The following is a 57671-nucleotide window of genomic DNA, read 5'->3' as shown; positions in this document are numbered from 1 at the left end:
GGCTGCCGGCGGCCTGTTCAAGATGGGCGCGCGGCCCACGCTGAAGCTGTGCGCCACCAGCATGCGCCGCGCCGGCAAGGACTGGGCGAAAGGCGAGATCGAAGCAGGCCTGGCGGCCAAGCTGGTTACCATGCTGCCAGCCAGTTATCGCAATTCGCCGGCAGAGTGGGTGAAGTACGTAGATGGCAAGATCCAGGATGAGCTGAAAGTTTGCGGCGCCAAAGGTTCAACCATCATCGCCGGCATGGGCGAACTGCTGACCAGCCTGGGCACCGGCAAGTTCGGCGCCTATGTGCAAAAGAACGTCAAGCACGCGCCGGTCAGGTACAACCTCAATAAAACCAATGACCAGGGCTTTTGGGGCACGGTCAGCGCCCACCTGCACTCGCTGAACCAGGCCGCAGCCGATGCCGGCACCGAGGCAGCCGCCGGCATGACGGTGGCCGCCGCCAAACAGATCGACTCCATCCTGAAAGGCACGGTTTCCGCACGTCTGATGCAACGCCTGGGCGCGGCCATGGCCAAATGGGCGGGCATGCTGGTGGACATGCTGATGAAGATGTACAGCAGCCATTTGAAGCCGTTGCTGGACAAACTGCTGAAAGCCTTCCTCAATCACCTGCCGAAAAAAGCGGCGGCGGTGGCGACCAAGGCGGTGAATACCGCCAAGAAAAAGGTCGAACAGACCGTGAAGGAAGTTGCCGCCAAGCTCAAGCAGCTCGCCAAACCAGGGCCCAAATGTGCGTGCGCTAGCACCCAGGCCTCCATCGGGTACGCTTTTGGCGACGAGTCGCTACAACACACCGACTTCAGCCTTCCGGGTGTTCTTCCTATTGTTTGGACACGGCAATATCGTTCCAACTTCGGCGGCAACGATCAAAAAGGCGAGTTCGGCGCGCGCTGGAGTCTTGCCTATACCGCCCGCTTCGATATTGAAGGCGGGCAGCTGAAATTCCACGACGACAGCGGCCGCACGCTGAAGTATCCGCTGCTGCCGGAAGGCGAGTCGCACAAGGACGGCATCGAGGGCTTTACGCTCACCCGCCTATCCGACACCCTGCTGTCGCAGACCTTCGGCCATGACTTGATCCAGCTGTACGAGCGCCACGGCGACAGCTTCCGCCTGGCGCTGATCAAGGACCGCGCCGGCAACAGCATTGCGATGAACTTCCGCGATGGCCGCCTCAGCCAGCTGGTCAGCAGCGCCGGCTACGCAGTGGACCTGAATCACGACGCCATTGGCCGCGTCACCCGCGTTACCCTGCAGAATCTGGAAACCGGCCTGCTGCAACGCACGCTGGCCGAATACCGTTACAGCGATATCCCGCAGCTGGGCGGCGATGCCGGCGACCTGCTGGCCGCCACCGATGAAAACGGCGAAAGCTGGAGCTACCAGTACCAGCATCACCTGATCACCCGCTACACCGACCGCACCGGCCGCGGCATCACGCTGGAATGGGATGGCACGCATCTGGACGCCCGCGCCATCCGCGAATATGCCGATGACGGCAGCCTGGACGTGCGCCTGGCCTGGGATGAGAACATCGATCTCACCTATGTCACCGATGCCTATGGCCGCACCACCGAATACTATTTCGACGAAAAAGGCTACAACTACCGCATCGTCTATCCGGACCACAAGGAAGAATGGTTCGAATACAACGACGACAAAGATCTGCTCAGCCACATCCATCCGGACGGCACTCAAGACAGTTACGATTATGATGCCAACGGCAACCTGATCTGGCATGAACGCGCCGACGGCAGCGAAGTGCACTTCACCTACGACGAACAGGACAATCTAGTCGAAGTCCTCGACCCGATGGGCGAGAAATGGCTGCGCGCCTACGACGACAAGGGCCAGCTGATAGAGGAAACCGACCCGCTCGGCCATAAAACCAAGTACGCGTACAACGAGCAGGGCCTGCCGGTAGCCGTCACTGACGCCAAGGGCGGCGCCAAGAAAATCACCTATCGTCCGGACGGCCTGCTGGAGAGCTATACCGACTGCTCCGGCAGCGCCACCCAGTGGCAGTACGATGAGCGCGGCCGGCCGCTGCTGATCATCGATGCGATGGGCAACGCCACCCGCTATCAGTACGCAGCCAACGGCACGCTGCGGGCCATCGTCCAGCCGGACGGCCAGGCTACCCAGCTGGAACACGATGCCGAAGCCCGCCTGCTGAAAATCACCGACCCATTGGGTCGCGGCACCCATTACGAATACGACAAGGCCGGCCGGCTGCAAAAGCGCACCGACGCCAACGGCCACAGCCTGGGCTACCAGTACGACAAGCTGGGCCGCCTCACCGCGTTGCGCAACGAAAATCACCGCTACTACCGCTTCGACTACGACAACGGCGGCCGACTGACGGCCGAAACCGGCTTCGACGGCAGCATCACCCGCTATGTCTACGACAACGCCGGCCGCCTGGCGCAGCAAGTGGAAGGCGACGTCACCACCGATTACCGCTACGACCGCGCCGGCCGTCTGATCGAGCGCAGCGCGCCGAACAGCAAGGAACGCTTCGGCTACGACCCGGCCGGCCGCCTATTCCAGGCCAAGAACCGCTATGCCAGCCTACGCTGGGTGTACGACCCAGTCGGCAACGTCATCGAGGAGCACCACGGCTACCACGTCGCCGACGTCAAGGAAACCTATCGCTGGCAACACGAGCACGACAAGCTGGGCAACCGCATCGCCACCATCCGCCCAGACGGCCACCGCGTGGACGTGCTCAACTACGGCAGCGGCCATATCCACGGCCTGCTGTTCGGCCAGCGCGACATCTTCAATCTGGAGCGCGACAAGCTGCACCGCGAAACCCAACGTGTGCTGGGCAATGCGCTGCAACAGACCCTGGCCTACGACAAGGCCGGCCGCCTGTCCAGCCAGCGACTGATGGGCGCCACCCAGTGGAGCCGCCAGTACCAGTACGACGCCGCCGGCCAGCTCACTGGCATCGCCGACAACCGCAGCGGCCCGTTGAACTATCGTTACGATCCGGTGGGCCGCTTACTGGAAGCCGCCACCCCCAAGGGCGTGGAAAGCTTCCGCTTCGACCCGGCCGGCAACCTGCTGGACAACGCCCCGGCCGCCGACGGCCATCAGGACGACAGCCTGCTCGGCAACTTGCTCAGCCAATACGCCGGCCGCCACTACCGCTACGACAGCCGCGGCAATCTGGTGGAGAAGCGCGTCAACGGCAGCCTCACCAAACTGGAATGGGACAGCCACAACCGCCTGTCCCGCCTCACCGCGCCGGACGGCCAACGTACCGACTATCATTACGACCCGCTGGGCCGCCGCATCGCCAAGATCAGTCAGGGTGAGGCTACGCTGTACGGCTGGGACGGCGACGTGCTGGCTTTCGAAACCCGCGACGAAGAAACGGTGCATTATCTGTTCGAGCCGGACAGCTTCGTGCCGCTGGCCCAGGTGCACACCGACGCCATTCGCGGCGTCAAAGTGCCGGCCTGGAGCCAGCACAACCCCTACGACCCGGACAAGGACCCGCTGCGCCAGGCCGCACCGGAACCCGAGGCCCCCAAGGCGGTGTACTACTACCACACCGACCACCTGGGCACGCCGCAAGCGCTGACCGACGAACAAGGCGCGATTGCGCTGGAAATGAACTATCAGGCCTGGGGCCAGGCGCGCGAAGTGATCGCCGACGCCGCCTCAAAAGCCGGCATCCGCAACCCGTTCCGCTTCCAGGGGCAGTATCATGACGACGAGTCCGGGCTGCACTACAACCGTTATCGTTACTACGATCCGGAAATCGGCAGGTTTATTTCGCGGGATCCGATTGGGTTGATGGGTGGGATTAATATCCACAGTTATGCGCCGAATCCGACAGAGTGGATAGACCCACTTGGTCTAGTAAAGAAAAAAAATCCATCAGCAAATTCATGTGAAAAGTGTGATGACCCATGCAATCCAAAACCAATTTCTTTATCACCCAAAGATGTTAATTTTGCACAAAGAAGTATCAACCCTAGATTTGACACTCCTGATGGGAAAACATCCATTCACAGTGTAGTTAGAAATGGGCCAGCCCAGGTAAGCAGCTTCCCACCTATAAGCGTCATAAATGTCAAGGGACAATGGGTGGCACGAGACGGTAACAGTCGCCTATTAATAGCAAAAGAAACAAAAGCCAACTCAATAAAGGCTATGGATGAGAGTAGTTGCTTAGACAAAGTAAAAGATCTCAACAAAAGACTAAAGCTGAATGGATTACCCGGAAATGGCACATCCAAAATGCCAAAATATTAAGGATTGCAATGAATATAATTGAAATTGAACTACCATTCTGGCAAGACCCTCAATGCCACATTATTACAACTCATCAACAAGATGTTGTTTCAGTGGTATTCAACTGCTGGAATGAAGATGCCGAAATTGAAAACGACTATTTGGGATGCATTATATTTTCGGGTGTTATTGCAACCAATATCTCTAGCAAAATAGCACCCACAACTCCGGATGACTTACAATTTAAGTCATCAATTTATGAGATTAAAAACTCCAAATGGATTGAAGATTATATAAAAAACTCCACCAAATGGACACATGAGAATTATGACAAAAAACATTATCACCATTACCTTGTAAATAGCCACGACCATCAGCTAGCTTTGATATGCAAGCAATATGAAATACGAAAAACCTCACCAGAGAAAAAAGACTTAATTTTTGATTTTGAATTTAAACAATAGCTGCAAAATACGCGTAGACCTATCCATATCACAAAGCTCAACATTCGCACGGGGCAAGTACATTCAGGGAAGGAAACTCACTACTAGCAACTGGAGCGCGACAAGCTGCACCGCGAAACCAAGCACGTGCAGGGCAACGCGCTGCAGCAGGCCATGGCCTACGACAAGGCCGGCATCGCCGACAATCACAACGGTCAGCTGAATTACCGCTATGACTTGCTAGAGGCCGCCACACCCAAGGGCGTGGAAAGCTTCCGCTTCGACCCAGCCGGCAACCTGCTGGACAACGCCCCGGCCGCCGACGGCCATCAAAACGACAGCCTGCTCGGCAATCTGCTAAGCCAGTACGCCGGCCGCCACTACCGCTATGACAGTCGCGGCAATCTGGTGGAGAAACGGGTGGCCTCACCAAGCTGGAATGGGACAGCCACAACCGCCTGTCCCGCCTCACCGCGCCAGACGGCCAACGCACCGACCCGCTGGGCCGCCGCATCGCCAAGATCAGCCAGGGTGAGGCTACGCTGTACGGCTGGGACGGTGACGTGCTGGCCTTCGAAACCCGCGACAAAGAAGCGGTGCATTACCTGTTCGAGCCGGACAGCTTCGTGCCGCTGGCCCAGGTGCACACCAACGCCATCCGCGGCGTCAAAGTGCCTGCCTGGAGCCAAATCCGTATGATCCGGACAAGGACCCGCTGCGCCAGGCTGGCCCGGAGCCGGAAGCGCCGAAGGCGGTGTACTACTACCACACCGACCACCTGGGCACACCGCAAGCGCTGACCGATGAGCAAGGCGCGATTGCGCTGGAAATGGACTACCAAGCCTGGGGCCAAGCACGCGAAGTGATCGCCGACGCCGCCTCAAAAGCCGGCATCCGCAACCCTTTCCGCTTTCAGGGGCAGTATCATGACGACGAGTCTGGACTGCACTACAACCGCCATCGCTACTATGATCCGGAGATCGGCCGGTTTATTTCGCGCGATCCGATTGGACTGTTGGGCGGTGACCATTTATATCTATATGCGCCAAATCCAATAGAGTGGCTTGATCCGCATGGTCTAGATCGATTTCCAACCTGGATGCTAACAAAACAAGGTTATCAACGTCAGCACATCATTCCATACTCGCTAAAGGGGCACCCTGTATTCGACAAGGCGGGAATGGATGTCAACTCGTCAGGAAACATGATGTATATGCCTGTTTGCGAAGGAATTGATGAAAACAAAAAGGGCTATCATAGAGGCTGGACTGAAGAGCATGCCGCATACAATAGAATGGTCCAAGGCAAACTTGATGAAATGAATATAAAATCAAGACAAGAAGGTTGGGACAAGGTAAAAACACAAAAATAAGTATCGAGCTTACAAAGACAATTAAGAGCTGATTTAAACTCAGGAAAACTAACTTGCGCCTCAGCAACCATTCCTAAGAAAACTAAGCGATAAAGACAGCCACATGAAAATTTACAGCATGTACTCTACTGAAAAGAGTGAATTTTCTCTTATCGACATAAAAGATAAAAATGGAGAAATTATGGATTTCTTCATGCTGGGACTCGAAAATGAGAGGCTTAAAAGAACTCATTTTAGCGCAGTGGCTCAAAGTTTTTTCAAAGTAGAAAATATTAATGAGTTTGATTATTTTGAGCCCACAATGGCTTTCCCTGTATTCTCTGAAAAAGCAGCCAACTTGCTTCAAAATACCTTAAAAGCACAAATGGAGACATACAAGCTGAAAATACGAGTAAAAGATGAATCAATTGAAACGTACGCAGGTAGGATATTAAATAGAAAACCAGTGTTTGAAAGAATTGATGACTATAAAATTCAAGTAAAAAAAGACTTTCAGATTGAAAAAAACGACTTAATTATAAGAGACATAAATAATCCTCAATTCTTTTTTGCCACAGAGTTGTTTAAAAATACATGCAAAGATTTTGCATTAAAAATCAAATTCAAAGAATTCTCTCTAATGAAATAATTTATCACGGGAAGGACTACTTCTCCGTTTACGCTTACCAAATTAATGAAGAAATTATCAAAAATACTGAATTAAAAAACCGCCTACTCTTTAAAATGGGTGGTTATTTGTCAGCTCATATTACAGTACACAAATCAATAGCCTCTATTTTTAGGACAAAAAATATAGATGGTACTGCTCTAGTGCCAATCAAAGATTATGGCATCAGTTTTTATCACTAATTACAATATGAATAACCATGACGATGACTATTATTTTATCAGCTACAAGAGTACTGAGGATCGACCAGTACTAGCGGCAGATGAAGACACTGCCACCATGCCCTATACATCTGCAAAACTCCCATTTGGCGGAAGAACTCTGAAATTTTTCAACGGCGCCCTAAACAAAAAGAATAAACACTTATTCAAAAAAGATCCTCCAGATATCTTATTTTACGGCTCTGACATTGCAGTCAACGATGATGTCTATGAAAAACTCTCCTCAATGGATATCCTTAATTTAGCGATACATCCTGCAATATATGTTGATCACAACGATATCTGGCACGAAAACTACTGGTTTCTAACATTCACAGAAAAGTTTGACTGTTGGGATCGTGATAAATCTTTTTATGCACCAGATCCCTTGACTGGTTTTGGCGACATCAGATACGAAGTAATTAGCTATCATCTAAATAGCAACTTATTGGATCAGACAAACATTAACGAACGCAAGCTGTTCAAAATGGGAGCGACTACTGAAGGATGGATTCTTGTCCACAAGAGCCTTGCGGGTCTTTTCAATCGAACAGGTGTAGAGCTAGTTCCGGTTAAAGATTTTGGAACTACTTTCTTCCCATAAAATATTACCGCCCAAGTATAATACCTAGGTTTGCATCTTCACAGCACAAAATCTAGATTGTATCTTTTGCAATTAGTCAAAATTAAATAGGCCTGCCCATTATTTTAAAACTGGCAGTCCTATCTTATTTATCAGATTAAATATCTACACTTCCCTCCCCTTCGCATAACTGGCAATCAATCCTCACATCTGGATCACCTTGGCATGCAGGACAGTACACTGGGTGTTTCTCCGTAGCAAAAGCCAAGTCGCAAGGAACTTCCCCACTACCGTTGCACTCCGGACATTTCATCTTCGTCATCGCGATACCTCCATCGATAAGAACAAGTCTCATGGACACGCATCAACTTTTCTTCCCCGCCCTCATCGCAAGATCAACCCATCATACCGATAAACAACTTATAAAGTTGAGTATCAACCCCAACGGTCCTTCATGTCAATGGGGTGCCATTCAACTATATAGGTTGAATGGAGGACACTAGATGCAGAATGAAGACGCACTCGCCAAATCTGTTGGCAAAGCCATTGCCAAACGCCGGACATCTATCGGGCTCAGACAGGAGGAGGTGGCAGAAAAGCTTGGAATTGGCTTGGAAGCCATGTCTAGGATGGAGCGTGGAGTGGTCATCCCAACTATCACGCGCATGATGCAGCTGTCGGAAATTTTCGGCTGCTCAACAGCCGATTTGGTACAAGAAGCTAGCTATCGTCCAACAGATCAGGCCATGTATATAACCGATCTGCTGGCCAAACTGGCGGACGAAGATCGCACCATGCTGGTTGGAATGATCGAACAGCTTGCAGCTCGCCTGCAAAAAAGCTAGCCCTCGTTCCGCAACGGCCACCAGACCGCCGAAACCGGCTTCGACGGCAGCGCCACCCGCTATGTCTACGACAACGCAGGCCGTCTGGCGCAGCAGGTGGAAGGCGACGTCACAACCGATTACCGCTACGACCGCGCCGGCCACCTGATCGAGCGCAGCGCGCCAAACAGCAAGGAAAGCTTCGGCTACGACCCGGCCGGCCGCCTGTTCCAGGCCAAGAACCGCTACGCCAGCCTGCGCTGGGTGTACGACGCCGTCGGCAACGTCACCGAGGAGCACCACGGCTACCACGTCGCCGGCGTCAAGGAAACCTACCTCTGGCAGCACGAGCATGACAAGCTGGGCAACCGTATCGCCACCATCCGCCCCGACGGCCACCGCGTGGACGTGCTCAACTACGGCAGCGGCCATATCCACGGCCTGCTGTTCGGCCAGCGCGACATCTTCAACCTGGAGCGCGACAAGCTGCACCGCGAAACCCAGCGCGTGCAGGGCAATGCGCTGCAGCAGACCCTGGCCTACGACAAGGCCGGCCGCCTATCCAGCCAGCAGCTGATGGGCGCCACCCAGTGGAGCCGCCAATACCAGTACGACACCGCCGGCCAACTGACCGGCATCGCCGACAGCCGTAGCTGCCAGCTGAGTTACCGCTATGATCCGGTCGACTACCTGCTGGAGGCCGCCACTCCCAAGGGCATGGAAAGCTTCCGCTTCGACACCGCCGGCAACCTGCTGGACAACGCCCCGGCTGCCGGAGGCCATCAGAGCGACAGCCTGCTTGGCAACCTGCTGAGCCAGTACGCCGGCCACCACTACCGCTACGACAGCCGCGGCAATCTGGTGGAGAAACGCGTCAACGGCGGCCTCACCCAGCTGGAATGGAACAGCCACAACTGCCTGCCCCGCCTCACTGCGTTGAACAACCAGCATACCGAATACCACGACTACCCACTGAGCCACCACATCTCCAAACTCAGCCAGAGCTGGGCGAACTTCCGGAACAAAAACAACGAGCACGCAACTCACCCCAACTATATGAATGCCGAAATTAACTTTATCCGCCAACAAATGGATAATTTTTATAGAAAAATATTTACATTCGACAATGCCAAACGCAACGAAAACAAAAAATTAAAAGCAGAAATAATATCGATTTTCCTTAAGGCAAAACAAGAAAAAAACAAAAGCCTTGAAAATGAAAGCATGAAGCTATTAATCGAACACACAGGATGCCAGGAGGACTATGAAATTCTGAAGGAGATTATTTTCTCTCACCCCAATTCAGAATTCCTATCCGAAACTGAGTTAATCGCAATTATGGAAACGCCTCTACCAGCCAGATGGATGTAAATGACTGTTACAGAAAACTGGTAAAATGCATAAGAAAAATGCCAAGCTTATGATAAAATTTCATTGCTCGTAAAGTTGGCATATAGATAAATTACCAAGAAGCCACTCCTAAAATAGTGAAAGCACCTCCATGCCAAATAAATTCCTACTTTCGCTCACTGCCTCAGCCATGCTGGCATTCTCCATTTCTGTCCATGCCAAGTCTCTGGAAGACAAACTGTTGGATGCCACAGCAACTTATATCGACAAGCCTTCGGCTAAGAAAATGCAGGCGATCGACAAGCTGCTAGCCCAAGGCGCCAAACCACATTTCGCCTTCCCGATGGATGCAGAAGAAGCCATGGAGATTCCTACTCCGCTAGGCCTTTCTATCTACTTCAACGACGCGGCGCTGACTCACAAGTTTCTGGAAACCAAGCCAGATCTGACGCTACCGATTTCCATTCAGATGAATATGCCGCCGATGATGTACGCGATGTTGCCACCGGAGATATCCCCGAAAGAACGGGAAGCCCGCCGCGCCATCATCAAGGATTTGCTGGCTCATGGCGCGAGTCCCAATGTCAAAACCGCGGACGACGGCACCACCGCCTTGATGGCTGCCGGCGGCGTGGTACAGGTATATCCGCCGGATCTGGAAAACGCCAAAACCCTGCTGCAGGCCGGCGCGGATGCCAATGCTCGCAATCAGTATGGCGACTGGCCGCTAACATCCATGGGCGCCAGCAACCTCGGCATCGTCAAGCTGATGCTGGAAGCCAAAGTGGACGTGAAAAAGCCGAACGGCAATGGCCAAACCGCCATGCACTTCGTCTGCACCCGCTATTTCAAAACGCGCGCCAACGCGCCAGACCTGGATGCGGAAGAACGCATCGCCCTATTGAAGCAAGCCGGCCTGGACATCAATGGCATGCCGGAGCAACAAGGTTTGTCGACGTTTGGCAATCCGCTGTACACCGCACTGCAAGAAAAGAACCCCGACTGCGTGCAGGCTTTGCTCAAGCAGGGCGCGTCGCCCGATGCGCCGGCAGTGCGCGATCTGCGCGGCAATGCCCGCACGCTGAGGGAATGGCTGAAAGCCGAAGGCAAGGACTTCCTGAAGAACAACGCCATCCCCGCCAGCCTGCGCAAGCAACTGCTGTAGGCCCTCTCTGCGCCGCTCACCTCCCGCGGGCGGCGCGCCTCAGCTCTCCCACAGTCGATCCTCAAGCCCAATTCGGCATCCCATTCGCCTTGGCTAACATTCAAAGCCTGACTCAACACAAAGCTTAATGCCAAATACAAGCTGGACAATGATGCTTCAAGCATTCACCATCATATCCGATACGATTTGGACCAGCCTTTTGACTTATATGCGCGCCAGCGGGGTCTAGGCGCATCACCGTCTTAACTCTGAACACACATCGCGCGCGCCCTGGAGAAGCATAGAAGATGACTCCCCCACAGTTCATCGCCTTTGGCGAAGCCCTGACCGATTTCATCCGCGTGGACAGCGACACCTGGCAGTCCCGCCCGGGCGGGGCCGGCTGGAATGTGGCCAGGGTGGTGGGCAGGCTGGGAGTGGGAGCCGCATTCGCCGGCGCGGTCAGCGACGATCTGCTGGGCCGGCAACTGCTGGAAGCGTCCGCCGCCGCCAGCCTGGACGCCCGCTTCATCCAGCCCTTGCCCTATCCGCCACTGCTGGCGATGGTGCCATCCAGCCAGCCGCCATCGTATTTTTTCGTCGGCGACAATAGCGCCGACCTGCATTTCGATCCGGCCCGACTGCCGCCGGATGGACTGGACGCGTTGCGCATCGCCTACTTCGGCAGCATCAGCCTGGCCCGGCCGCCGCTGGCCGACCGGCTGCTGGCGCTGGCGCATGAATTGGCCGCGCGCGGCGTGGCCATCGCTTTCGACCCCAATATGCGCAGCGCGATGAGCGAAGCCGGCTACCGCCGACGCTTCGAGGCGCTGGCCGGCCTGGCCAGCTACATCAAGGTTTCCGATGAGGATCTGCAGCAGCTGTTTCCGGCGCTGGATCAAACCCATGCGTTAAAAGCCCTGCGCCGCCTCGCGCCCCAGGCGGCCATCCTGTTTACCCGCGGCGCAGACGGCATGAGCCTGATCACTCCGAGCGGCGAGCAAGAACAGCCTGCGCTGCCCGCCGCGGTGTCGGACACCATAGGCTGCGGCGACGCCTCCATCGGCGGCCTGATCGCCAGCCTGCTGAAACACCCGGCCCGGACGATGGCGGAACATCTGCGTTTCGCCGCCGCCACCGCAGCTTGCACCGCCAGCCATGCGGGCGCTTACGCGCCGGATGAGGCGATGGTGAGCGCGAAACTGGCGCTGCCGTCGGCCGCCTGATCCTTATCGAATCCCCGCCTGGATGGCGCTACAATCGCGTCATCCCGCCCTGCTTCAAGGTAAGCCCCATGACCACTGCCGCCTGCCACGGCCTGATCGATACCCGTTTCGGCCCGGTGGCCGCCTGGCTGGACGTCCGCGGCGCGCTGCTGCGCTTGCTGTTCAACCCCACGCCCGAACAGCTGGCCGCTCACGCCTGCCCGCGCGACGACGCGGCGCTGGCCGAGGTGGAGCGCCAGTTGGCGGAGTACCAGGCCGGCGAACGCCAAACCTTCAATTTGGCGCTGGCGCCGCAAGGCACGCCGTTCCAGCAACAGGTATGGACGGCGCTGCGCGAGATCCCCTATGGCCACACCGTCAGCTACGGCGAACTGGCGCGCGCCCTGGGCAACCCGGACGGCGCGCGGGCCGTGGGCCGGGCCAACGCCACCAATCCCATCGCGCTGATCGTGCCCTGCCACCGGGTATTGGGCACAGATGGCAGCCTCACCGGCTACGCCGGCGGCCTGCCGCTGAAGGCCGCGCTGCTGCGTTTCGAGCTGGAGCGCACCGCGCCGCCGGGGCTGTTCGGCGGATAGCCCGCGCGCTACGGCAAATAACGCGCGCCCATCATTCCGGCAATGAAAAACAAGGAACCCGCATGAAACGCACCCTGCTCGCCGCCGCGCTGCTGGCGGCGGCCCTGCCCGCCTGGGCCAAGATTTACGAATTCAAAGACTGGGCCATCGCTTGCGACAACATCCGCCATTGCGACGCCAACGGCACCCAGGCGGGAGAAGGCGACAACCCAGTCAGCCTGCTGCTGTCCCGGGATCCCGGCCCCGACGGGAAGCTGAGCGCCCGGCTCTTTGTCGACGACCCGGATGAAGGCAAGGTAGGCAAGCTCACGCTGAAAGTGGGCAAGATCAAATGGTCCGGCCTCAGCTCGGAACACGCCTTCAGCGCGTCGCAAACAGCCCAGCTGCTGCCGGCGATGCTGGACGCCGACGAGGTAACTCTCAGCGACGGCAAGCTGCAATGGACGCTGTCGCTGGCCGGGCTGAAGGCGGCGTTGCTGAAAATGGATGATCTGCAAGGACGCGTCGGCACGCCCGGCGCGCTGGTGAAAAAAGGCGGCAAGCCGGAATCTGCGGTCCCCGCCGCGCAGGCCGCACCGCTGCTGATTCCGGCTCCGCCCGTCGCCGCCAAGCCCGGGGATCAGGCGCTGCTGCCCGCCATTCTCAAACAGCTGCGCGCCATGGATGAGGAATGCTGGCAGGAGCAGCCGGAAGGGGAACAGCCGGCAAGCGATCTCTACCGGCTAAGCGCCAGCCAGTTGCTGGTGCTGCTCCAATGCGGCCGCGGCGCCTACCAGAACAGCTCCACGGCCTGGATCAGCAACGACGCCCCGCCCTTCCGCCCGCGCAAAGCCAAACTGCTCAACAGCGACGGCGAAGAAGGCTTCCTGATCAACGCCGCTTTCGACAAAGGCGAGCTGTCCAGCTACGCCAAGGGCCGCGGCATAGGGGATTGCGGCGGCGGCGCCAGTTGGGCCTGGACCGGCAGGGCATTCCAGCTGATGTCGGAGGAAAACGCGCCGCAGTGCCGCGGCATAGGCGGCGGCGTGTCCTTGCGCAGCTGGGTCACCCGGCAAAAGTAAAGCGCGGCGCGGGGGCGCCCATCGCTGGCGGCCCTCCCCGCTCCGGCTTATACTGCCTGCTCATTCATCCACCTCACGACAGAAAGGAGGTAAATATGGTTTTCTCTGCGCGCCCAATCATGCTGGCTCGCGTGCTTAGCGCATTTGAATGCTCTTGCCTGCCATCCATCGCGCTGCGATAAGCGGGTTCGAGCAAAGCCACACTCCTATCTTCCAGAGTCCTTTCTCGACTCATCCCCGTTGTCGCCAGCGCTCCTGTTGACAGGGACTGCCACGTCCCGAGCAAGCGAGAGCACAAGCATGACAACCCTGATTTCCGCATTGTCCGTACAACTGGACGCCGGCCACGGCCCGCTGTTCCAGGATCTTTCCTTCACCGTAAAATTGGGCGACCGCATCGGCCTGATCGGCCACAACGGCTGCGGCAAGAGCACGCTGCTGAAACTGCTGTCCGGCCAGCTGGAACCCAATAGCGGGGAGATCCAATACGCGTCCGTCTGCCGGCTGCAGCATGTCGAACAACACCTGCCCGAACGGCTGTACGCGCTAAGCGCGCGCCAGGCCTTGCTGGAAGCGGTGGAGCCGCACCAGCATTGGCGGGCAGACAGCCTGCTGGCCGAGCTGGAGCTGGAAGCCCAGGCCGACACGCCGGTCTCCGGCCTCAGCGGCGGCCAGCATACCCGGCTGCTGCTGGGCCGCGCCGTGCTGCGCCAGCCCAATCTGTTGCTGCTGGACGAGCCCAGCAACCACTTGGACCTGCCGTCGCTGCTGTGGCTGGAGGATTTTCTCTCCCGCTGGCAGGGCGGCTTCATCCTGGTGTCGCACGACGCGCGGCTGCTGGACAAGGCCACGCGCCACAGCTGGGTGATGCGCGACGCGCGGCTGCACCGCTTCGAGCTGCCGTGCAGCCAGGCGCTGGCCGAACTGGCCGAAGCCGACGAGGCCGCCCGCGCCCGCCGCTCCGGCGAGCAGAAGGAGATAGACCGCCTCGCCGCCAGCAGCAAGCGGCTGGCGATCTGGGGCCGCGAGCACGACAACGAAAAGCTGGTGCGCAAGGCCAAGTCGATGGAGAAGCGCATCGACAGGCTGAAGGACGAGCAGACCTTCGTCAGCCGCGGCAGCCCATGGCGGCTCAGCCTGCAAGGCCAGGCGCTGTCGGCCGACAACCTGCTGACTTTCGAGTCGCTGCCGGTGTCGGCCGCGCCCGGCCTGCCGCCGCTGTTCGCCGCCGCCGAGCTGTGGCTGCGGCCCGGCGACCGGGTGGCGCTGCTGGGCGCCAACGGCGCCGGCAAGTCGTCGCTGCTGCGCCAATGCTGGCGCGATGTCCAAGACGGCGAGCCGCGCGCCGGCTGGCGCTGGCATCCGGCGGCCAGCATCGCCTATTACGACCAGTCGCTGCGGCAACTGGCCGATGAGGCGACGCTGATCGACGCGCTCTATCCGCTGGCGCCATTGCCGGAAGCGGCGCGCCGGCACGCGTTGATCGCCGCCGGCTTCGCCTATGCCCGGCATAGCCAGAAAGTCAGCGCCCTCAGCGGCGGCGAACGCGCGCGGCTGCTGTTTCTGGCCTTGTCGCTGGCCAGCCACCATTTGCTGTGGCTGGACGAGCCGACCAACCACCTCGACCTGGACGGCAAGCGCGAGCTGGCCAGCGCGCTGGCGGCCTTCCCCGGCGGCGCGTTGCTGGTCTCGCACGATCGCGAGCTGATCGAAGCCGCGTGCAACCGCTTCTGGGTGCTGGACGACGGCCGGCTGCGAGAATGGCCGGACGCCGACAGCGCCTACGCCGCGCTGTTCACCGTTCCCGCCGCCGTCCCCGAGCGCCCGGCCCCGGCATCCGACGCGCCCGCGCCGGCGGAGCCAAACGGCGAGGACGCGCAATGGCAGCGCCTGTGCGAGCTGGAGGCGCTGCTGGCGGCTGATCTTGCCCGCAAGCCCAAGCACCAGAAGCCGCAGCTGCAGCAGGCCTGGCGCAGCGAAATGCAGGCGCTTGAACAAGCGCTAGGCCTGTAACCCCCTCCCCCGGAAGCCATGCGGCGCTCCGGGGGATTTTTCCTCCCGGCCAAACCAACCGCGTTTCATCCGCGCCAAACGCGTTTCATCCCACGCTTTCGGCAGTCCGTCGCATGTCGATACCATCCCCTGCGGCGCTCTCCTACAGTCACATCACAAACCAAACAGGAGAAACGCCATGAACGACTTCGACACCGCCGCGCTGTTGGACGCTCTGATCCAGCTCTGCCATCATATTCCGTCGTACTGGCTGCAATTGACGGACTGGGCGGGCAATATGGACTGGGGCCATCTCGTCCTGTCCGCGCTGCTGACCATCCTGGCCGTCAACGCCGTGATCGTGCCCGCGGCGCTGGTCTGGCTGTCGCTGGACTTCACGCAGCCCAAGCGGCTGTTCCGCCAGACCCATTTCAAGATTCCGTCGCAGCGCAAAGAGGTGAAGCATGGATAATCACAACCGCCCGGCGATGAGCCAGGACCACGCCGGCGCGATTCTGCAAACCGTAGAACGAGTCTGGTGGAGCTTCGTCGACAAGGTGGCGCGGCTGGGCTGGGGCCGACTGGCGCTGGCCTCCCTGCTGGCGATGATCCTTGGCGGCATTCTGCAGCTGCACATGCTGGCGCTGACGCTGGTGCTGGTGTCTATCCTGGTGAAGATACTCGCCGGCGGCAAATACCAGGCCGAACGCGCCGCCGACCAGGCCATCGCCCGCAGCGAGGAGGCCGAGCAACAGGCAGAGCTGGAGACGCTGCAGCGCCAGCTGGCGGAAGCGCGGATGGGCGCGCTGCAAGCGCAGATCGAGCCGCATTTCCTGTTCAACACCCTGTCGTCGGTGTGCCAGCTGATGGAGGACTCTCCGGTCAAGGCGCTGTCCATGCAGAAAGCGCTGATCCGCTACCTGCGCTCCTCATTGCCGGAATGGCGCGACTCGCCCGGCGAAACCAGCCTGGGCCAGCAGCTGGAGCTGTCCCGCGCCTATCTGGAAATCATGCAGTTGCGGATGGAGGACCGGCTGCAGGTCCGGCTAAAAGTGCCCGAATCGCTGCTGGCCGCCCGCTTCCCGGTGATGATGCTGCAAACCTTGGTGGAGAACGCCATCAAGCACGGCCTGGAGCCCAAGGCCGAGGGCGGGTCCATCGAGGTGGGCGCCAAGGTGCTGGACGGCAGGCTCAGGCTGGAAGTGCGCGACGACGGCGCCGGCTTCCCGGAGCAACCCGGCCAGGGCATGGGCCTGGCCAATATCCGCGAGCGGCTGGCCATGTTGTACGGACCGCAGGCAGAGCTGGCACTGGAAGCGCCCGAATCCGGCGGCACCCGCGCCACCATCGTCCTGCCCTTCGCCCTGAGCTGAAAGAAAACCATGAGCAAGCTGACCGCCCTGATCGCCGACGACGAGCGCCTGATGCGCGAACAACTGCGCGCCGCGCTGGAGCGGGTGTGGCCAGAGCTGGACATCGTCGCCGAGGCCCGCGACGGCGGGCAGGCTGTCGAGCTCGCGCGCGAGCTTCGGCCCGATCTGGCCTTTCTGGACATCACCATGCCGGTGCAGAGCGGCATCGCCGCGGCGATGGAGCTGGACGGCCTGTGCCCGGTGGTGTTCGTCACCGCTTATGACCAATACGCGATCCAGGCTTTCGAGGAAGGCGCCATCGACTACCTGCTCAAGCCGGTGGACGACGAGCGCCTGGCGCGCACCCGCCAGCGCTGGCAGCAGCGCGCGCCGGAAGAGGCGCCGGACTGGCAATCCGCGCTGAAGCAATTGAGCCGGCAACTGGAAAAACCCGCCCACCTGCGCTGGATACGCGCGTCGGTGGGCAGCTCGATGCGGATGATCGCCACCGAAGAGGTGCTGTTTTTCCAATCCGACGAGAAATACACCCGGGTGCAGACCGCGGGCGGCGAGGCGCTGATCCGCATGCCGATCAAGGAGCTGCTGCCGCAGCTGGATCCGGACGAATTCTGGCAGGTGCACCGCTCCACACTGGTGCGGGTGGCCGCCATCGAGCAGGTGCGCCGCGACGACCGCGGCATGCAGCTGCTGCTGCGCGGCTATCCGCAGCCGCTGGAAGTGAGCCGCAGCTACGCCCATCTGTTCCAGCGGATGTAGCCAAGCGTCTTCAGACATGAAGAGGATGTCGGCCTCGCCGGCATCCCCTTCTGGTTTTCCAGGCCCCCGCCAGCGCGGCGGGGCGAATCCCGTCCTTATTCCATCATTCCATCCGGAAAGCCAGCGTGGTCTGCTGCATCCGCTCCGCCACCACCGCCAGTTCGCGCGTCGCCTGCGAGAACACCTCCACCGCCACGCCGTTTTCCTTGGACATCGCCGCGATGGCCTCCACCCGCCCCGCCAGCTCGGTGCTGGCCTGGCGCTGCTCGCCCACCGCCATCGCGATCTCGTGGATCACCGACACCACGCCGGCGGCGCGCTCCTCCACCGTGCTGATGGTGGCCGACGCGTTCTCGGCCGCCACCACCACGTCGGCGACGATCTGGCGGCTGCTGCGCATGCCGTCCACCGCCTCGCGCGCGCCGTCCTGGATCCTGCCTATCATATTGGTGATTTCCTGCGCCGAGCTGGTGGTGCGCTCGGCGAGCTTCCTCACCTCGTCGGCCACCACGGCGAAGCCCCGGCCCTGCTCGCCGGCGCGCGCCGCCTCGATCGCCGCGTTCAGCGCCAGCAGATTGGTCTGATCGGCCACGTCCTTGATCACGGTGGCGATGCTGCCGATCTGCTGCGCCTGCTCGGACAACGATTCCAGGCTGTCGGCCGAGCTGCTGACGCTCTCGTTGACCCGCCGCACCCGCGCGGTGGAATCCTGAACATCCTTGTTGCCGGCCTTGGCCTGCTGGCCGGCTTCCGCCGCCTGCTCGTTGGCGTGGCCGGCATTGCTGGCGCACAGGTCTATGCTGACCGTCAGTTCCTCTATCGACGCCGCCGCGCTGGAGGTGGCGTTGACCTGCTGGCCGATGCTGGCGCTGACCTGCTCGGTGGAGGCGGCCAGCTCTTCCGAGGTGGCTGCGACCATCGCCGCCGAACGGACGATCTCGCCTACGGTAGCGCGCAGCCGCTGCTGGGTATCGGCCAGCAAGCGCATCATGACGGCGACTTCGTCCTTGCCTTGCGGCCGGATGTCGCCGGTCAGATCGCCGCCGCCTATCTTCTCCATCGCCGCGCCTGCGCTGCGCAGGCTGCCGACGATGCCCCTCTGTATCGCCAGCCCCAGGCCAATCAACAAAAGCAAGCCGAACACCAGCACCGAGATCGCCGTCGTTCGCACTTGCTGGTATTTCGCTTCCGCCTCCTGCTGCGCTTGGTCGGCCAGCTTGGTATTGATTTTGGATAGCTCGGTCAACACGTCGTCAGCCGTCTGGAACAGCGGCCGGCACTGCTTGGCCATGATGGCCAGCGCCTTCTTGTTGTTCTCGCCGTTGCCGGTATCGCTGTAGCTGAGATCGCGCACCTGCTTGCACGGCACCTCCATCGCCGCCCAGGCGGCATCGAAGCGCTTCAGTCCATCCACTTCGGGTGGCGTCAGCTCGGTCTTGCGATACATGTCCAGATATCGCCTCACTTCGGCCTCTTGCGCCTCGCGCCTTGCCCCGACCTGATCCATCACCGTCTTTTCCGTTTCGGCGATGTAACGGTAGTCGGAGCGGCTGACATAAGCCGCCTGCTTGGCGGCCTGCCCCAGCCAGCGTACCGGTTGCAACATATTTTTATGCATGTCGGTGGTCAGCTCGAACATGCTGGAGGCGCTGAAAATACCATTGAGCCCGATGATGAAAGCGGCGGCGGCGCCGACGACGATCAGGCTGAAGATTTTCAGCCGGATGCTGAACTGGGAGAGAAATTGAGTCACGCGATGCTCCAAGGCCGGGGTCATTACACCTAGCGTTTTAGTTGAGACTGGAAGCAATCACCAAGCCATCCGCCGCCGCCCGATGGCGCAACCCGCATCAAAGCGTCCGCCATGCTTTGCGGCGGCCCATGTGAAAACGCCCCCGGCCGTGGACAACATGGCCGGGGGCGTTGGAAAGACAGCTGCCGATCAATCCATGCGGAACGCCAGCGTGGTCTGTTGCAGCTTTTCCGCCACCATCGCCAGCTCGCGCGTCGCCTGCGAGAACACATCCACCGCGATGCCGTTTTCCTTGGACATCTCGGCGATGGCTTCCACCCGCCCGGCCAGCTCGGTGCTGGCCTGGCGCTGCTCGCCCACCGCCATCGCGATCTCGTTGATCGCCGACACCACGCCGGCGGCGCGCTCTTCCACCGTGCTGATGGTGGCCGACGCGTTTTCGGCCGCCACCACCACGTCGGCGACGATCTCGCGGCTGCTGCGCATGCCGTCCACCGCCTCGCGCGCGCCGTCCTGGATCTTGCCTATCATATTGGTGATTTCCTGCGCCGAGCTGGTGGTGCGCTCGGCGAGCTTCCTCACCTCGTCGGCCACCACGGCAAAGCCCCGGCCCTGCTCGCCGGCGCGCGCCGCCTCGATCGCCGCGTTCAGCGCCAACAGGTTGGTCTGGTCGGCCACGTCCTTGATCACGGTAGCGATGCTGCCGATCTGCTGCGCCTGGTCGGACAGCGATTCCAGACTGTCTGCCGAGCTGGTCACGCTTTCGTTGACCCGCTTCACCCGAACAGTGGAGTCCTGCACGTCCTTGTTGCCGGCCTTGGCCTGCTGGCCGGCTTCCGCCGCCTGCTCGTTGGCCTGGCCGGCGTTGCTGGCGCACAAGTCTATGCTGACCGTCAGCTCTTCTATCGACGCCGCCGCGCTGGAGGTGGCGTTGACCTGCTGGCCGATGCTGGCGCTGACCTGTTCGGTGGAGGCGGCCAGTTGCTCGGAAGTGGCCGCCACGCTGGCCGCCGAGCGGATGATCTCGCCCACGGTGGTGCGCAGCCGGTGCTGGGTGTCGGACAAGGAGCGCATCATTTCCGCGATTTCGTCCCGGCCGCTGACCTTGACCTCGCCGGTCAGATCGCCGCCGCCCATCTTTTCCATCGCCCGACAGGCTTCCTTCAGGCTGCCGACGATGCCGGTCTGGATCGCCAGCCCCAGCGCGGTCAACACCACCAGGCCCACCACCAGCACGGTGATCGCCATGGTGCGCAGCGCCTGGTACTTGCCCTGGGCGTCGTCCAGCGATTTGTCCGCCAGCTTGATATTGATGTTGGACAGCTCGGCCAACACGTCATCGGCGGCGGTGAACAGCGGCCGGCACTGCTTGGACATGATGACCAAGGCCTTCTTGTTGTTCTCGCCGTTGCCGGTGTCGGTGTAGCTGAGATCGCGCACCTGCTTGCACGGCCCTTCCATCGCCGCCCAGGCGGCGTCGAAACGCTTCAGGCCGTCCACTTCGGGCGGCGTCAGCTGGGTCTGGCGGTACTGGTCGAGAAAACCTTTCATCGCCGCCGCGAACTTGTCCCGGTTGGCCTGCACCTGGTCCATCTGCGCCTTCTCGGACTCCGCAATGAAACGGTAATCGGCGCGGTTGACGTAAGCCGCCTGCTTGGCGGCCTGGCCCAGCAGATAAACCGGCTTGAGCGCGTTGTCGTGCATGTCCTTGGTCAAGTCGAACATGCTGGAAGCGCCGGAAATGCCGTTGACGCCGATGATCAGCGCGGCCAGCACGCCGAGGACGATCAAACCGAAAATTTTGGCGCGGATGCTGAATTGGGCAAGAAGTTGAATCACGCTATGCTCCCTACTGCCTAGGTAGTTACACATAGCGTTTTAGTCGAGACTCGAACCAATCACCAGTCATGATTCGATAAATTTGCCAATGCCGGGCGTTGGCACGCCCGGCGGCCAAATCAGTCCCGCAACGACTTCCGGTAAAAAATGCGGCTGTGGCCGGGCGGGTAGTCGTCCAGCTCGCCGAAGCGCTGGTAGCCCAGGCTTTCGTAAAAACGCGGCGCCTGGAAACTATGGGTGTCCACCCAGGCGCCGACGCAGCCGCGCGTCCTCGCCTCGGCCTCCGCCTCTTTCATCAGCCGGCGGCCCAGGCCCAGGCCCCGCGCGCCGGATGGCGCGGCCAGCAGCTCGGTGTACAGCCAGCCGTAACGGGTGTAGCCCCACAGGCCGCCTACCACCTGGCCGCCCTCGTCCTCCACCCGGATCACCAGCGGCCGGTGGTCGCCGGCGCCGACTTGGGCATCGTTATAGGCAACCAGGGGCGCGACGATGGCCGCTCGGGTTTCGGCATCCGCCGCATCGCTCAACACGGTTTTGTACTGCATGTCTTTCTCGTTTTTCTCTGTTCAAAAATCGCTCATTCAACAACGAGGCCAACGCCGCGGCCGCGCGGATCGGACGCGGTTTCGGTCTTGTCGCCGCTCACCCTCACCGCCTGGATGTCGCCCATCCGCCAGCCCTGGTCCTTCAGCGTATAGCCCATCGCCTTCAGCTCCTGGGCGGCCTGGCCGGCCAACGGCGCGTACTGGTCATAGAAAATGGTGTCCTTGGGCAGCAGCTGGTGATGGACGCGCTGCGCCGCCACCGCGTCTTTCAGCGGCAGCTTGTAGTCGTACAGATTGTTCAGCACCTGGAAGATGGAGGTGAAGATGCGCGAACCGCCGGGCGTGCCGATCACCAGCTCCACCTTGCCGTCGCGGGTGACGATGGTGGGCGACATCGACGACAGCATGCGCTTGCCGGGGGCGATGGCGTTGGCGTCCTTGCCCACCACGCCGAAGGCGTTGGCCACGCCGGGCTTGGCGCTGAAGTCGTCCATTTCGTCGTTGAGCAGGAAGCCGGCGCCCTTGACCACCACGCCGCTGCCGAAATCGAAATTCAAGGTATAGGTGTTGGCCACCGCGTTGCCCCACTTGTCGACAATGGAGAAGTGGGTGGTCTGGCGCGGGTCCAATCCCGGCTTGATGTCCGGCGTCGGCGAAATGGCCGTCGGGTTGATCTCGGCCGCGCGGCGCGCGAGATAAGCCGGGTCGATCAGCTGCGCCGCCGGCGTCTTGACGAAGTCCGGATCGCCCAGGTAGTCGGCTCGGTCGGCGAACACCCGCTTCTCGATCTCCGCCAACAGATGGATGTAGCGGGCGGAATTCAACGCCACGCCGGTGAAGTCCGACGCCCGCTCCTGCTTGATGCCCAGCAGCTGCGCCAGCGCGATGCCGCCGGAGCTGGGCGGCGGTGCGGTGTAGACCATCCGGTCGCGCCAGCTGATCTTGATCGGCTCGCGCCACTTGGCGCGGTAGTCGTTGAGGTCGTCGGCGGTGATCAGGCCCTTGTCGCGCTTCATCTGCGCCACCAGCAGCTTGGCGGTGTCGCCCTGGTAGAACTCCGCCGCGCCGTAGCGGGCGATGCGTTTCAGCGTGGAGGCCAGCTCGGTCTGGCGGAAGGTCTCGCCGCCCTTCATCTTGCCGAAATACTGGGCGAAGTTGGTTTTGCCTTCGAACAGCTTCACCGCCTCGTCGCGGTACTGGTATTGGCGGGCGGCCACGGTGAAGCCCTGCTCGGCGTAGTTGATCGCCGGCTCCAGCAACTGCTTCCATTGCAGCTTGCCGAAGCGCTGGTGCGCCTGCCACAAGCCCATCACCGTGCCCGGCACGCCGGCGGCGCGCGCGCCGACCAGGCTCATGTCCGGCGACACCTTGCCGTCCTTGTCCAGGTACATGTCGCGGCTGGCGGCCTTGGGCGCCACTTCGCGGTAATCGAGGAAATACGGTTTGCCGCCCTGGTAGATGGTCATGAAACCGCCGCCGCCGATATTGCCGGCTTCCGGGTAGGTGACCGCCAGCGCGAAAGCGGTGGCCACCGCGGCGTCCACCGCGTTGCCGCCGGATTTCAGGATCCGCGCGGCGACTTCGGCGCCGTATTGGTCCGGCGAAGCCACCGCGCCCTGGCCCGCCAGCGCGGGCAGGGCGATCAGCAGAAGGCCGCCGCCGGCCAGCGCGTTGCGGGACATGGAAACCAGTTTCATAGCTCACCTCCTCTGTAGGCTGACATAGGATGCTTATGCCATTTGTTAAGAAAGTGTGCCACACATTTAAGGTAAATTCAGACTGGCAATATTCCATGCCGCTTCAATGCGCAGCCGCTCATAAGCGATCCAGCGCGTCCCGCAGTTCCCTCACCAGCGCCGCCGAAGTTTCCTGCCGCGCGTATTCATCGACGCCCGGCGCGCCCATGCCGACGCCGCAGCGCCGGTAGCGCATCGCGCTCTCCGCCTCGCCCCGCGCCGACGCGTGGAATTCCGCGCAGCCGCTCGCCGCCGCCAGCTCCGCGATATTGCCGGCGCGCACGCCGGCGCCGGGCATCACCGTCAGTCTCGCCCCAGCCTGCTCGCGCAGGCTAGACAGCAGCGCCACGCCCTGCGGCGCGCTCGGCGCCTGGCCGGAGCTGAGCAGGCGCTTGCAGCCAGCGGCGATCACGTCCTCCAGCGCCTGTTCCGGATCGCGGGCCAGATCGAAGGCGCGGTGAAAGGTCACCGCCATCGGCCCGGCCAGCGCGGCCAGCTCGCGGGTGCGGGCCGCGTCGATATCGCCGTCGGCGGTCAACAAGCCCAATACCACGCCGTCCAGCCCCAGGCTGCGGCAGACTTCGACGTCATGCGCCATCGCGTCGAACTCCAGCGTGGAATACAGAAAATCGCCGCCGCGCGGGCGAATGATGGCGTGCAGCTTGATATCCAGCTTGCCGCGCGCCATCGCCAACGTACCGTAGGACGGCGTGGTGCCGCCCTCGCCCAGGTTGTCGCACAGTTCCACCCGCTGCGCGCCGCCTTCCTGCGCGGCTACGCAGGACGCCAGCGAACCGGCGCAAATCTCCAGAATCTTGCTCATTCCCGCTCCTTTTCCCTATTCCAGACCACCCACAAACGCCAAGGTGCCCCAAAAACGCAAAAACCGCCGGCGCGAAGCGCGGCGGCGGTTTGAAGAAATAGCGTAGCGAAAGCTCAGGTGACTTTCATGCCCCGGCTGGCGAACAGCGCGCGCGCATGCGCCACTTGCTCGGCGGTGGGGATAGGCGTGTCGTCCAGCTGGTACTCCATGCCCAGCTGCGCCCACTTGTCCTTGCCCAGCTGGTGGAAAGGCAGCACCTCCACCCGCTCCACCACGTCGCCCAGCGCGGCGACAAAATCGGCCAGCCGCTCGATGTCGGCGTCGCCGTCGGTCAGGCCGGGCACCAGCACATAGCGTATCCACATCTTCTTGCCGAGCCGCTGCAGCCGCTGGGCGAAGTCCAGCGTCGGCTGCAAGGGCTGGCCGGTCAGGGCCTGGTACTTGTCGGGATCGGAATGCTTGATGTCCAGCATCACCAAGTCGACATCGTCGAACCATTCGTCGGATACCCGCTCGTGCAGGAAGCCCTGGGTGTCCAGCGCGGTGTGCAGGCCGAAGCGTTGCTTGATCGCATGGAACAGCTCGCCGACGAACTCGTGCTGCATCAGCGGCTCGCCGCCGGAAATGGTGACGCCGCCGGCGAATTTGAGAAAGCGGGCGTAGGAAGCGACTTCGGACAAGGCCTGCTCCACCGTCACCTGGCGGCCGTTGTGCAGCTTCCAGGTATCCGGGTTATGGCAGTACAGGCAGCGGAATTGACAGCCCGAGGTGAAAAACACGAAACGCATGCCAGGGCCGTCGACGCCGGCGCCGCTCTCGGTGGAATGCAAATAGCCTATGGTGCCGGCGCTGGCGCCTTGGGCGGTATGGTCTGCGGCGATGGGTGGGGTCATTGCCGTATCTCCGGTATATCCATGAAAAAGGCGGGGCATTCCAGTAGGAAGCCCCGCCCATTGCTGCTTGAGGCTAACTCAGCTTACATCTTGCCGTGGAAGGTGCGGTTGATCACGTCCATCTGCTGCTCGCGGGTCAGCTTGATGAAGTTCACGGCGTAGCCCGACACGCGGATGGTCAGCTGCGGGTACAGTTCCGGATGCTCCATCGCGTCCAGCAGGGTTTCGCGCTTGAACACGTTGACGTTGACGTGGAAGCCGCCGCCGGCGATGTGGCGCTCGCCTTCGCAATCGAACGGCGTGCAGTTGGCGCTGCTGAACTCGGTCGGATGCGCGGAGCAGAAGCCGTCCAGGCAGTTGGCCAGGTTCAGGATGCGCTCTTCGGCGGTGTGGCCCAGCGCGTCAGGCGTGGCCGAAGCGGTCCAGCTGATGCCGTCCAGCGCGGAGTCGTACGGCAGCTTGGCCACCGAGGCGCCCGCGGCGACAAAGCCCTTCACGTCGCGGCCGTTCATCGGGTTGGCGCCCGGGGAGAACGGTTCGCCGGCGCGGCGGCCGTCCGGCGTGTTGCCGGTCTTCTTGCCGTACACCACGTTGGAGGTGATGGTCAGCACCGACTGGGTCGGCTTGGAGTCGCGGTAGAAGTAAGGCTGGGCCTTGATCTTGTCCATGAAGGACTGGGTCAGCCACACCGCGATGTCGTCGACGCGGTCGTCGTTGTTGCCGTAAGCCGGGTAGTCGCCTTCGATCTTGTAGTCGACGGCCAGGCCTTCTTCATTGCGGATGATGTGGACCTTGGCGAACTTGACGGCGGACAGCGAGTCGGCGGCCACAGACAGGCCGGCGATGCCGCAAGCCATGGTGCGGATGATGTCGCGGTCGTGCAGCGCCATCTCGATGCGCTCGTAGGCGTACTTGTCGTGCATGTAGTGGATGCAGTTCAGCGCCTTGACGTAGGTGGCGGCCAGCCAGTCCATCATCTTCTCGAACTTGGGCATCAGCTCGTCGTAGGTCAGCACGTCGCTGGTGATGGGCTCGAAACCGTGAGCCACCAGCGCGCCGGACTTCTCGTCGCGGCCGCCGTTGATCGCGTACAGCATGGCCTTGGCCAGGTTGGCGCGGGCGCCGAAGAACTGCATCTGCTTGCCGATCTTCATCGCCGACACGCAGCAGGCGATGCCGTAGTCGTCGCCCCAGTAAGGCAGCATCAGGTCGTCGTTTTCGTACTGGATGGCGCTGGTGTCGATGGACACCTTGGCGCAGAAGTTCTTGAAGCCTTGCGGGAAGCGGGTGGACCACAGCACGGTCAGGTTCGGTTCCGGGGCCGGGCCCAGGTTGTACAAGGTGTTCAGGAAGCGGAAGCTGTTCTTGGTCACCAGGGTGCGGCCGTCTTCGCCCATGCCGCCGATGGATTCAGTCACCCAGGTCGGGTCGCCGGAGAACAGTTGATCGTATTCCGGAGTGCGCAGGAAGCGGACGATGCGCAGCTTGATCACCAGATCGTCGATCATTTCCTGGGCTTGCGCCTCGGTCAGTTCGCCGGCGGCGATGTCGCGCTCGATGTATACGTCCAGGAAGGTGGACACGCGGCCGAAGGACATGGCGGCGCCGTTCTGTTCCTTCACCGCGGCCAGGTAGGCGAAGTACACCCACTGCACCGCTTCGCGGGCGTTGGCGGCCGGGCGGCTGATGTCGTAACCGTACTTGGCGGCCATCTGCTTCAGCTCGTCCAGGGCGCGGAATTGCTCGGACAGCTCTTCGCGCTGGCGCATCACTTCATCGGTGAAGGTGGCGTTGTCCAGCTCATGGAACACTTGCTGGCGCTCGGCGCGCAGGAAGTCGGTGCCGTACAGCGCCACGCGGCGGTAGTCGCCGATGATGCGGCCGCGGCCGTAGGCGTCAGGCAGGCCGGTGATCACGCCGGATTTGCGGCAGGCCATGATTTCCGGGGTGTAGACGTCGAACACGCCCTGGTTGTGGCTCTTGCGATACTTTTCCCACACTTCCTTGATCATCGGATCCAGCTTGAAGCCGAAGGCTTCCAGGCCGTTCTCGACCATGCGCAGGCCGCCGTTCGGCATGATGGCGCGCTTCAGCGGCGCGTCGGTCTGCAGGCCGACGATCACTTCATTGGCCTGGTCGATGTAGCCGGCGTCGTGCGCGGTGATGGAGGAGCCGCGGTCGGCGGAGACATCCAGCACGCCCTTGGCGCGTTCCTGCTTCAACAGTTCGCCCAGGGTGTCCCACAGCTTCTTGGTGCGATCGGTCGCGCCAGCCAGGAAGCTGTCGTCGCCTTCGTACGGCTGATAGTTCAGCTGGATGAAGTTGCGGACATCGACCTTGCTCTGCCAGTCGCCTGCGGCGAAGTCGCGCCACGGGTTGGCTTGGGTAGCATTTTGAGTGATGGCGTCCATCTGGTGCCTCCTTCTTGGCTGATCCAGTAAGTGTTAGATATTGAACACATCGTACATTCGGATTCGAAAATTCCGCTTGATCTTAGTCAAGTCAGCCACCGCTTTCGGCGCGTTTTCGATCCCGCGGCGCAACATGCCAGATGCGTCCAATGTCCTTATTTTCTCAATGGTTTATAGCAAAGTCGGCGCGGTACGCCATGTACCGCGCCGATTACATTCGAAATCGAACATCCACATGCCGTCCACCGGCCGGAATGTTTCCCTACCGCATCAGACAGCCTGCAGCGTGTGGCGTTCCAGCCGGAACACCACCAGGCCGACGCCGATGGCGCCGCCGACAATATTGCCCAGCGTGGCCGGCACCATATTATGCAGGATGTCGCCCCACTCCAGGCCGGCCATGCCCTGCAGCTTGGCCAGCGCGAAGAAGGCCATGTTGGCGATGCTGTGCTCGAAGCCGGAGAAGAAGAACACGAACACCAGCAACATGATGATCAGCAAGCGCGCCGCCTCGTTGGCCAGCCGCATCGGCACCCAGACCGCCAGACAGATCACCCAGTTGCACAGCACGCCCTTCCAGAAGATCTCCAGCGAAGACGCATGCACCTTGTGCTCCACCACGTTGAACAGCAAATGGCCGGCCGGCAAAGCGCCCATGCCGCCGGCCCCGGCCAGCACGGCGACGAACAGCAGCACGCCGATCAGGTTGCCGATATACACCACCGCCCAGCTGCGCAACAGGTTGCAGGTGCGGCAGCGTCCGCTCAGGCGGCCGACGGTGAAATACATCACATTGCTGGTGAACAGCTCCACCTTGCAGACGATGATGCTGACCAGCGCCACGCCGAAGAAGCCGGAAGTGGCGATGTAATAGCCGGAATCGCCGGCGGCGAAGAACACCTGGCCCAGTTTCAGGCTGACCGCGAGCACGACGGCGATCAGGGCGCCGGCCATGGCGGCGCTGAGCAGATAGCGGCCGGGCTCGGACAGCAGCACTTCCTGCTTGCTGGCTGCCTCGTCGACCACATAGGCGAGGGTGGATGGGTGGCTCATTTCGTTTCGTCTCTTCAATAGTGGGTAAGCTGGCGCAGAGCGGACGCGGGCCGGGGCCGTTCGCATCCAGTGCGACTTCCCGCAAATTTTATGTTCGTTTTAGTAAATTTGTGTTTGATAACAATCAAGACTGCATCCGGTCTCGCTTAGCGTCCGCCTGGTTGATGCCCGCCAGCGTACGATCATCCCACCCATATCCAGCGGAATAGCCAGATAGAAAATCAAGCGATTGATTTAAAAAACAATTCAGCAACATCAGCCATCATCTCAGGCAAGCTGTCCACCCCAGGCTTGACTCCACGCGGCTGGCCATGGATCAAACCCAAGCATGGCCTGGCCGCGCCCCAGGCTTACGCTCACCAGTTCCGAAAACAATATTGTTCATTTTTGATATTTATTTTTCACAATCGAACATTTATAGCCATGCCAACAACTAAGAATAGTACTGTTTCGAACAACTTCAACCATATTCGAACAAACAGCTAGCTTTCCCGCTCATTGCTTCACCCACCCGCCAAAATAACCAGAAAAATTGTTTAATTTCAGTGCCTTGAAAAGAAAAACCCTGATTGAGGCTGACAGATAGACCGCGCATCCGCATGCATGGCAATGCCGGTTTCCATCCTAAGATTCATCGCTTCAGCCTCTCTAGCGACGCAAATTTGTTGCCGAGCAATTACTCCACACAACAATTGATGCCAAGCTTATCTTGCAAGATGCGCGAAATGTAAAAAATTGGAACAATTAATGAATTAAAACATTTTCACGAAATTTTATTGCTCCAAATTCCAAAAAATTAAAAATAATTTCAATAAAACCCACAAAGAATTGTGGATTAATTCCGCTTCTCGCTGCCTGACTGTGTTCATTTGTTCATTTGATGACAAATTTATCTTGATTAGAATCAACTGATGTTCTTAAATGTGTACCTTTCAAACTACAAAGCACTTACGATGAGCAGCAAGTCAACCGGATAGGCATCCACCGCTCGGGATCGCACCGGTTAGAACAGCTTTCTCCCGATGGCCTGGTTTGAAAGACAAGGCTCAGGACATCGGACCTAGTAATTGCGAAATATTCGTTTTGTAAAAGGCACCTCATCATGTCTCAAGCAATCGCCTCAACCGCTCCCCGTTCCGGCTCGTCCGGATGGACCAAGCACGACACCACCTGGATGCTCGGCCTGTACGGCACCGCCATCGGCGCCGGCGTCCTGTTCCTCCCGATCAACGCCGGCATCGGCGGCCTGTGGCCACTGATGCTGATGGCCATCCTGGCCCTGCCGCTGACCTTCTTCGCCCACCGCGGCCTGACCCGCTTCGTGCTGTCCGGCAGCAAGGAAGGCGCCGACATCACCGAAGTGGTGGAAGAGCACTTCGGCATCGGCGCCGGCAAGATCATCACCCTGCTGTACTTCTTCGCGATCTACCCGATCCTGCTGATGTACAGCGTGGCCATCACCAATACGGTGCTGTCCTTCCTCAATAACCAGCTGCACATCGAAGTGGGCAACGGCATCGCCACCCGCGCGGTGTTCTCGCTGGCGCTGATCCTGGGCCTGATGTCCATCGTGCGCCTGGGCGGCCAAGTCATCGTCAAGGCGATGAGCATCCTGGTCTACCCGTTCGTGGTGGTGCTGATGCTGCTGGCGCTGTACCTGATCCCGCAATGGAGCGACACCGCCATCCGCCATGCCGGCAGCCTCTCCGACGCGGTGTCCAGCGGCGCCTTCTACAAGACGCTGTGGCTGGCCATTCCGGTGATGGTGTTCTCGTTCAACCACTCGCCGATCATCTCGTCCTTCTCCGTCGACCAGCGCAAGCTGCACGGCGATGACGCCGAGCCGGCTTCCAGCCGCGTGCTGATCCGCGCCCACACCATGATGGTGCTGACCGTGATGTTCTTCGTGTTCAGCTGCGTGTTCAGCCTGAGCCCGGCCGATCTGGCCGCCGCCAAGGCCCAGAACATCTCCATCCTGTCCTACCTGGCCAACCACTTCCAGAACCCGGTGATGGAATGGGTCGCCCCGATCATCGCCATGGTCGCCATCAGCAAGTCCTTCCTGGGCCACTACCTGGGCGCCAAGGAAGGCTTCAACGGCCTGGTGGTCAAGCAGCTGCGTCAAAACGGCAAGACCATCGAGTCCTCCAAGCTGGACCGCTACACCGCCGTGTTCATGATCGTGACCTGCTGGATCATCGCCACCATCAACCCGTCCATCCTGGGCATGATCGAAACCCTGGGCGGCCCGGTGATCGCGATGCTGCTGTTCCTGATGCCGATGTACGCGATCCAGAAAGTGCCGGCGATGAAGAAGTACTCCGGCGCAGCCAGCAACATCTTCGTGACGCTGATCGGCCTGATCGCCATCTCCGCCATCTTCTACGATCTGATCGCCTGATCGTAAGCAAACAGGCCGCGGATCGCGGCCTGTTCTCCTTCTGTACCAGCTTCAAAGAGGTAGCATCATGTTCAGCATGAGCGACATCTACAAAATCGGCGTAGGCCCCTCCAGCTCCCACACCGTCGGCCCGATGAAGGCCGGACACCAGTTCCTCGGCGCGCTCAAGGAAACCGGCAAATTCAACCAGGTCAACCGCGTCCACGTAGACTGCTACGGCTCGCTCGCCCTCACCGGCAAGGGCCACTGCACCGACCAGGCCATCATCCTCGGCCTCGCCGGCAACCTGCCGGACACCGTGGACCCGGACACCACCGCCAGCCTGATGGCCGACGTGGAGCAAACCAGCCAGCTGACGCTGGGCCGCACCCACCAGCGCGTGGCCTTCGGCATGGATTTCCACACCGCCAACCTGCCGCTGCACGAAAACGGCATGCAGATCCACGCCTACATCGGCGATGAGAAGGTTCTGACCAAGACTTACTACTCGATCGGCGGCGGCTTCATCGTCGACGAAGAGCACTTCAACCAGTCCAGCTGCAGCGACACCCCGGTGCCCTACCACTTCGTCACCGCCCAGCAACTGATGGACATGTGCGAAGAAACCGGCCTGTCCATCGCCGCGCTGGTGATGGAAAACGAAAAAGCCTTCCATGAAGTGGGCGAGGTGCAAGCGCACTTCCGCCGCGTGTGGGAGGTGATGAAGAGCAGCGTCGAGCGCGGCATGCGCACCGAAGGCAACCTGCCCGGCCCGATGCGCATTCCGCGCCGCGCGCCGGCCCTGCACCGGATGCTGACCAGTTCGCTCACCGTGGCCAAGGACCCGATGAGCGTGATGGACTGGGTCAATATGTATGCGATGGCGATGTCCGAGGAAAACGCCGCCGGCGGCCGCGTAGTGACCGCGCCCACCAACGGCGCCTGCGGCATCGTGCCGGCGGTGCTGGCCTACTACAACCACTTCATCCAGCCGCTGGACGACGACAGCTGCCTGCGCTTCTTCCTGTCCTCCGGCGCCATCGGCTGCCTGTTCAAGCTGAACGCCTCCATCTCCGGCGCCGAAGTGGGCTGCCAGGGCGAAGTGGGCGTCGCTTGTTCGATGGCCGCCGCCGGACTGACCGAACTGATGGGCGGCAGCCCGTCCCAGGTGTGCATGGCGGCCGAAATCGCCATGGAGCACAACCTGGGCCTGACCTGCGACCCGGTCGCCGGCCAGGTGCAAATTCCCTGCATCGAGCGCAACGCCATCGCCGCGGTCAAGGCGATCAACGCCGCCCGCATGGCCATGCACCGCGTCAGCAGCCCCAAGGTGTCGCTGGACAAGGTGATCGCCGCCATGTACGAAACCGGCAAGGACATGGACGCCAAGTACCGTGAAACCTCCTGCGGCGGCCTCGCATTGCAGATCAAGGTGGAGAACAAGGCAGTGCCTACTCAGGCCATCCGCTGGGTCGACGACGCGGCCTGAGCCCCGCGAGTTCCCATCGACGCCGCCGGTCTCCCGGCGGCGTTTTTGCATGTGGCGCGAATGGCAACACTGCGCGAGCCCCGCCGCAACTGACATTCCACTCGCCCTGACCATCTCCGCCTGACAGTTCCGACTAAAACATACCTGTCTTTTCTATCAGTATTCGCAGTCTCCCCGCCGCCTCCGGCACATACTCGCCCCATAACCGGTCCGAAACCGTTTCCCGCAAGGCCTTCAGAGCCTCTCCGCCCGCACCGGGCGTCGCGTCCCGCGAATCCGGATGCCAACAACAAAAGCTCGCTAGTGGCTGTGTCGCTTTTCCTCATTGGGGCATGACTCCGCCATGCGCTTATCCGCGCAGGGCCGAGGCTTTTTCATCAATCCCGAGCAAGACAGGCTCGCCGCGCCCCGCGCGTGGGCCGTCATGGAGATTCACGATGAGTTTGATCAAAGTTGGCCTTGTCGGCATCGGCGCGCAAATGCAGGAAAACCTGCTGCCGTCCTTGCTGCAGATGCAGGACATACGGATCGTCGCCGCCTGCGACAGCGATCTGGAACGGGCGCGGCGCATCCACCGCTTCATCTCGGACATTCCGGTGCACGACAACGTGCCGGACATGCTGAACCAGGTCCAGCTCGACGCGGTGATCATGGCCGGCCCGCCCCAGCTGCACTTCGAAATGGGACTGCTGGCGATGGGCAAGGGCGTCAACGTGTTCGTCGAGAAGCCGCCGTGCGCGACGCTGGAGGAGCTGGAAACGCTGATCGACGCCGCGAACCGCAGCGAGGTGGTGTCCGGCGTGGGCATGAACTTCAAGTTCGCCCGCCCGGTGCGCCAGCTGCGCGAAATGACCCAGGTGGACGAGTTCGGCGAAACCCTGCACATCCAGCTCAACCACTACGCCAACAAGCCCCGCGCCCCGCTGTGGGGCCTGGATTCCACGCTGCGCTCCTTCCTGCTGGCGCAGGCGATCCATACCATAGACCTGGCCATCACCTTCGGCGACGGCGAGCTGCGCCGGGTGCAGTCCAGCGTCCAGCGCCACGAAGACGCGCTGATCGTCAAGGCCGACATGGCCTTCTCCTCCGGCGCCACCGCCAGCCTGCTGGCCGGCACCAGCTTCCCCTACTTCGAGTTCGACATGAAGCTGGTCAGCTCCAGCTCCACCCTGGTGGAACTGGACAACCTGTGGAACATCACGCTGCACGAGCCCGAGCACGCCACCCGCCCCACCGGCGCCGCCAAGCGCTGGCGCGGCGCCTGGCAGCCGGGGCCGCTGGACTCCGGCTACGAGCGCAGCGGCTACCACGGCGAGCTGCACCAGTTCTTTCAGGCGATACGCGAACACCGCCGCTTCGAGGCAGACTTCGCCAGCCTGCTGCCCACTTATCGAGTAATCGAGGAAATCTGCTCCGCCGACGCCGTGGCCCAAGGCCTGCAGAACGCCCACAGCCGGATACGCACCGGCATCGAATCGCTGTCGCTGTAATCGAACAGGAGCCTTTCATGACCGAAACCATCGCCGCGGCGCAAACCGCCGACCGCGTGATCTCCGACAAATACCGTCCGCAGTATCCGGACGACCTTCCCGCGCTGGAGCGGGCGCTGCGTGGCGCGCTGTCCGGCACCAGCGACACCGTGGCCGCCTACGAGCAGGCGCTGGCCGGCTGGTTCGGCACCGCCGAAGCCGTCGCCCTGTCCTCCGGCGGCGCGGCGGTCAGCGTGGCGCTGTACGCCGCCGGCGTGCGGCCTGGCGACGACGTGCTGTTGACGCCCAGCTGCCCGCTGTGCACCGTCTACCCCATCATCGCCGCCGGCGCCAACCCCGTGTTCGTCGATACCCGCGTCCACGGCTTCGGCGCCGACCCCGACTCGGTGCGCGACCGCGTCTCCCCCCGCGCCGTCGCGCTGATCGACATCCCGATGTGGGGCTATCCCACCGAGGTGGACGAGCTGCGCGAACTGGCCGACTCGCTGGACCTGAAGCTGATCCTGGACCTGGCCCACTCGCACGGCAGCACGCTGCACGGCAATCACCTGTCCGCCTACGGCCACCTGTCCTGCTTCAGCACCCACGAGCGCAAGCCGCTGGCCACCGGAGAAGGCGGCTTCGTGCTGACCGACGACGCCGAGCTCGCCGAGCGCTGCCGCTCCTACAGCCGCTTCGGCAACCTCAACGGCGCGGATTTCGGCCTCAACTACAAGCTGGCCGCGCTGCCGGCTGCCCTGGGCCACAGTAGGCTGGGCAAGCTTTCCGAGCAGATAGACCTCCGGCGGACCCACGCCCGCCATCTGCTGCAACGGCTGCGCCATCCCCAGGTACGGGAAAAGCTGATCATTGAAGGCGGCAATCCCAACTATTACTTCCTCAATCTGGAGCTGGACTTCGCCGACAACCGCGCCTTCATCGACTACCTGGACGCCCGCGGCGTGCCGTCCGACATCAAGCGCTACGGCTGCCAGGCGCTATACCGCTTCCCGGCGCTTGCTGAATACCGCCTCGACTGCCCGAACGCCGAGACGCTGCTCGCCGGCATGACCACGCTGCCCGTGCACCCCGCGCTGAGCGAAGCGGAGCTGGACTACATGGCCGACGTCATCAACGGATACCAGGCGCCATGATCACCGACCGCGCGATGCAGCGCGCCGGGCTGGAGCGGCATTTCACCGCTTCGGCCTTCGTGCTCAACCCCCACCATGAAGTGCTGCTGCTGCGCCACCGCAAGCTCGGCGTCTGGCTGTACCCGGGCGGCCACGTCGAACGGCACGAAACGCCGGACGAGGCGGCGCTGCGCGAGGTGCGGGAGGAAACCGGCATCCACGCCCGACTGCTGGGCGAGCGCGACATCGCGCTGGAGGACGAAGAGGCCGACGTCTCCGCGCTGCACCGTCCGTACCGAGTGCTGTGCGAGTACATCGCCGATCCGAAAACCCCGCACTACCACCTGGACCTGATCTACCTGTGCGCCACGCCCGAGCGGCGCTGCCCCCCGGGCCGGGAGGCGGTGGAGGTAGGCTTCTTCCCGCGCGAACGGCTGGAGCAGCTGCCGATGTTCGCCAATTTCCGCCGCATGCTGGAACGCCTGTACGACGATCCAGCGGTCTGGCAGGCAGTTCAGGAAGGAGTCCGTTCATGAGCGCCATCGCGCTTGAAACCCGCCAGATCTCCGAAACCTGCGTCCATGACACGCCGGATGATGTCGTCGAGTTGGCTCGCGCGCTGCGCGGCGGTCTGTCCGGCATCGCCGATATCGTCGCCGAGTACGAAGCGGCGCTGGGCGATCTGTACGGCCTGCCGCACGTGATCGCCGTCTCCTCCGGCGCGGCCTCGGTCAACGCCGCTCTGGCCGGCGTCGATTTCGCGCCTGGAGACGAAGTGGTGCTGGCGCCCACCTGCCCGATCTGCACCGTGCTGCCCATCCTGGCCCTGGGGCTCGTGCCGGTGTTCTGCGATGTGGCGCCCGACAGCTTCGGCCTGGACCCGGACGATCTCCAACGCTGCCTGGGGCCGCGCACCTGCGCGGTGATCGAGGTGCCGATGTGGGGTTATCCCATTCCCTCCGACCGGACCTGGACGCTGCTGCGCGAACGCGGCATCCCGCTGATCCAGGACTTGGCGCACTGCCACCTGACCCGGCTGAACCGCGATTGGCTGGCCCGCATCGGCGACATCTGCTGCTTCAGCACTCACGACTGCAAATTCATGTCCACCGGCGAAGGCGGCTTCGTCATGACCGCCGATTCGCAACGGGCCGAACGCATCCGCGCCTACACCCGTTTCGGCAACCTTACCGGCCAGAGCGTGGGCATCAATCTGAAGCTGGGCGGCCTGCAGGCGGCGCTGGGGTTGGCTCGCAGCCGCCAACTGACCCGGCATCTCGACATCCGCCTGAGCAACCGCGAACGGCTATTGGCCGCGCTGGATAACCCGGCGCTGCGCGAATTGCCGCTGCCCGCGCATGGCCAGGCCAATGGCTACGCGCTGCTGCTGCAAGCGGTGGGCCACGACGGCCGGCAACTGGTCCGCCATCAGATGGCGCGCGGCATCCCGTCCGATATCGGCAAGTACGACAACCAGCCGCTGTACCAGCTGCCGCTGCTGGAACGCTACCGCCGCGACTGCCCCAACGCCGCCAGGCTGCTGCGCTCGCTGACCACGGTGCCGCTGCATCCGGACCTGACCGGCGAAGACCTCGATTACATCGCGAGGACATTGAATGACTACTCCCCGAGTTGAAGCCGGCCACGCGGTGGTGCTGGGCGGCAGCATCGCCGGCTGCCTGGCCGCCGCCGCGCTGGCCCGCCGCTACGCCCGCGTCACCATTGTGGAGAAAAGCGATTTCCACGATGAAACCGGCGCGCGCCAAAGCGTGCCGCAAGAACACCACGTCCATCTGCTCTTGCAGCGCGGCAAAGAGATCATGGAGGCCATCTTCCCCGGTTTCCTGTCCGAGCTGGAACAGGCCGGCGCGTTGGTCGCCGACCTGGGCCACGACGTCAAGTGGTACCAGGCCGGACGCTGGAAAAACCGCTACCGCTGCGGCATCCACGCCCATTACTGCAGCCGCCGGCTGATCGACACCCATCTGCGCCGCCGCGTCGCGCGGCTGCCGCAGATCACGGTGTTGTCGCGCACCCAGATGGAAGGGGTGGATTTCCGCCGCGACGGCGACAAGCTGGCGGTCGCCGGCGTCCGGCTGCGCAACGACGACCACGCCTGGACGCTGGATGCCGACGCGCTGGTGGACGCCAGCGGCCGCGGCACCCGTCTGCCCGGCTGGCTGGAAACCGCCGGTTTCGGCGCGGTGGAAAAAAGCATGGTGAAAACCGACCTCGGCTACGCGTCGCGCATCTACCGGCGCCGCCCCGAGTTCGCCAGCCAATGGAAAGTGCTGCTGGTGCTGGCCACGCCGCCGCATCAGCGCGCGATGGGCGTGATCAGCCCGATAGAAGGCGACCGCTGGATGGTCACCACCGGCGGCTGGTTCGGCCAATATCCGGACCGCGACCCGAACGCTTTCCTGAAAGCGCTGGCCGCGCTGCCAATGCAGGACATCCACCAGGTGATTCAGGACGCCGAGCCGCTGTCCGACGTGTCGGTATTCCGCATGCCCGGCAGCCTGCGCCGCCATTACGACCAGCTGTCGCGCTGGCCGGACGGCCTGCTGGTGGTCGGCGACGCGCTGGGCAGCATGAATCCGCTGTACAGCCAGGGCATGACGCTGTGCGCGCTGGAGGCGGAATGCCTGGGCCAAAACCTGGACGCGCTGCTGGCCGGCGGGCTGGGCTTTCAGGAGTTGCAGGAAAAGCTGTGCCGGGTGCTGGACCCCGCCTGGCAGATGGCGGTCACCGAAGACCTGCGCTTCCCGGAAACCGAGGGCGAACGCGACTGGCGCACCCGTTTCCTGCACTGGTACGGCGCCGGACTGACCCGGCTGTCCGCCTACCACCGCGGCGCGCTGGAAGCCCAGATCGGCGTCAGCAACCTGATCGTCAGCCCGTCCCGGCTGTACGCGCCGCCCATCGCCGCGCGCATCGTGCTTGGCTCATTGCGGACCGGCGGAGGCCATCCATGAGCGCGGCATCGTGGCTGGCCGGAGTCCGCCATCTGGTCTTCGACTGGAACGGCACCCTGATCGACGACATTGATCTGGCGGTGGCGTCGGTGAACCGCTGCTGCGCGCGCTTCGGCGCGGAACCGGTCACCCGCGAGCGCTACCGGCGCGAGTTCGGCTTTCCGATCGCCGAGTTCTACGGGCGGCTGGGATTCGACTTCAAGCGCCATCCGTTCGCCGACATCGTCGCCGTCTACCTCGAGCATTTCGACGCCCATGTCGCGCGCTGTCCAATGCACGACGGCGTCGCGGAACTGCTGGAGCTAGCCGCCGTCCGCGGCATCGGCGCCTCGGTGCTGTCGGCGTCGCAAAGCAACGTGCTGTTGCGCACGCTGGACGCCAAGCGGCTGCTGGGCAGCTTCCAGCACGTAGTCGGCCTGGACCACACCCACGCCTCGGGCAAGCTGGATGAAGCCCGGGCATTGCAATCCCGGCTGGCGCTGCCGCCGGCAGATACGCTGTTCATCGGCGACACGCTGCACGACTGCGAGGTGGCGCGGCAAGTCGGCTGGCGCGCGCTGCTGGTGGAAACCGGCCATCAGGACCGGGCGCGGCTCGACGAAGGAGATGCGCCGGTCTGCGCCAGCCTGGCGGAACTGCTGCCGGCGCTGTCCGCGCCGGCAGCGGCGGGAGAACCCTCATGAATTCCCTTTATCCTCTGCTGGCGGTGCTGGCCGCCTCGCTGGCGATGCGCGGCATCGTCTATTTCTATTACCGCGACAGCGGGCCGGTGATGCGCAGGCTGCGGCTGCTGCCGCGCATCGACGACAATCCGGAAACCTATTACCGTCCGCTCGACAATTGGCTCGCGCCGCTGCCCTTCGTCTGGACCTGGCTGGACATCGTGGCGGCGGTGATGGCGGCCGCGCTGGCCGACTCCGCCGTGGGCTGGGCGCTGGTGACGCTGTGGAGCGGCGGCCGCATGCGCGCGCTGCAGGAATTCGGCCACAACGCCGTCCATTTCGCGCTGTGCCCGTCCCATGCCTGGCAATGGTGGCTGAGCGACATCTTCTACCAGTTCCCGGTGTTCAAGCGCGATATGCACAGCCGCCACAAAACCCATGGCGACCACCACCGCAAACCCAACCATCCGGAACTGGACCCCAACCGTGCCCGAGTGTTCGCCGGCGGCTATCTGGCCGGCCTGTCGGACGCCGCCTTCCTGGCCCGCCTGCTGTACCCGCTGTGGCCGGCCGGCTTCTGGAACAATCTCAGCACGATGACCCGCAACAGCCTGCTCAACCATTCCAAAACCACAGCGCTGGCCCGCTGCGCGACGCTGCTGGCCACCGGCGCGCTGCTGTACTGGGTCGGCGGCTGGGCCGGCGTGGCCTTCGGCTGGCTGCTGCCGCTGTTCACCTCCTACCCGGTATTCGCCTGGGTGTCGCTGCTGGCCGAGCACCGCTGGTTCATGCCCGGCTTCCCGCAGGAGCGGCTGGAGCTGGAATACCTGATGGGCCGCCCCACCGACTACTTCGGCGTCAGCGGCTGGCTGGTGCGGGTGTTCATCGCCCCCACCTCTGACGCCTACCATCTCGTCCACTCCCTATACCCCGGTGTGCGCTGGAACTACCTGCCGGCGATAGACCGGCACCTGAAGATCCACGACCCTCGCTACACCGAGCATGCCAGCGAGGGCCTGCTGCGCTGCCGCGGCAACGCGCCGTCGGCGCTGTCCGAACTGCGCGAACGGCTGGTGGCCCCGCCGCTGGCCGGCCGCCTCTCCACCCAAGGAATCCACCATGACTGAATCCCATCCGGCCCGCATCGGCATCATAGGCGGCAGCGGTTTCCAGCGGCTGCTGGGCCTGACCGACGCCCGCACCGTCCACTGCGCCACCGCCTTCGGCGCGCCGTCCTCGCCGGTGGTCACCGGCTATCTGGGCGGCGTGCCGGTAGCCTTCCTGCAGCGCCATGGCCCAGGCCACGCGATCCCGCCCGCATCGATCAACGTCAAGGCCAATATCGCCGCGCTGCGCAGCGTGGGCTGCGCCCAAATCCTGTCGATGAGCGCGGTGGGCAGTTTGCGCGAAGACGTGCCCCCCGGCCATTTCGTGCTGGTCGACCAGTTCATCGACCGCACGCTGATGCGCGACAAAACCTTCTTCGGTCCCGGCCTGGTCGGCCACGTGCCCTTCAGCGACCCGGTCTGCGGCCGCATGCGCGAAGCGCTGGCCGACAGCGCCGCCGCCGCGGGCGTGCCGGCGCGCGACGGCGGCACCTATGTGGTGATGGAGGGGCCGCAATTTTCCACCCGCGCCGAGTCCCGGCTTTACCGCCAGTGGGACGGCACCGTGATAGGCATGACGGCGATGCCGGAAGCCAAGCTCGCCCGCGAAGCCGAGCTGTGCTACGCGCTGGTGGCCATCCCCACCGACTACGACTGTTGGTTCGAATCGCAGGAACCGGTCAATGCCGCGCTGGTGGCGGAACGGATGGCCGAAATCGGCGACAGCGCGCGCCGGCTGGTGGAAGAAGCCGTGCAGCGCCTGGGCCGCCACGGCGGCGCCTGCCGCTGCGGCTGCGACCGCGCGCTGGACACCGCCATCATGACCGCGCCCGAACAACGCGACCCCGCCATGCTGGCGCGGCTGCTGACCGTGGCGCCGAATGCAAACCGATTGACGAACAAGTAAAAGGAAACGCTGCATGAGCAATACCACCGCGACCCGGGAAAGGGTGCGCATCCAACGCGTGGAAGTGCTGTCCGATGACTGGTACGTGCTGCGCAAAACCACCTTCGACTACCTGCGCCGCGACGGCAGCTGGCAGACGCTGTCGCGCGAAACCTACGACCGCGGCAACGGCGCGGTGATCCTGCTGTACAACCGCTCCCGGCGCACTGTGATCCTCACCCGCCAATTCCGCTTCCCCGCCTTCGTCAACGGCCACGACGGCATGCTGATCGAGGCCTGCGCCGGCCTGCTGGACCAGGACGACGCGGAAACCTGCATCCGCCGCGAAACCGAGGAGGAGACCGGCTACCGGATAGACAATGTGCGCAAGGTATTCGAGGCCTTCATGAGCCCAGGCTCGGTCACCGAGAAGCTGTTCTTCTTCGTCGGCGAATACCATCCCCGCGACAAGGTGGGAGATGGCGGCGGCGTGGAGGAAGACGGCGAGGAACTGGAGGTGCTGGAACTGCCGCTGCAACAGGCGTTGGCGATGGTGGACTGCGGCGACATCGCCGACGGCAAGACCATCATGCTGCTGCAATACGCGCAATTGCACCGGCTGCTGGATTAAAACAGGCAGAAACCACCGCGGCGGGCAGGTTTTGAGGAGCCCAATCCGCCCGCTGCGGACCGTGTCGAAACGCAAGCGGCGAGGCCTCTGGCCACCGCCGGCGGCACAGGGATCTGCCATCCGCCAGGCGCGGCATGCGTTCGGATGCCCCCACCCACACCTCAGGATCAACCGCTATGACAGACAGCACCCGATCCACCCGGCCATTCCGCCGCGACGGACCCACCTGGTTCCTTTATCTGGTGCTGGCCGTGTTCGGCTTCCAGCAGTCGGTGCTGGGCTCCACCCTGCCCTTCCTGCGCGCCGAGTTCGGCTACGATCCCATCCAGGTCGGCTGGCATTTCACCAGCTACGCCGGCGGCCTGGTCGCGTCCGGCCTGCTGGGGGGTTGGCTGCTGCCCAGGCTGGGCCTCGGCCCGCTGGTCCGCGGCGCTGCGGTCGCAATGGTGCTGGCCGTGTTGTCCATCACCCAGGCGCGCGGCTTCGCCGGCACCCTGGCCGCGGCGATCGCCATGGGCTTGACCGGCGGCGTGCTGCAATCGGCGGTGCAGGCCGGCCTGGCCTGGCATCAGGCCGAGCACCGCGACATGGCGATGGTGGAGGCCTTCATCTTCGCCGGCGCTGGCGTATTTTCCGGCCCGCTGCTGGTCGGCCAGTTGGCCGCGGCCGGCATTCCCTGGCGCTGGACGCTGCTGGCGGCCGCGCTGGCCCTGGCGCTGGTGCTGCCCCTGCCTGCGCCCGCCGGCCGTCCTGCGCCGGCAGCCGCGTCGGGCAAGCCCTCGCGCGGCGGCGTGCCGCTGGCGGTGGCCTTGTGCTGGGGCTCGGTGCTGCTGGGCATAGGCGCGGAATGGGGCATAGGCTTCTGGGGCGCGCAGTTCCTGGAAAGCCGGCTGGGCCTGGGGCCGGCGCAGGCGGTGAGCCTGATGTCGGTCTTCTTCGGCGGCACCGTGTTCGGCCGCATCGTCTCCAGCCGGCTGCTGGTCCGGTTCGACGGCCGCAACATGCTGATGGCGGTGATCCTGCTGGGCGGCGGCGCCATTCTCGCGCTGTGGGCCAGCTCGATGCCGTCCGCCACCATCGCCGCGCTGGCCCTGGCCGGCATGTGTCTGGGCAATTTCTTCCCGCTGCTGATCAGCAATGCGATCCGGCTGGAGCCGGACCACGTCGGCCTGATCTCGGTGGGGGCCACCCAGGCGGTAGGCGTTTCCCTGCTGGTGGTTCCCATCGCATTGGGCTATATCGGCCAAGTGGCAGGCCTCGTCAATGCGATCGGCATGCTGGTTATTCTGCCCCTGCTGATGGCCGCGGCCTGCCTGGCCGCCGGCTACCGCCATGCGCTGCCGCACAAAGCCTGAGACTTGAGCAAAAAAGGAGAACAATGATGAGCCAAGCCGACTTCACCCTGCTGTTCGATCTGGACGGTACCCTGGTGGACACCGACATCCTGCACTTCGGCGCCTACCAAACGCTGCTGGCCGATCACAAACGCAGCATCACCATGCAGATCTACAAAGAGCGGATCATGGGCGCGCCCAACGACGCGATCATGCGCGAGCTGTTTCCCGACCTGTCCCTGGACTCCCACCGCCGGCTGGCCGAGCGCAAGGAGGAACTGTTCCGCGCCGCCATCGGCAAACTGGAGCCGACGCCCGGCGCGCTGACGCTGTTCGAATGGGCGGAAGCCCGCCGCGTGCCGATCGCCGTCGTCACCAACGCGCCCCGCATCAACGCCGAGCGCATGCTGGCCGGGCTGGAGCTGCTGGGTAGGATAGACGCGCTGGTGATAGGCGAGGAGCTGCCGCGCGGCAAGCCGGACCCGCTGCCTTACCTGACCGGGCTTCAACGTCTGGGCGGACGCGCCGAGCGCGCGCTGGCCTTCGAGGATTCGCTGTCCGGCGCTCGCGCCGCCAGCGCCGCCGGCATCCATACCTTCGGCATCGGCACCTCGCTGCCCGCCGCGTCGCTGCTTGACGCCGGCGCCGACGAGGTGATCGCCGACTTCACCGCCGCCGAGCTATGGCGGCGGCTGGACGCGCTGGAGCTCGGCGCGGAGGCTGAGGAGTCCGGCGCATGAACCCGTCCATTCCTCCGGCAGGGCTGCCCGCCGACGCCGTCCGCATCGAAGCCGCCACCGGCAGCGGCGCGGGCGGGCATCTGGTGGCTTACAGCTCCTTCGAGCCCTATGAGCTGGCCGACTACCTCGAAGCGCTGAGCCGCCTGCTGCCCGATGTCGCCATCACCATGTGGCGCATGCCCACCTCCAGCCTGACCGCTTTTCTGCTGTCCGACCCCGAGGGCGACCTGGTGCTGGGCTGGGCCGACACCGCCGCTCAGAGCCCGGGCATCGCCGCCCGCATCGCGCCGCCGGCGGCCGGCGGCTGCGACGCCGATGGTTTCTACCGTCCCACCGGCTTTTCGCTGGCTTTCGTCGCCGATCCCGCGCTATTGCAAGCGCGCGGCGCCGAACCGCCGACGCGCTGGTCCGATCTAGCCGCGCCGGCGCTCCGCCAGGCGCTGCTGTTCCCCGACCCCCGCCGCTCCGGCGCCGGCTACCTGGCCTTGACCACCATCCTGCAATATTACGGGCCGGAAGACGGCTGGCGGCTGATGGTGGAGATAGACCGCAACGTGATCGACTACCCCGGCTCGGCCTGGGAGCCGGCCGCCCGTGTCGGCCAGAACGGCGCGGCGCTGGGCATCACCGTGCGGGTGGCGGCCCGCCGCCGGCTGAGCGACAACCCCGCATTGATCCAGGCGCTGCCCCAGGATGCGATAGGCGCGGAAGCGGAAGTCTACGGCGTCCTCGCCGGCAGCACGCAGCAAGCGCTGGCGCGGAGGGCGCTGGACTGGGTGATGTCAGACGAAGCCGCCGACCTGTTCCGCCATCACGCCAAGCTATTGCTGCGCGGCGAGCGCGATCCCGCCTTGTTTCCCATCAATCCGGAGCGGGCCAGCCGCGAGCGGCCCGCCGTTCTGCAACGCTTCGACGCGCTGATGCGGCTGCGCGCCGTCCGCGCGCCCAAATCGGAGGCCACCCCATGATCACCCGCGCCGCATTCGGCATCCTGCCCGGCGGAGAAGTCGTCGAAAAGATAGAGCTGGCGCTGAGCAACGGCGTCAGCGCCGCCATCCTGTCCTGGGGCGCCACGCTGCAGTCGCTGCGCTGCCCGGACCGGCACGGCCGTTTCGACTCGGTGGTGCTGGGCTACACCCGGCTGGACGATTACCGGCAGGCAGGCGGCCGCCTGGGCGCCACCATGGGCCGCTACGCCAACCGGATCGAAAACGGCCGCTTCCAGCTTGACGGCCAGTGGCATCAGGTGGATCAGAACGAAGGCCGCCATGCGATACACGGCGGACCGGAAGGCTTCGACCGCCGCCTGTGGCAAGTAGCCGCCGTGGCCGACCTCCCCGACCGGCCCGAAGTGCTGCTGCGGCTGGAAAGCCCGGACGGCGACCAAGGCTTTCCCGGCAAGCTGATCCTGACCGTCAGCTACGCGCTGAAACCGCCGGGCGATCTGGTGATCAGCTACGAAGCGAGCTGCGACCGGCCCACCGTGTTCAACACCACCAACCACGCCTATTTCAACCTGGTGGGCGAAGGCAGCGGCAGCGTGCTGGACCACAGGCTGGCCATCTTGGCCGACCACTTCCTGCCGGTGACGGAAGAGCTGATTCCCACCGGCGAGATTCGCGGCGTGCAGGACACGGTGTTCGATTTCCGCGAACCCAAGCCGCTGGGGCGGGACATACGCGCCGACGACGCGCAAATCCGTCTGGGCCGGGGCTTCGACCATTGCTACGTGCTGTCGCGAGACGGCGCCGAACCCTATCCCAGGCTGGCCGCGCGGGCGGTGGAGGACGCCAGCGGGCGCCAGCTGGATGTGCTCACCACCGAGCCCGGCCTGCAACTGCACAGCGGCAATGTGCTCACCGGCCGCCACCATGGCGCATCCGGCCGCGCCTACCGGCAATCGGACGGTTTCTGCCTGGAGGCCCAGCACTTCCCCAACGCGCCCAACGTCTCCCACTTCCCCAGCGCTGTCTTGCGGCCGGAACAGCCATACCGCAGCACCACCATCTACCGGCTGGGCATCGCGCCATCCCGCCAGACGTAAACCGCCAGGCGGCGGAACGGCGGCTTGCCCGGCGGCGGCAAGCCGCCTACCATGGGCGCGGAACCAGAACACGAATCCGCCATGCGCCAAGCCGACTTCACCCTGCTGTTCGATCTGGACGGCACCCTGACCGATACCGACGAACTCCACTTTCACGCCTTCCGCGCCCTGCTGGCCGAACATGGCCGGGAGCTGGACCACGACAGCTATCTGCGGCACGTCCACGGTTCCACCAACGAAGCCATCATGCGGGCGCTGCTGCCTGACATCCCTGAACGGCACCAGGAACTGGCCGAGCGCAAGGAGAAGCTGTTCCGCGCTTCGGCCTGCCGATTGCGGCCCACGCCGGGCGCGCTGCGGCTGTTCGACTGGGCCCGAGCCAACGGCGCGGCCATCGCCATCGTCACCAACGCGCCGCGCGCCAATGCCGAGTTGATGCTGGATCGCCTGGGCCTCGCCTCCCGAGTGGACGCGCTGGTGATAGGCGACGAGCTGGCTTACGGCAAACCCCACCCCCTGCCTTATCTCGCCGGCCTGGCCCGGCTGGGCGGACACGCCGAGCGCGCCTGCGCCTTCGAAGACTCGCCGTCCGGCATCAGCGCTGCCAGACAGGCGGGGCTGCATACCTTCGCCATCGCCGGAATGCTGCCGGAAGCCGCCTTGCGCGAGGCCGGCGCCGACGCCGTAATCGCCGACTTCAACGCGCCGGAACTATGGCAATGGCTGGAGCGGGCAGACATCCGCGCGGCCCAAACCTGAGCCTGGACGCCGCCGAGCGCACCCTGTGAGACATCCGTACGCCGCAAAACAGGCTTCCCGCCGTCAATAGGACGAGCAACGTCCCAGCCTTGTATCCGCCAGCTGGCCGGCGCGGCATGGCAATGGTGTCAGCCGCGCTAAGAACCTGTTCAAAGTCTCGCAAGCAAGAGCGAGACAAGGCGAAAACGAGCGAAAAAGCGGAATGTACAAGTGGTACATGAGCATTTTGAGCTTGTTTTCAACGCCGTATCGCCGAAGCGCAGCAGACTTTGAACAGGCTCTAAGAGCCGCTAACAAAACCTCGCAGAAAGCCTGAGCCAAGGCACGCCGACGCAGGCAGTACCAGTCGTACGACAAAGAGGCGTAACGCAGTTCAGCGATTGTGTTAGCGGCTCTAAGCCAAGGCGGAATACAGCCCGCAGACGATCAGGCAGCAAGCGCAGGCCCGCTCCAGCCAGGCACCGCCCTGCCCCCGCGCCATGCCGCCCAGCCACCTCGCGGCAGCCGCGCACAACAGGAACACCGCCAGCACGGTCAACAGAAACAACGGTCCCAGCAACAGCATCTGCCGTCCCGCATCCTCCCCCGGCTGGATGAACTGCGGAAAGTACAAGGCCAGGAAAACGATGATTTTCGGGTTCAGCAGCGTCGTGGCCAGCCCGCGGCGAAAACCTCCCCTGCCATCGGCAAGCCCCGCCTTCCCCGCCATGCGCAGCTGCGCCGCGCCCAGATACAGCAAATAGGCGGCGCCCAGCCATTTCAAGCATGACAAGACCACAGGCGCTTCGCGCGCCAACGCTCCCAGGCCGCCCAGCACCGCCAGCAGCAGAATGGCGTCCGCCAGCACCACGCCCAGCGTCACGACCGCGCCCACGCGCCATCCACGCTGCGCCGAGGCCCCTACGATCAGCAGCAGCGACGGCCCCGGCATCAAGGTGACCAACGTTGTGGCCGCGATGAAGTTCCAGATCATGCCGGCCTCCTCAGCGCAACAGGCCCAGGCTGCCGGTCAGCTGCCGCACCCGCTTATCCGGCCCGCACAGAGCCAGACCCTGATACTGGATCTCCTCTTCCGACGTGGACGCCAACGCCGCCGCGTACTCCTGATAGCTGCGGGTGGCGCGCGTGGCGCTGGTCAGCTCCACCAGCGTCAGTTCCATCCCGCAAGCCGCCGCCCGCAACGCGCGCAATTGCTCCGCGCCGGCCTTCAACACCGGCAGCGGCACCGTGGTAATGCCCGTCCGAGGCTGGCCGCTCGCGTCGGGCAGGTCCTGTCCCACCAACTCAGGGTGGCGCTTGCCCAGCGACATCGCCAGCACGGCGGCGGTATTGGCGATGACGCCGGGCGGCAGGTCGGGATCGATGATGATGGCGCAACGGATATCGTCCATGAGCGGCTCTTTCCAATGATGAGATACCGCCTCACTATGCGCCGCCGCCAAATGATCTACAATTAAGTACAATTAAAATTCAATAATCTAAAAAATAGAACAATGATAGATGAACTGCGCGCGCTAGCTGTCTTTGCCAAGACCATCGAAACCGGCTCCTTCCGCGCCGCCGCCCGCGCGCTGGGCCTGGCGCCATCGGTGGTCAGCCATCACGTCTCGCAGTTGGAAAGCCGGCTGGGCGTCGCCTTGCTGTACCGCTCCACCCGGCGGCTATCGCTGACGCCGGACGGCCAAGCGCTTTACGGCCACGCCCAGGCGATGCTGCAAGCGGCGGAAACCGGACTCAACGAGCTGGCGGGACGCGCGGCCGAACCCGCCGGCGCGCTCAGGCTGAGCCTGCCGGCCTTCTTCGCCCGCGGCCCGCTCACCGCCAGCCTGGCGGCATTCTCCCAATGCCATCCCAAAGTGGAGCTGGAATTGGATTACAGCGACGAAAGACGCGATCTGATCCGGGATGGCATCGACCTGGCCATCCGCATCGGCGAACTGCAAGACAGCGCGCTGAAGTCGCGCCGCCTGTTCGACATGCCCCGCCTGCTGGTGGCCGCGCCCAGCCTGCTGGACGCGCGCGGCGAGCCCGCCGCTCCCGCAGAACTGGCCGACTGGCCCTGGCTGGGCATACGGATGCGAGGCAAGCGCAAGACGCTGATCGACGCCGCCGGACAGCGGCACGATTTCGCCATCCAGCCGCGCATCACCGCCAACAGCGTCGATGCAGCCTGCCAACTGACCATCGCCGGCTGCGGCCTGGCCACACCGCCAGCGTTTCTGGTGGAAGACGAATTGGCCGCGGGAAAGCTGCGCGTCGTCCTGCCCGACTATCAGGTGGAAGCGCTGGGCGTCTACGCCGTCTGGCCGTCCAATGCCGCGCGGGAAAGCCTGACGTTGCGACTGGTCCGTTTCCTGGCTGAGGCTCCTACGCTCCTGTGATATTTATTCCAATGTTATAACTTCGGCATTCCATGTCCAGGGAGGTAGGCCATGCAGAGCCCACGCGATCTCGAGGCGGCGAGCTGCAACGCGCGAAGGGATGGGGCAAGCCGCTGGAGCTGAATGACGGCTATGCCGCCACGCCGGTCGAGCTGAGGACGTCGTACAAGATATTGAAAGACGCCGGCTGCGTGCCGGCCTAAGTGGAAGCGATACGAGAACTGGCCGCCCTGCGGGAAGAACTCGCCGCGCTGGAGCCGGATACCCCAGCCTGGTGCGGAAAACAGGCCAAGATCCAGTAAAAAACGCAGAATCTGGCCTTGTAACTGAAGCGTCTGCGCAACGGCAGCTCACTGCCCTCCGCCCGGCGGGCTAAACGAACAGGAACCACAACAGCAGGCCCAGGCCTGCTGCCACGCTACAGCCCGCCAACAGCTTCATCGGAACGTCGCCGCCCAACCTGTCCGCCGCGCCGGCGCGGGAGAAGGCCAGTCCCAGCAGGAAAAACACCGCCAGGTCGAACAAGCCGTGGGTGGTCCAGTGATGGCCGGTCAGCGACGCCATCCAGCCGTTCAGCGCCGGCAGGCTATCCTTCAGCCAGGCCAATGCGGTGTTGAACAGGATGGCGACGCAGGCCGACAGCGCGAAGCCGCCGGCGTATCGGTTCAGAGTATTGTCCATCGCTAGCCTCCATGCTGCAGCAGCGCCGCCTTGACGCCATAGCTGATGATGGCGCCGCCGCCCTCCACCGCGAACGCGGTCAGCGCCAGCAAAGCCGCGGTCGCCGCCGTCATCCGCCGCGCAGCTGGATTCTTGTGCAGCCGGCCAGCCGCCACGATGGGCAAGTAAAACGCCAGGATCAAGACGATGAAGAACAGATGCTCCTTGGTCTCCATCACCAGATTGTGCGCGTAGGGCAGCGGGCCTTTCAGGATCAGCGCCTTGTCGTGTCCGTAGAAATGGACATACCAGTAGCCGCCCAATATCCAGGACAAGCCGATGCACAACGCCGTAGCCCGCGACGCCAGCCTGATCCGCGCCGCGTTGCCCTCCGACGCGTTCAAGGTCTCCACCAGCACCCACACCGCCGCGATGATGCCCAGCGCGCCGAAAGTCGGGTGCGACAACAACAGATAGTCCATGCTCCGCCTCCTCCGCGTGCGCTGCCCCGTCCCGGACAGGCCGCCTCCCCAACATAGGCAATGGCGGCGGCCGTCGCCCGCGCTGAAGAAGCCGGATTTGATCAGGAACAAACCTTCTGCGCCAAATCAACTTCCTTCCGAATAAACAATGGGATAGAAGCATTGAAACAGCCGCGGCGCGCTGCCGGAAGCCAGCTTGCTATTGATCGCGCAAGCTGCGCAGCACCGTCAACAAGCTGGAGAGGTTATCGGCGACGCCTAGCTGGCTCGCCCGCTCGGCAAAACCCGCGCCCGCCATGGTATCCACGCTGTAGATCTGCATCGCGCCGATGTTGGACACCGACTGGGCAAGCGTGGTCATCTGTTGCTGCGAGGAGACGGCATTCTCGTACAGGATGCAGGTGGAGTGGGCCATGGACTGGTAGATCGACCCCATCGCCATGGCGGGCGCTTCTCCCAGCACCTTGACGTTGGACTGGGTGACGGCATCGGTGATCTGGCTGTTGACTGCGGTGGGGAAGGCCATCTTGCATCTCCTGCGCGGTTTGGGGAATTCAGACTGGCAGCCGCAGGGAAATGCTTCAATCAGTGACAGTACTTACTGGAGCCATGGAAGCGTCCAGGCCATGCGGTGCGGCCCCCCGCGCGGAAGCGAGAGACACTCGGCTCCCCTCACCATATCGGCGTCGACAAGCGGCGGACTCAGGCCTCCTGGCTCTCGCCATCCTTCAAACGGTTCACCAGCTCCACATAATCGGTCATCGCCTGCTCGCGGCTCATGCCGCGCCTGGCGGTCCAGGCGTCGTGCTTGGCCCGCCCCACCATGTCCATGATGCCCGGCCGCTCTCCCGCGGCGTCGCCTTGCGAGCCCTGCTTGTACAGGGCGTACATCGCCAACAAGGTGGCGTTGTCCGGCGCTTTTCGCAGCGTGCGCGACAAGGCTGCGGCGGCCTCGAACGCCTTTTCCTGCTCGCTGGGCCCGTCCGGCAACGGCTCGCCGCCGAAATGGCTGTCCTCGGCGTCCAGATCGTCCGGAAACCACCTGGCCTCCAACAGCTTGCCCTTGCGCATCTGCACAGCCAACACCCCGGGCGAGGCCAGGCCGCGATGCAGCAGCGTGGCCGGCTGCACCGCCATGCCGGCATTGATCACCGCCGCGCCGAAGGCGGAAAAGCTCGCGCCCTCGTCTGTCCACTTCCGCAGCCGCCGCAGGCCCTTGCTCCCGAGAAACGCGCCGCTGCCGCGGTTGCGCCCCGGCTGCAGCCAGGCGAAATCGGGGATGCCCAAGCGGTACAGGCCGGCGAAGTCGCCCCGCTCCAACGCGCGCCGCGCCGAGGCCAGCAGCTCGGCCATCTCCGCCGGAGCCATCTCCGGGTCGACCCTATTCATGCCGAAACCGCCCGCGGCATTGGCGTTGAAAAACTCCAGCACATGCTTGCCGACGATTTCCCTGTCGTTGTCCACGCACACCATGTGGTAGCTGTCTTCCAGCACCACCATCCGCGCCTGGCCGGCGCGCTTGCCGCTGCCGATGCGCTCCACCAGGAAATGCGCCGAGCGCAGGCTGGTCAGTTCGTCCTCGCGCGCGTGCACCACCAGCGTCGGGCAGGCGATCTGGTCCAGCCCCCGCATCGCCGCGGCGCGCAGCCGATCCACCTCGCGGATGCAGGCCAGCGGCACCCAGCCGTAATGGAAATTCTCCCCGCGCTCGAACTTGGCCTTGACGATGGCCCGCAGCTGCTCGTTCTTGATGCCGTAGGGTTCCTCCTCCGCCACCTTCATCCGCTCCGGCAGTCCGGGAATCCGATACAACAAGGGCCGCAGGCCCCGATACCAAGGCGTGGCCCAACCGTCGATGTACACCGGCGGGGCCAGCGCCACCAACCTGCCCTTGGCGTGACGCTCCAGCTTGGCCACCTCCAGCGCCAGCAAGGCGCCCATGCACATGCCCATCACGTGCAGCACCTCATGCTGGCCGACGATTTCGCGGTACTTGGCGCGCGCCGCCTCCAGCCATGCCTCCATCTTGACGCCGGACAGATCCTCCGGCCGCGTGCCATGGCCGGGCAGCGTCAGCGCATGGGTGACGAAGCCGGCGTTCTTCAGCCGCTTGTGCATGGAGCCCAGGTCGTATTGCGTGCCGCCCAGGCCATGGATCAGGAACACGCCGGGCTCAGCCATTGCCGTTCTCCAGGGGCTCCGGCCTCAGCATGCCCACCACCATTTCCACTTCGTCGTCCGCGCCGCGCACGCAGGCCAGGCGCTCCCGCACCCGCAGCCGCTCCCCATCCGACTGCACCACGGTGTAGCTTTGCTCGCTGGCCCAGGTCTCGCCGCTGGCCACGCTGCTCCACGTCGCCTCCACCAAGCCGCGCTCGTCCGGCTCGATCCGCTCCAGCCATTCATCCAGGCTGGAGATGCGCGAGACATCCTCGCCCAGCACCTTGTCCGCACCCATGCCCCAGGTGGCGTGCCCGGTGGCCGCTTCGTATTCCACCGTCGCCACGCCCACCTCGCGCATGATGCGCTCGTAGCGCAAGCGCCAGGCCTGGGCATCCACCAACGCCTGGCGGCGGCCGTCCGACAGCGCCCTCACCGCGATCATCACCGCGGCCCATATCGTCACAAAGCCCTGCACCTCGATCACCGCCTCGCCGGAAAATCCCTCCGCCACCGCGAACGGCCCGCCGCCATGGGCGGTTCGCCCAATGATCAGCAAGCCGCCTAGCAACAGGGCGACGGCGCCGCCGCGCGGCCCCCACAAGGCGGCGGCGATCAGCAGGAAAGGCATGGGAAGATAGGCCAGCGTGGCGGCCACCTGGCCATAACGCTCGCCGCTGTGATCGATGAAAACCAGCGCCACCGCGCATAGAAACAGCAGGAAAGCCGCACCGCCGCCCAGAAACTGCACCATCGTCATGCCGCCCGACAGCTGCAGGTGAAAGCCCCGGAACGCGGTCACCACCGGCGCCAGCAGCAGGATGCCCACCATGGTGGACAACACCCACGCCACGCCCTCCAGCGTCAGGTTCAGGCCGGGCCGCTGCCATTGCCACAAAGCCATCGCCAGCGCGCCGCCCAGGCAGGACGCCAGCGCCGCCCCGCACAGGAACAGAGCCATGCCGGCCGGGGTATCCGGATCGTTGCGCCCCAGGCTGGCCACCCAGCAGCCCATGGCGCCGCTGACCGCCTCGATGCTGGCGAAAGCCGCCGCGCCCACCGGATTCAAGCCATGCGCCGCCATCCCCCAGATCATCGACGCCAGCCACACGCCGGCGAGAATGGAAGGCCAGCGCCAGCGGGGGGAGATCAGCAGCGCGGAAAAAGTCACCCCGCTGCCCAGCCAGACCGGCATGGTTTCCGTGACGGAACTGGCCAGCGATCTGGAAACAAAGGCCACCGCGAGAAACAGCGCGGCAACCAGCAAACCCGTTCTCAACTGCTGCATGGCGACTCCTCCAGCTTCAACCATTGCAGCATAGGAAGCGCCACCCAAGCGCCGCAAGCAGCGGAAAGCCTGGATGACAAACCACTCCATGCGCGGAGCGCGCGCGCATGCGGTCTTTAGCGGGAGGCGGGACTGCGGTTTATCCCTACGTACGTGGGGAACAGATAGGAATATTGACATAAATCACGCGGCAGCCAGCAGGCGCGCCCACTGGCGGAGCCTGCGGCCCTTCTTTCCCCCGCCCCCCGCTGCGCTACCAGGTATTGGCGGCTCCCAGCGCACCGGCATTCAGCCGGGCGGAGATCGCTACCGGCATCGCCAGTCCAAACCAGGGCGAGGCGATATTCGTGTGCAGCAGTGACGCGTAATCGTCCACATAGACGATGTTGACCTGGGGATCGGTCAGAGGGTCGTAGTCTTGGCCGACCCAACGTCCGTGTTCCGTAAAAAACGCCAGCAGACGCGGATTGGCATACCGCCGCGCGTACTCCAGCGGATCGCCCAACACCTTCTGCGGCGTAAGCGTCCAGGACAGCAGATGCAAGGTCCGGGGCACGCCCCGGGCCTGGTTAAGAAACCAGTTTGCGTCATAACCTTCCGGAACGGTCCATTTGCCGTTGGGTGCGAAACCGTAGCCATTGCGTTGCGTCAATTTCAAAAGCTGATCGGTTTGCATGCCATTGAACAGCACGCCATCGTCGACGCCGGTGCTGTTGGAATACTGATCGAACAAATACAGGCTGTTTTCCCCCATCGGGTATTTCGGCGCCACGACGAAAAAACCCTTGGGCAAGGCATGGCCGCGGCTCGCCACATACTCCTCGCGGGCGGTATCCAACGCGCCGTCATATAACACCGCCACTCGCGAGCGGATGCTGTCGGCCGCGCCTTTGCCATCGTCCAGCAATGTCCGGTATGGGGCCTGGAACAGATTGATCCCGCCTTGACGATGCGGCACCAGGAATTCGCCCAATGTCGCGACGATCTGCTGGATCAATAACTCATGGCTCAAATGGGTGAAGTGGTAGAAGTGGGAAATGTTCAGAATGACCAGTTCCCGATGGGCCGTCTCCAGCTCCAGCATGAATCGGCGAAGCTGCATCAGGATGCCATCCTCGCCATCTATCGGTCCGCCGGTATAAAACTCGCCGTGATAGGTGAACAACCGCCCATCCTTGACGCATGGCCGGATATCGAAATACCGGATGCCGCCCAACAGCTGGCCGTAGATGTCCTGGCTTTGGGTTTTGGAAAGCGCGTTGCTCACCGCCCGGTCCACATAACAGCCGGAGTCGTGCGTCCCGGGCAGCGTGACGCGCGACAAGGGGCGATCAGGAAACGGACCTCTGGCGTCATTGGCGGTACGGAACAAGTCGGTCATCCAGGGCATAGCCAGTCCTTTCGTTCTGCATGGGCGGAAAGCATCGTCATTTCCACTTGAACGAAACCGGCGATCGGATGTGAATCACCCGCCGATCGACATTGCAGGCAGTTTGGAACGCATCCCTGCCGGCATGGAGAACTCTTGAACGACTGATATAGCGGTAAGACTCCAGGCAATGGATCCCCACATTTAGGTGCGGAACACTTGAATGCAGAATCCATCGGCAGCGTTTCGAGCAGCTCATCCCCACGCATGTGGGGAACACGTCGGCAAGTCCCGGATTGGCCTCTAGCACAGCGGTTCATCCCCACGCATGTGGGGAACACGGCCTTCAATTCGTCGATCCCGCGCTCGATGACGGTTCATCCCCACGCATGTGGGGAACACTCGCGGAATGCCGGGGCCGGCCGGGTATTGCCCGGTTCATCCCCACGCATGTGGGGAACACACCAATTTCAACATTTTGATTTTTAAAAATAAAAACTCATCCTAAAAATCTACCGATTTTATAGCCTAAAAAATGATCAATTGAATAACCTGGCGATGCCGTCTACCAGCCATGGGAAACCGTCGCCCCATGGCCAGAAAACAACATTGGCATTATCACCGCCGATTACTTGCCCGCGCAATCGACCACCCGCAACAACCTGGGCGGCTGGCCTGCCAGCTCGGCCAGCAGGCTTTGAGGCGGCAGGGTTTGCTTGCCATGGACGGCAGGTTCCGCGGCGAAGTTGGCGGTGAGGCGGCTGCCGTCGGCGAAGCGGGTTTGCTGCAGCGTATGTGCGACATTCAGCCACTCGAAGCCGGTCAGCGCCTGGGTGGCCAAGCGCTCGTGCAGTGGACGGAAGGCTCGGTCTGCGCATTGCAGCTGCGGCAGGCGGGCCTTGAGGCTGGCGGCGGACAGGTGGAACAGCGGCGGCACGTTGTACAGCCATTGCGCCAGCAGGTTGTCGGCGTAGGCGTTGGAGAATTTCAGATTGTCGTACAGCCAGTGGTTGGTGGTGATCACAGAACCATGGAACACCGCCTGGTACAACGGCAAGCGGTATGGCGCGCCATAGTAAAGGTCACGGTACGGCTGCTTCAGCGGCACTTTCTTGAAGAAGGTTTCCGGCTGGTCCGATGGATACCAGCGGCCCAGGAAGTACGGAGATTGCTTGTTTTTCTGCAGATCGGCGTCTCCCCAGCCCATCACCGGCACCTGCATGCCATGGGCGAAGGCGATGCCGCGGCTGGTGGCGGCATTGCCCATTTCCGAGCCCACCGGCAGCCGATAGGCGTCGGCCACCCATTGCATCGATTTCTCATAGCCGGCCGCCATCTCCGCCTTGCCGGTCTGGCGGCCCGGAGTGTAATCGTCGAACACCATCCCGGTGGCGTAGGCATCCAGGAACCAGCTGTTGAAGCCGGCGGCGGCATGCAGCGCGCGGGTGCGCTGTTTCAAGGTGTCGCGCACGCAATCCGGGTTAGTGTAATAGCCGGACTGCTGGAAGCCCGCCTTCTTCTTGCCATTGGCCAGCGTCACGCCGCAGTCGCGGAAAATAGCCTCGCCCTGCTGAGCGGTGAGCCAGTCCTCGCGATAACCCGGTTTCAGCGCGGTTTCGTAGGAGTCGTAGGCAGTCACCAGATAGCCCGCGTCCACGCCCGCCCTCACCGCCTGCGGATGCCACAGGCCTCCTTCCCAATTGTCCGCGCCCAGCCACAAGCGCTTGAGGCCGGCCGCCTGCAAGGCGGTCATGGTCTTGCGCGACAGGCCGCCTCCCCAGCGCGACGCGTCCGGTTGCAGCGCCGGGCCGAACAGCCGCTCCGCCAGCGCGCGCAGCCGCAGATAGGGCGCGGCCATCCGCTCCCAGTCCGGCTTTTTGCCCAGCCAGCCGGCGCGGGCCTCGGCGGTCAGCGCCTGATTGACGGCCTCCACCAGCACCCGTTGCTGGTAATGGTCCGGCTTGGCGCTGGCCTGGCGCAGCGCCTTGCCCGCCTCGGCGTCGAAACGGCCGCGCAGCCTGGCGGCCAGCGGGTCCGGCCCGCGCAGCTGCTTGAGGAAGGCGGGCCAATCCATTATGTCCGACACATCCAGCAGATTATTGCCCCACAGATAGACGTGGCTGGCGCCGATCAGTTTGGCGGTGTCCGGCTGCGCTTTGATCTTGTCGGCCAGCGTCCGGTAACGGCCCTCCGACACCAGCCATTGTTTGTAGCGCTGCGCGCCGGCCAGCAGGTTGTCATCGGCCAGCCGCAACAGCAGCGTCATCGGCCGTTTTTGATTGAGGGCATTGAATTCGTGGTTGAGGCTCAACGCCAGGTTCTGGCCGTCGGCGCGCACGGCCAGCTGGTCGTTGAACGGCTCCAGCAGCAGCCAATGCAGGCTGCGGCGGCCATAGTCCATGCCCCACAGCGGCAGGCTGAGGTTTTCCGTAGTATCCAGGCCGTCGCCAGCGAAGCCGGGCAGGAAATCCCGCCACACTTTATCCCCGGCCGGAATGTAGCTGCCTTCGGCCAAGGGAAGCAGCAGGCCCTTGCCCATCGCCGCGCCCGGCTGGCGCAGCAGCTCCACCTTGCCCGGCGCGTCGGCGTTCAGGGTCAGCGTCAGATCCCTGCCGTTCAGCCTGGCCTGCCAGCGGTAATGGCCGTCGTCCCATTGCCAGTCCGCTGACTGATCATCCTGGCGCAGCGCGGATACCTTGCGCGCCGACACGCCATCAGACACCGGCCGCGCCGGCTCTCCCGCCGCAGTCACTTTCAACGCCAGCGTGGCCGGCTCCAGTTCCACCTTCCACTCCGGGTTCTGCAACACCAGCCCGGCCCAAACCGGCAACGGCAGGCCCAGC

The 57671-nt window shown here is 63.1% G+C and carries 51 protein-coding genes (2 of these 51 cut by a window edge); 34 read left to right on the top strand and 17 right to left on the bottom strand.

What is annotated here, in order from left to right; genetic code table 11:
* The 16 genes from VA599_RS19885 to VA599_RS19805 all read left to right on the top strand — a co-directional run.
* Nucleotides 1-4279 carry the 3' portion of an RHS repeat-associated core domain-containing protein gene (locus VA599_RS19885; RefSeq protein WP_346790239.1) on the top strand. Its footprint begins 302 nt before the window's first position, so the window shows 4279 of its 4581 coding nt (coding positions 303-4581); the start codon falls outside the window, past its left edge; it ends in the stop codon at nt 4277-4279.
* Nucleotides 4280-4287: 8 nt separating this feature from the next.
* Complete coding sequence (locus tag VA599_RS19880) at nt 4288-4722, top strand: hypothetical protein (protein WP_346790237.1); 435 nt, start codon at nt 4288-4290, stop codon at nt 4720-4722.
* Between the two features lie 153 nt (nt 4723-4875).
* Nucleotides 4876-5400: a hypothetical protein gene (locus VA599_RS19875; RefSeq protein ID WP_346790236.1), complete on the top strand. Its 525-nt coding sequence runs from the start codon at nt 4876-4878 to the stop codon at nt 5398-5400.
* Nucleotides 5401-5455: 55 nt separating this feature from the next.
* Nucleotides 5456-6073: an RHS repeat-associated core domain-containing protein gene (locus tag VA599_RS19870; protein ID WP_346790235.1), complete on the top strand. Its 618-nt coding sequence runs from the start codon at nt 5456-5458 to the stop codon at nt 6071-6073.
* Between the two features lie 103 nt (nt 6074-6176).
* Nucleotides 6177-6701: a hypothetical protein gene (locus VA599_RS19865; RefSeq protein WP_346790233.1), complete on the top strand. Its 525-nt coding sequence runs from the start codon at nt 6177-6179 to the stop codon at nt 6699-6701.
* Nucleotides 6702-6929: 228 nt separating this feature from the next.
* Nucleotides 6930-7544 (top strand): hypothetical protein, encoded by a 615-nt coding sequence (locus VA599_RS19860; RefSeq protein WP_346790231.1) that lies wholly within the window; start codon nt 6930-6932, stop codon nt 7542-7544.
* A 482-nt stretch (nt 7545-8026) separates the two neighbouring features.
* Entirely contained in the window at nt 8027-8368 is a 342-nt protein-coding gene (locus VA599_RS19855; RefSeq protein WP_043581533.1) for a helix-turn-helix domain-containing protein, read from the top strand.
* 96 nt (nt 8369-8464) lie between these two features.
* Nucleotides 8465-9718 carry a hypothetical protein gene (locus VA599_RS19845; protein WP_429838912.1) on the top strand — a complete coding sequence of 418 codons (1254 nt, stop codon included), beginning with the start codon at nt 8465-8467 and terminating at the stop codon, nt 9716-9718.
* Nucleotides 9719-9938: 220 nt separating this feature from the next.
* Nucleotides 9939-10862 (top strand): ankyrin repeat domain-containing protein, encoded by a 924-nt coding sequence (locus VA599_RS19840; RefSeq protein ID WP_346790229.1) that lies wholly within the window; start codon nt 9939-9941, stop codon nt 10860-10862.
* Nucleotides 10863-11149: 287 nt separating this feature from the next.
* Nucleotides 11150-12067 carry a carbohydrate kinase family protein gene (locus VA599_RS19835; RefSeq protein WP_346790228.1) on the top strand — a complete coding sequence of 306 codons (918 nt, stop codon included), beginning with the start codon at nt 11150-11152 and terminating at the stop codon, nt 12065-12067.
* Nucleotides 12068-12135: 68 nt separating this feature from the next.
* Entirely contained in the window at nt 12136-12645 is a 510-nt protein-coding gene (locus tag VA599_RS19830; protein ID WP_346790227.1) for a methylated-DNA--[protein]-cysteine S-methyltransferase, read from the top strand.
* A 62-nt stretch (nt 12646-12707) separates the two neighbouring features.
* On the top strand, nt 12708-13706 hold the full coding sequence (locus VA599_RS19825) for a DUF1176 domain-containing protein (protein ID WP_346790226.1): 999 nt from the start codon (nt 12708-12710) through the stop codon (nt 13704-13706).
* Between the two features lie 300 nt (nt 13707-14006).
* Complete coding sequence (locus VA599_RS19820) at nt 14007-15719, top strand: ABC-F family ATP-binding cassette domain-containing protein (RefSeq protein ID WP_346790225.1); 1713 nt, start codon at nt 14007-14009, stop codon at nt 15717-15719.
* A gap of 178 nt (nt 15720-15897) precedes the next feature.
* Nucleotides 15898-16170, top strand: a complete 273-nt coding sequence (locus VA599_RS19815; protein WP_346790223.1) for a hypothetical protein — start codon at nt 15898-15900, stop codon at nt 16168-16170.
* Nucleotides 16163-17071, top strand: coding sequence for a sensor histidine kinase (locus VA599_RS19810; RefSeq protein ID WP_166441049.1), 909 nt, complete (start codon nt 16163-16165; stop codon nt 17069-17071). Before VA599_RS19815 ends, VA599_RS19810 begins: the two co-directional genes overlap by 8 nt.
* 9 nt (nt 17072-17080) lie before the next feature.
* Nucleotides 17081-17827, top strand: coding sequence for a LytR/AlgR family response regulator transcription factor (locus VA599_RS19805; RefSeq protein ID WP_346790221.1), 747 nt, complete (start codon nt 17081-17083; stop codon nt 17825-17827).
* Nucleotides 17828-17930: 103 nt separating this feature from the next.
* On the opposite strand, the gene VA599_RS19800 is transcribed toward VA599_RS19805, so the two are convergent.
* The 8 genes from VA599_RS19800 to VA599_RS19765 all read right to left on the bottom strand — a co-directional run bounded on the left by VA599_RS19800 (nt 17931) and on the right by VA599_RS19765 (nt 28880).
* Nucleotides 17931-19580: a methyl-accepting chemotaxis protein gene (locus VA599_RS19800; protein WP_346790219.1), complete on the bottom strand. Its 1650-nt coding sequence runs from the start codon at nt 19578-19580 to the stop codon at nt 17931-17933.
* A 189-nt stretch (nt 19581-19769) separates the two neighbouring features.
* A complete protein-coding gene (locus VA599_RS19795) occupies nt 19770-21419 on the bottom strand; it encodes a methyl-accepting chemotaxis protein (protein WP_346790217.1) in 1650 nt (549 codons plus the stop codon).
* Between the two features lie 119 nt (nt 21420-21538).
* Complete coding sequence (locus VA599_RS19790) at nt 21539-21964, bottom strand: GNAT family N-acetyltransferase (RefSeq protein ID WP_346790215.1); 426 nt, start codon at nt 21962-21964, stop codon at nt 21539-21541.
* A gap of 32 nt (nt 21965-21996) precedes the next feature.
* A complete protein-coding gene (gene ggt, locus VA599_RS19785; RefSeq protein WP_346790213.1) occupies nt 21997-23661 on the bottom strand; it encodes a gamma-glutamyltransferase in 1665 nt (554 codons plus the stop codon).
* Between the two features lie 118 nt (nt 23662-23779).
* Nucleotides 23780-24523 (bottom strand): copper homeostasis protein CutC, encoded by a 744-nt coding sequence (locus VA599_RS19780; protein WP_346790211.1) that lies wholly within the window; start codon nt 24521-24523, stop codon nt 23780-23782.
* 113 nt (nt 24524-24636) lie between these two features.
* The gene (pflA, locus tag VA599_RS19775) at nt 24637-25416 is read right to left on the bottom strand and encodes a pyruvate formate-lyase-activating protein (RefSeq protein ID WP_346790209.1); all 780 of its coding nucleotides are present in this window, start codon (nt 25414-25416) and stop codon (nt 24637-24639) included.
* Nucleotides 25417-25499: 83 nt separating this feature from the next.
* Complete coding sequence (gene pflB / locus VA599_RS19770; RefSeq protein WP_021474981.1) at nt 25500-27827, bottom strand: formate C-acetyltransferase; 2328 nt, start codon at nt 27825-27827, stop codon at nt 25500-25502.
* Nucleotides 27828-28097: 270 nt separating this feature from the next.
* Nucleotides 28098-28880 (bottom strand): formate transporter FocA, encoded by a 783-nt coding sequence (locus VA599_RS19765; protein ID WP_021474979.1) that lies wholly within the window; start codon nt 28878-28880, stop codon nt 28098-28100.
* 1102 nt (nt 28881-29982) lie between these two features.
* Here VA599_RS19765 and VA599_RS19760 point away from each other — a divergent pair.
* The 16 genes from VA599_RS19760 (at nt 29983) to VA599_RS19685 (ending at nt 46488) form a co-directional block, all read left to right on the top strand.
* The gene (locus VA599_RS19760; protein ID WP_031295239.1) at nt 29983-31281 is read left to right on the top strand and encodes an HAAAP family serine/threonine permease; all 1299 of its coding nucleotides are present in this window, start codon (nt 29983-29985) and stop codon (nt 31279-31281) included.
* A gap of 67 nt (nt 31282-31348) precedes the next feature.
* Nucleotides 31349-32749: an L-serine ammonia-lyase gene (locus VA599_RS19755; protein WP_021474977.1), complete on the top strand. Its 1401-nt coding sequence runs from the start codon at nt 31349-31351 to the stop codon at nt 32747-32749.
* Nucleotides 32750-33186: 437 nt separating this feature from the next.
* Complete coding sequence (locus VA599_RS19750) at nt 33187-34239, top strand: Gfo/Idh/MocA family protein (RefSeq protein ID WP_104946499.1); 1053 nt, start codon at nt 33187-33189, stop codon at nt 34237-34239.
* Nucleotides 34240-34256: 17 nt separating this feature from the next.
* Nucleotides 34257-35372, top strand: a complete 1116-nt coding sequence (locus tag VA599_RS19745; RefSeq protein ID WP_346790206.1) for a DegT/DnrJ/EryC1/StrS family aminotransferase — start codon at nt 34257-34259, stop codon at nt 35370-35372.
* Nucleotides 35369-35887: an NUDIX hydrolase gene (locus VA599_RS19740; protein ID WP_021474974.1), complete on the top strand. Its 519-nt coding sequence runs from the start codon at nt 35369-35371 to the stop codon at nt 35885-35887. The genes VA599_RS19745 and VA599_RS19740 overlap by 4 nt, the downstream gene beginning before the upstream one ends.
* Nucleotides 35884-36987 carry a DegT/DnrJ/EryC1/StrS family aminotransferase gene (locus VA599_RS19735; protein WP_346790204.1) on the top strand — a complete coding sequence of 368 codons (1104 nt, stop codon included), beginning with the start codon at nt 35884-35886 and terminating at the stop codon, nt 36985-36987. Before VA599_RS19740 ends, VA599_RS19735 begins: the two co-directional genes overlap by 4 nt.
* Nucleotides 36968-38326, top strand: a complete 1359-nt coding sequence (locus tag VA599_RS19730) for an NAD(P)/FAD-dependent oxidoreductase (RefSeq protein ID WP_346790202.1) — start codon at nt 36968-36970, stop codon at nt 38324-38326. Before VA599_RS19735 ends, VA599_RS19730 begins: the two co-directional genes overlap by 20 nt.
* The gene (locus VA599_RS19725; RefSeq protein ID WP_021474971.1) at nt 38323-39009 is read left to right on the top strand and encodes an HAD family hydrolase; all 687 of its coding nucleotides are present in this window, start codon (nt 38323-38325) and stop codon (nt 39007-39009) included. Before VA599_RS19730 ends, VA599_RS19725 begins: the two co-directional genes overlap by 4 nt.
* Nucleotides 39006-40115 (top strand): fatty acid desaturase family protein, encoded by a 1110-nt coding sequence (locus VA599_RS19720; protein ID WP_021474970.1) that lies wholly within the window; start codon nt 39006-39008, stop codon nt 40113-40115. Before VA599_RS19725 ends, VA599_RS19720 begins: the two co-directional genes overlap by 4 nt.
* Nucleotides 40108-41001: an S-methyl-5'-thioadenosine phosphorylase gene (gene mtnP / locus VA599_RS19715; protein WP_346790199.1), complete on the top strand. Its 894-nt coding sequence runs from the start codon at nt 40108-40110 to the stop codon at nt 40999-41001. Before VA599_RS19720 ends, mtnP begins: the two co-directional genes overlap by 8 nt.
* Before the next feature lie 13 nt (nt 41002-41014).
* Nucleotides 41015-41611, top strand: a complete 597-nt coding sequence (locus VA599_RS19710; RefSeq protein ID WP_021474968.1) for an NUDIX domain-containing protein — start codon at nt 41015-41017, stop codon at nt 41609-41611.
* A 176-nt stretch (nt 41612-41787) separates the two neighbouring features.
* A complete protein-coding gene (locus tag VA599_RS19705) occupies nt 41788-42966 on the top strand; it encodes an MFS transporter (protein ID WP_104946496.1) in 1179 nt (392 codons plus the stop codon).
* A 23-nt stretch (nt 42967-42989) separates the two neighbouring features.
* A complete protein-coding gene (locus VA599_RS19700; protein ID WP_346790197.1) occupies nt 42990-43685 on the top strand; it encodes an HAD family hydrolase in 696 nt (231 codons plus the stop codon).
* The gene (locus VA599_RS19695; RefSeq protein ID WP_346790195.1) at nt 43682-44653 is read left to right on the top strand and encodes an ABC transporter substrate-binding protein; all 972 of its coding nucleotides are present in this window, start codon (nt 43682-43684) and stop codon (nt 44651-44653) included. The genes VA599_RS19700 and VA599_RS19695 overlap by 4 nt, the downstream gene beginning before the upstream one ends.
* Complete coding sequence (locus VA599_RS19690) at nt 44650-45729, top strand: aldose epimerase family protein (RefSeq protein ID WP_346790194.1); 1080 nt, start codon at nt 44650-44652, stop codon at nt 45727-45729. Before VA599_RS19695 ends, VA599_RS19690 begins: the two co-directional genes overlap by 4 nt.
* A gap of 81 nt (nt 45730-45810) precedes the next feature.
* A complete protein-coding gene (locus VA599_RS19685; RefSeq protein WP_346790192.1) occupies nt 45811-46488 on the top strand; it encodes an HAD family hydrolase in 678 nt (225 codons plus the stop codon).
* A 394-nt stretch (nt 46489-46882) separates the two neighbouring features.
* Here the strand turns inward: VA599_RS19685 and VA599_RS19680 are convergent, their stop codons facing one another.
* Both VA599_RS19680 and VA599_RS19675 read right to left on the bottom strand, forming a co-directional pair.
* Complete coding sequence (locus tag VA599_RS19680; RefSeq protein WP_346790191.1) at nt 46883-47461, bottom strand: LysE family translocator; 579 nt, start codon at nt 47459-47461, stop codon at nt 46883-46885.
* A gap of 10 nt (nt 47462-47471) precedes the next feature.
* The gene (locus VA599_RS19675; RefSeq protein ID WP_346790190.1) at nt 47472-47879 is read right to left on the bottom strand and encodes a DUF2000 domain-containing protein; all 408 of its coding nucleotides are present in this window, start codon (nt 47877-47879) and stop codon (nt 47472-47474) included.
* A 102-nt stretch (nt 47880-47981) separates the two neighbouring features.
* Here VA599_RS19675 and VA599_RS19670 point away from each other — a divergent pair, with 102 nt between their 5' ends.
* The gene (locus tag VA599_RS19670) at nt 47982-48869 is read left to right on the top strand and encodes a LysR family transcriptional regulator (RefSeq protein ID WP_346790188.1); all 888 of its coding nucleotides are present in this window, start codon (nt 47982-47984) and stop codon (nt 48867-48869) included.
* A gap of 32 nt (nt 48870-48901) precedes the next feature.
* Entirely contained in the window at nt 48902-49072 is a 171-nt protein-coding gene (locus tag VA599_RS19665) for a DnaJ family domain-containing protein (protein WP_346790186.1), read from the top strand.
* 169 nt (nt 49073-49241) lie between these two features.
* Here the strand turns inward: VA599_RS19665 and VA599_RS19660 are convergent, their stop codons facing one another.
* The 7 genes from VA599_RS19660 to VA599_RS19630 form a co-directional block, all read right to left on the bottom strand.
* Entirely contained in the window at nt 49242-49550 is a 309-nt protein-coding gene (locus VA599_RS19660) for a hypothetical protein (protein ID WP_346790184.1), read from the bottom strand.
* Nucleotides 49551-49552: 2 nt separating this feature from the next.
* Nucleotides 49553-50011 carry a hypothetical protein gene (locus VA599_RS19655; RefSeq protein WP_021477086.1) on the bottom strand — a complete coding sequence of 153 codons (459 nt, stop codon included), beginning with the start codon at nt 50009-50011 and terminating at the stop codon, nt 49553-49555.
* Nucleotides 50012-50210: 199 nt separating this feature from the next.
* Nucleotides 50211-50537: a RebB family R body protein gene (locus VA599_RS19650; protein ID WP_346790182.1), complete on the bottom strand. Its 327-nt coding sequence runs from the start codon at nt 50535-50537 to the stop codon at nt 50211-50213.
* Between the two features lie 176 nt (nt 50538-50713).
* Nucleotides 50714-52192 (bottom strand): acyl-CoA-binding protein, encoded by a 1479-nt coding sequence (locus VA599_RS19645; RefSeq protein WP_104946489.1) that lies wholly within the window; start codon nt 52190-52192, stop codon nt 50714-50716.
* Nucleotides 52185-53459, bottom strand: a complete 1275-nt coding sequence (locus VA599_RS19640; RefSeq protein ID WP_346790179.1) for an MASE1 domain-containing protein — start codon at nt 53457-53459, stop codon at nt 52185-52187. The genes VA599_RS19645 and VA599_RS19640 overlap by 8 nt, the downstream gene beginning before the upstream one ends.
* 253 nt (nt 53460-53712) lie before the next feature.
* Nucleotides 53713-54849 (bottom strand): PI-PLC domain-containing protein, encoded by a 1137-nt coding sequence (locus tag VA599_RS19635; protein ID WP_104946479.1) that lies wholly within the window; start codon nt 54847-54849, stop codon nt 53713-53715.
* 607 nt (nt 54850-55456) lie between these two features.
* A protein-coding gene (locus VA599_RS19630; RefSeq protein ID WP_346790177.1) for a glycoside hydrolase crosses the window boundary here: on the bottom strand, nt 55457-57671 show its 3' portion. The gene runs 38 nt beyond the window's last position; the window shows 2215 of its 2253 coding nt (coding positions 39-2253); the start codon falls outside the window, past its right edge; its stop codon occupies nt 55457-55459.

Origin of the sequence: Chromobacterium indicum, from assembly GCF_039708975.1 — a bacterium.
Taxonomy (GTDB): domain Bacteria; phylum Pseudomonadota; class Gammaproteobacteria; order Burkholderiales; family Chromobacteriaceae; genus Chromobacterium; species Chromobacterium piscinae.
Note: the sequence above shows the minus strand (reverse complement) of the source record. Positions and strands in the feature narration are given on the sequence as shown.

Bases quoted from the DNA above. Each gene is read 5' to 3' on its own strand.
- mtnP (WP_346790199.1), top strand. From the start codon at position 40,108: ATGACTGAATCCCATCCGGCCCGCATCGGCATCATAGGCGGCAGCGGT.
- VA599_RS19790 (WP_346790215.1), bottom strand. From the start codon at position 21,964: ATGCAGTACAAAACCGTGTTGAGCGATGCGGCGGATGCCGAAACCCGA.
- VA599_RS19655 (WP_021477086.1), bottom strand. From the start codon at position 50,011: ATGGACTATCTGTTGTTGTCGCACCCGACTTTCGGCGCGCTGGGCATC.
- VA599_RS19705 (WP_104946496.1), top strand. From the start codon at position 41,788: ATGACAGACAGCACCCGATCCACCCGGCCATTCCGCCGCGACGGACCC.
- VA599_RS19755 (WP_021474977.1), top strand. From the start codon at position 31,349: ATGTTCAGCATGAGCGACATCTACAAAATCGGCGTAGGCCCCTCCAGC.
- VA599_RS19875 (WP_346790236.1), top strand. From the start codon at position 4,876: ATGGCCTACGACAAGGCCGGCATCGCCGACAATCACAACGGTCAGCTG.
- VA599_RS19670 (WP_346790188.1), top strand. From the start codon at position 47,982: ATGATAGATGAACTGCGCGCGCTAGCTGTCTTTGCCAAGACCATCGAA.
- VA599_RS19700 (WP_346790197.1), top strand. From the start codon at position 42,990: ATGATGAGCCAAGCCGACTTCACCCTGCTGTTCGATCTGGACGGTACC.
- VA599_RS19745 (WP_346790206.1), top strand. From the start codon at position 34,257: ATGACCGAAACCATCGCCGCGGCGCAAACCGCCGACCGCGTGATCTCC.
- VA599_RS19645 (WP_104946489.1), bottom strand. From the start codon at position 52,192: ATGGCTGAGCCCGGCGTGTTCCTGATCCATGGCCTGGGCGGCACGCAA.
- VA599_RS19690 (WP_346790194.1), top strand. From the start codon at position 44,650: ATGATCACCCGCGCCGCATTCGGCATCCTGCCCGGCGGAGAAGTCGTC.
- VA599_RS19835 (WP_346790228.1), top strand. From the start codon at position 11,150: ATGACTCCCCCACAGTTCATCGCCTTTGGCGAAGCCCTGACCGATTTC.
- ggt (WP_346790213.1), bottom strand. From the start codon at position 23,661: ATGAAACTGGTTTCCATGTCCCGCAACGCGCTGGCCGGCGGCGGCCTT.
- VA599_RS19830 (WP_346790227.1), top strand. From the start codon at position 12,136: ATGACCACTGCCGCCTGCCACGGCCTGATCGATACCCGTTTCGGCCCG.
- VA599_RS19805 (WP_346790221.1), top strand. From the start codon at position 17,081: ATGAGCAAGCTGACCGCCCTGATCGCCGACGACGAGCGCCTGATGCGC.
- VA599_RS19820 (WP_346790225.1), top strand. From the start codon at position 14,007: ATGACAACCCTGATTTCCGCATTGTCCGTACAACTGGACGCCGGCCAC.
- VA599_RS19635 (WP_104946479.1), bottom strand. From the start codon at position 54,849: ATGCCCTGGATGACCGACTTGTTCCGTACCGCCAATGACGCCAGAGGT.
- VA599_RS19725 (WP_021474971.1), top strand. From the start codon at position 38,323: ATGAGCGCGGCATCGTGGCTGGCCGGAGTCCGCCATCTGGTCTTCGAC.
- VA599_RS19735 (WP_346790204.1), top strand. From the start codon at position 35,884: ATGAGCGCCATCGCGCTTGAAACCCGCCAGATCTCCGAAACCTGCGTC.
- VA599_RS19710 (WP_021474968.1), top strand. From the start codon at position 41,015: ATGAGCAATACCACCGCGACCCGGGAAAGGGTGCGCATCCAACGCGTG.
- VA599_RS19865 (WP_346790233.1), top strand. From the start codon at position 6,177: ATGAAAATTTACAGCATGTACTCTACTGAAAAGAGTGAATTTTCTCTT.
- VA599_RS19695 (WP_346790195.1), top strand. From the start codon at position 43,682: ATGAACCCGTCCATTCCTCCGGCAGGGCTGCCCGCCGACGCCGTCCGC.
- VA599_RS19665 (WP_346790186.1), top strand. From the start codon at position 48,902: ATGTCCAGGGAGGTAGGCCATGCAGAGCCCACGCGATCTCGAGGCGGC.
- VA599_RS19855 (WP_043581533.1), top strand. From the start codon at position 8,027: ATGCAGAATGAAGACGCACTCGCCAAATCTGTTGGCAAAGCCATTGCC.
- VA599_RS19780 (WP_346790211.1), bottom strand. From the start codon at position 24,523: ATGAGCAAGATTCTGGAGATTTGCGCCGGTTCGCTGGCGTCCTGCGTA.
- VA599_RS19660 (WP_346790184.1), bottom strand. From the start codon at position 49,550: ATGGACAATACTCTGAACCGATACGCCGGCGGCTTCGCGCTGTCGGCC.
- VA599_RS19720 (WP_021474970.1), top strand. From the start codon at position 39,006: ATGAATTCCCTTTATCCTCTGCTGGCGGTGCTGGCCGCCTCGCTGGCG.
- VA599_RS19810 (WP_166441049.1), top strand. From the start codon at position 16,163: ATGGATAATCACAACCGCCCGGCGATGAGCCAGGACCACGCCGGCGCG.
- pflA (WP_346790209.1), bottom strand. From the start codon at position 25,416: ATGACCCCACCCATCGCCGCAGACCATACCGCCCAAGGCGCCAGCGCC.
- VA599_RS19815 (WP_346790223.1), top strand. From the start codon at position 15,898: ATGAACGACTTCGACACCGCCGCGCTGTTGGACGCTCTGATCCAGCTC.
- VA599_RS19765 (WP_021474979.1), bottom strand. From the start codon at position 28,880: ATGAGCCACCCATCCACCCTCGCCTATGTGGTCGACGAGGCAGCCAGC.
- VA599_RS19750 (WP_104946499.1), top strand. From the start codon at position 33,187: ATGAGTTTGATCAAAGTTGGCCTTGTCGGCATCGGCGCGCAAATGCAG.
- VA599_RS19825 (WP_346790226.1), top strand. From the start codon at position 12,708: ATGAAACGCACCCTGCTCGCCGCCGCGCTGCTGGCGGCGGCCCTGCCC.
- VA599_RS19860 (WP_346790231.1), top strand. From the start codon at position 6,930: ATGAATAACCATGACGATGACTATTATTTTATCAGCTACAAGAGTACT.
- VA599_RS19760 (WP_031295239.1), top strand. From the start codon at position 29,983: ATGTCTCAAGCAATCGCCTCAACCGCTCCCCGTTCCGGCTCGTCCGGA.
- VA599_RS19650 (WP_346790182.1), bottom strand. From the start codon at position 50,537: ATGGCCTTCCCCACCGCAGTCAACAGCCAGATCACCGATGCCGTCACC.
- VA599_RS19685 (WP_346790192.1), top strand. From the start codon at position 45,811: ATGCGCCAAGCCGACTTCACCCTGCTGTTCGATCTGGACGGCACCCTG.
- VA599_RS19640 (WP_346790179.1), bottom strand. From the start codon at position 53,459: ATGCAGCAGTTGAGAACGGGTTTGCTGGTTGCCGCGCTGTTTCTCGCG.
- VA599_RS19880 (WP_346790237.1), top strand. From the start codon at position 4,288: ATGAATATAATTGAAATTGAACTACCATTCTGGCAAGACCCTCAATGC.
- VA599_RS19730 (WP_346790202.1), top strand. From the start codon at position 36,968: ATGACTACTCCCCGAGTTGAAGCCGGCCACGCGGTGGTGCTGGGCGGC.
- VA599_RS19675 (WP_346790190.1), bottom strand. From the start codon at position 47,879: ATGGACGATATCCGTTGCGCCATCATCATCGATCCCGACCTGCCGCCC.
- pflB (WP_021474981.1), bottom strand. From the start codon at position 27,827: ATGGACGCCATCACTCAAAATGCTACCCAAGCCAACCCGTGGCGCGAC.
- VA599_RS19740 (WP_021474974.1), top strand. From the start codon at position 35,369: ATGATCACCGACCGCGCGATGCAGCGCGCCGGGCTGGAGCGGCATTTC.
- VA599_RS19680 (WP_346790191.1), bottom strand. From the start codon at position 47,461: ATGATCTGGAACTTCATCGCGGCCACAACGTTGGTCACCTTGATGCCG.